This is a genomic window from Deinococcus frigens DSM 12807 (genome assembly GCF_000701425.1).
Lineage (GTDB): Bacteria > Deinococcota > Deinococci > Deinococcales > Deinococcaceae > Deinococcus > Deinococcus frigens.
Window position 1 is genome coordinate 1 of record NZ_JNIW01000026.1, and the last position, 55146, is coordinate 55146.

Below are 55146 nucleotides of genomic sequence, written 5' to 3' on the forward strand. Positions count from 1 at the left end.
TCCCAGTCGCCTAAATCTTGAGAGCCAGGCAAACGAGCGTTCCACCACCCAGCGTTTTGGAAGCAGGATGAAGCCCTTCTCGCCTTCGGGCCGTTTGACCACCACCAACTCCACACCCATCCCGGCGGCATCTGATGCCGCCGCTTCACCGGTGTATCCCTGATCAGCAAACACGACTTCGATAGTTGCCCCAGTTGCTCGCTGTGCTTCCAGACACGCATCATGAATATGAGCGCGATCTTGTTCATTGGCCGGTGAAGCCAGAAAGGTAATGAAATCACCCAGCGTATCCACCATCATGTGAACTTTTGTGCCTTTACACCTCTTTCCACCGTCCCATCCTGCCCGGTGTCCACTCTCCGGGGTACTTCTCAGCGTGCGGCTATCCACGATAGCCGCTGTCGGTTCATCCCCTCTCAGCACATCTTGTCGGACCAAAGCCGGAGATCATGAAGTAATGCCTCAAAACAGCCTCGTTCAAACCACCGCATCACTTGTTCATGGACGATTTTATACGGTGGAAAATCATGGGGTAGGTAGGCCCACGGGCTGCCTGTTTTGGCAATCCACAGCGTGGCATTCAAGACCTCACGAAGTGGATACCTGCGCTGCACAGCGTGTTCCGGCTTTAAGACCAGACAAATCACCATGAAGTGATACAGGTCATCGTCCAGGTCACTGGGGTAGGCGCGGCGCGTCACTCCTTGATTAGGCCCCCAACAGATTCTTGGCTCCACTCTACGAATTCTTGCCGGACAGCCTCTAGAATAAATTTGAGTCTGGTTCAAACATGCCCATCCTCGAGTTCTTTTATGACAAATGCTCTAAACCACCACCCGGCAATTTGCCGCACTTTGCTCAGCGCCGCCTTTGCTGGCCCGCCGGGTGCCACGCGCCTGGGTGGGGACATCAAGAAACCTGTCCTGCCGGGCGAGGGGGCAGCCCCATCAGCCGCTTGTTGGCCCCCGCCGCTTCGCTCGGGGCGGCATCTTCCTGAGATCATTTGCTCTAACGTTCTCCCGCATCACTCGCCCGCGCCGCCAGCCGCCCCACGGTCAGCCCCTGCACAATGATGGAAAAGACCACCACCACATAGGTCATGACCAGAAACAGGTCACGCTCCGGCCCGGCGGGCACGGTGAAGGCCAGCGCCACGCTGATGGCCCCGCGCAGGCCGCCCCAGATCATCAGGCGGCGGGTGTAGGGGCTGAAGTCGCGCCGCTGCCCCAGCACCAGCACCGGCAGGTACACGCTGATGGTGCGGATCAGCAGCACCAGCGGAATGGCGATCAGCCCCAGCAGCAGCGATTGCCCGCTGAAGCGCACCACCACCACCTCCAGCGCCAGCAGCGCGAACAAAAAGATGTTCAGCAGCTCGTCGGCCAGGTGCCAGAAGCCCTCGAAGCGTTCGTGCGACGACAGTCCCTCCGGGCGGCGGTCCTTCAGGGACCCGATCAGCAGCCCGGCGGCGACGGCGGCCAGTGGCGCGGAGACGTGCAGGCCAGCGGCGATGGCGGTGCAGGCCAGCACCACGCTGAGGGTGACCAGCACCTCCACCACAAAGTCGCTGACCGAGCGCAACGCCAGCCACCCCACCCAGCCCAGAAAGAGGCCCAGCGCCAGCCCGCCCAGCGCCTCCTGCGCGAAGAAGAGGGCCACGCCGCCCGCGTTCATGGCGGGTCCGTGGGCCTCGCCGCCTCCGCCACCGGCAGCCGCGATCCCGGCCAACACGGCGAAGGCCACCACGCCCACGCCGTCATTGAACAGCGATTCTCCGGCCACCAGCGTCTCTATTCGCTTGGGCACCCCTGCCTGTTTCAGCATGCCCAGCACCGCCACCGGATCGGTGGGGCTGATCAGCGCGCCGAACAGCAGGCAGTAGATGAACGACACGTTCAACCCGAACAGCCCCAGCAGCGCGTAGGTGCTGCCGCCCACCAGCGCAATCGAGATGGCCGTGGACAGCAGGGCAAAGGTCAGCACTGGCCCGCGCAGCCCCCACAGCGCATGCGAGTTGACGCCCAGCGCCCCGGCAAACAGCAGGAACGACAGCACCCCCTGAAACACGAAATCATTGAACTCGATGCCGCGCACCAGGTTCACGGCCTCGCGCGCGAACGGCACGTCCAGGCTGACCAATCCGAAGATGATCAGGCTCACGCCCAGGCCGCCCACCGTGACGCCAATCGACGCGGGCAACTTCCAGTAGCGGGCATTCACAAAAGCCAGCGCGGCGGTCACGCAGACCAGCAGGGTGGCGAGATCGAGGATTTGCATGGGGGAAGCTCCTGGGGAGGTCTGAGGACGTGAAAGATTCAAGAGTCGGAGGGCTTTTGCTTGTGGTTTCTCCCGCCTGTGGCGGAGGCTGGGACTGGTACAGCTCCGAAGGAGAGGGGGAACCGTGGCAGGTTCCCCGGCCATTCCCCCACCCATCGGGGCCGTTTCACAAACGTAGCTTGGCACGTCCTGCCCGCCTTACCCCCTCTATTCCTGCGGAACATCTCCCCCATAACTCTTGATGCGCGGTAGAAAATTCGTTGTCTTGAACGAGAGTTTTTAGCTCCTCCCCTTCGTGGGGAGGGGGGTGGCGGGCGAAGCGCGCCCTTGTTGCATTCGTCCCGCAGTCCTGTGGCCTACGCCCCCCCGCCGCCCAGTACGAACGCCGCGTAATACAGCCCCAACGCCACCGTGACCGTCACCAGCGCAACGGGGGTGCCGTACCTCATGAACTCCAGGAACCCCATCGGGTGGCCCTCGCGGGCAGCGATGTCCGAGACCACGATATTGGCCGACGCGCCGATCAGGGTCAGGTTGCCGCCCAGGCACGCGCCCAGCGACAGCGCCCACCACAGCGGGTCCATCGTGGGGCCGAGGGTGACCTGCAACTCGCGCAGCACGCTGGCCATGGAAATGGTAAAGGGGATGTTGTCCACAAAGCCGCTGATGATCGCGCTGGAAAAGCCCACCGCCAGGATGCCCGTGCCAATGTTGCCGTCGATGGCACCGGTGAGTCCTGCGGCCACTGTCTGGAACACGCCGACTTCTTCCAGGCCGCCCACCACGATAAACAGGCCCATGAAGAACAGCAGCGTGGTCCACTCCACCTGCTCGAACAGCTCCACCGGGGTCAGGTCCGCGATCAGCATCAGGAAGGTGGAGGTGGTCAGCGCCACCAGCCCGGCCTCCAGCCCAATCGGGTGGCCGACGATAAACAGAAACAGCGTCACGGCGAATACGCCCAGCGCCTGCTTCATCAGCCTGGGGTTGGTCTTGATCGGGGTGGTGTCGGTCAGGGCGGCCCGCAGCCGTTCGCTGTTTCCCGCCCCTGCCAGATCGCCGCGCGCCCGCATCAGCAGGTGCATCAGGCCGATGCCGATAAAGGTGGCCACCGTGGCATACGGCGCGACATTCACCAGAAAGTCCCCGAAGCCCTTGCCCGCCACCGAGCCGATGATGATGTTGGGCGGGTCACCCACCAGCGTGGCGGTGCCGCCGGTGTTGCTGGCCAGGATCACGGCGATCAGGTACGGCATCGGGCGCAACCCCAGCCGCGCCACCACTGTCACCACCACCGGGGCCATGAACAGCACCGTGGTGACATTGTCTAAAAAGGCGCTGAACACGGCGGTCAGAATGGAAAAGATCCACAGCACCCGCGCAGGTTCGCCGCGCGTGACCACCATCGCCCGGCGGGCCACCAGGTCAAAAAATCCGCTGCGGCTCAGCACGTTGACGATGTTCATCATGCCGAATAGCAGGAAGATGGTGTTGAAGTCGATGCTGGCCCACGCCTGCGACGGTGTCAGGATGCCCAGCACCATCACCGCGCAGGCTCCCAGCAGCGCGGCCACCGTGCGGTGAACGTACTTTTCCAACAAGATCATGGCGTAGGTGGCCACGAACAGCGCGATGGCGATGATGGTCAGCGTGCCGGGGGCCAGGTTCAGGCCCAGGCTGGACAGCAGGTTGATGGTCTCGCCGCCCGTTTCATGCACGGCGGATCACCGGAGTGTGCGGAGTGTGGCTGAGAAGATGACTGGGTCTGGCACAACAATCGTTCACGGGGAAACTCCTTTGGGGAGGCGGGAAAAAGAAGACGATGCCTCAAAAACTCGGATGACCTCAAAAAATAAGGAAGAAGTCGCGGCAGCAGACTTCCCCCAATTCGGCGTATGGCCGCCGGAACCTGTGCGCCGAAACAGTTGAGACAGTTGGGTTCGGGGCGCAGGGTTGTAAGCGTCAGTGTATATCAACGCCCGCCGTACCCGGTTTGTCATGTGTAGCGAGGCGGTCCAGCAGGTGCGCCGAGGCCTCGTTCAGGCCCACGACTTCCACCGGGATTCCCAGCGAGCGGAATTTGAGGATCACCTTGTCCAGCGCGCCCACGGCGGACCCGTCCCAGACGTGCGCGGCGCTCATGTCAATCGTGACTTTCTGAGTGGGGTGCGTGAAATCGAACTGATGCACAAAATCGTGCGTGCTGACGAAGAACAGTTGTCCGCCCACCTGATAGGTGCGTCCGTCCGGGCCGTCGCTGTGGGTCACGCCTGACATCTTGGACACCTGCCGCGCGAAGAACAGCGCGCTGAGGACCACGCCCACCAGCACGCCCTTGGACAGGTCATGCGTGACCACGGTGGTCAGCACGGTGGCGATCATCACGATGGTCTCGCCCCTGGGGAACACGGTCAGCGTCCGCAGGCTGTTCCAGTCGAAGGTGCTCACGCTGACCACGATCATCATCGCCACCAGGGCGGCCATAGGAATCTGCACCAGCAGCGGCTGCAAGACCAGGATCAGCATCAGCAAAAAGGCCCCGGCGACAAAGGTGGACAGCCGACCGCGTCCGCCGTTGCTCACATTGATCATGCTCTGGCCGATCATGGCGCACCCGGCCATGCCGCCAAAAAAGCCGGTGACGATGTTCGCCACGCCCTGCCCGCGCGACTCGGTGTTCTTGTTGCTGGTGGTGTCGGTGCGCTCGTCGACCAGTTGGGCGGTCAGCAGGCTCTCGATCAGTCCCACCAGACACAGCGTCAGCGCCACCGGAAAGATGATCTCCAGCGTCTCCAGCGTTAGCGGTACCTTCGGGAAGTGCAGGGGTGGCAGTGCGCCGGGCAGCGCGCCCATGTCGCCCACCGTCTTCACGTCCACGTTGCCGAAGATCGCCACCACGGTCAGCACCACGATGGCGACCAGGGCGCTGGGAACCGCCCGGAACACGCGCGGCAGCAGGTAAATAATGGCCAGCCCGGCGGCCACCATCGCGTACATGGGCCAGCCCTCGCCCACAAACTGCGGGAGCTGCGCCGAGAAGATCAGGATCGCCAGCGCGTTCACGAAGCCCACCATGACCGGGCGCGGAATGAATTTCAGGTAGCGGGCCAGCCGCGCCCAGCCGAACACGATCTGAAGCAGCCCGGTCAGGATGGTGGCCGCGAACAGATATTCCAGCCCGTAATTCTTGACGATGCCCACCATCAGCAGCGCCATTGCCCCGGTGGCCGCGCTGATCATGGCCGGGCGGCCTCCGATAAAGGCAATGACCATCGCGATGATGAACGAGGCGTACAGGCCGACCTTGGGATCGACGCCGGCGATGATCGAGAAGGCAATCGCCTCCGGGATCAGCGCCAGCGCCACCACGATGCCCGCCAGCACGTCGCCGCGCGGATTCTGGAACCACTCGCGCAGGTAGGCCTGGAAGTCGAAGCCTGGCTTGGAAGAAACTTTGGGAAGAACAGTCAAATTGAACCTCTTGAAGCGTGCGCCAGCGCCCAGGAAGCACGGGGCAGGCACGGACGGCGGCGAAAAGAAACTATGCGGTTATCGTCAGGGGGCAACGGTTGGATCTGCCAACGCGCCAGCCTGCGGCGTCCAGAAGTATGCCGGACGGCGGGGGCTGGCCGCAAGGTTCTGGATCACGGTAGAGGAGAGGTGGGCCGATGGGAACAGCCCTCTTGGCCGTGTGGTGAAAGGTGTGTTGCCACGGTTTGACCCCTCCGGCGCTCCGCGCCAGCTCCCCTTAAAAGGGAGGCAGGTGTCGCGCAATCGCTTGAGGGGTTATACGGATTCCGTTTGTTTCGTGCATGAATCGGGACAGCGCCGATTCATCCATTCCACGTCCGGAACCCGTTTTTCTCCCGCTCGCTCCCCTCGGATTTCCAGGTGTTTCCAACACCTTCCAATCGGAGTCCATATAAAACCGCAGACAGCCAACCCAAAAACCGCCCGACAACCTCCTTCGCCATCCAAACCAGGAGCCGCGCCCCACCCTCACCCGCTGCGGGCAAGATGTGGGACGCGGCAAAGGGCCTCCGGTTTAAGCGGCGGGCTGTTCCTGGTTCCCGCCCTCCGCCTCGGCATTGCGGCGGCCCCGGCCCGGGCGTTCGGCGGGTGCAGCCTCGGCTTCCTGGGCCTGGGGGGAAGCGGCCGCTGCTGCCGGAGCCGCCCCAATCCGCGCCAGCGTGTCGCCGAAGGCTTTCAGCGCGTCGCCGCCTTCCAGCTCGGCCACCGCGCGGGCGTTCAGCGCCCCCAGTTCCTCGCGGGTCACGGCGTATTCGGGGGCGTCGTGGCCCTTGAGACCCTGCAAAACGCGGTAGGCGGTGGCGGCCTCGATCTTGGCTCCCTTCCCCGTGGTGACGCCCGCATCGCTGAGCATCTCCGCGCCGATCAGGGTGATGCTTTCATTGCTGATCAGGGTCACGCGGTCACCGCGTTCTTCCATGTGGGCGGCCAGTTGCAACAGCCCCCGCAGGTCCAGCATCTGGTGGAAGAGGTCGAGGTGGGACAGCATCGCACCTGCTTTCTTGAGGGTATCCATAAGGGTATTATTCTGTTTTAAGCGTAAATGTCAAGGGGTATTTTTGAAATGCTGTGTCAAGCAGTTGTACGGGCCTGTCTGGAACAGCAACAACTGACTCCAGAAGACCGCGCAGAGGAGACCGCGCAGAGGCGGAATGGGGCCTGCTGCGCCGATGGAGCAAGGAGGCTCAGTTGACTTGGCTCCTGCCAATTAATTTCAGCGGGATTTTGAGGGTCTGTGGGCCGCGCAGGACCGTCAAGGTGACGGTGTCACCCGGCACATAAGACCGCACTGCGTACTGAAAGTCGCTGAAATTCAGGATGCGCTTGCCATTGACCTCAGTGACGATATCGCCGGAGATGCGTTCGTAATCTCCGTTCAGGACCAGGGGTTTGAGACCTGCCTTTGCAGCAGGGCTGCCCTGCGAAACACCGCTGAAAAATGCGCCGGGAACGTTACCCAGTTTCAGGATTCTGCTGAAGTATTCAAAGCCATCCTCATCCAGCATAAAGGCCCAATTGTAGCGGTTGTCTAGGCTAATTCCGATGATCGGGGCGTCGCGCTTGACGCCCGCGCGAAGGTCTGCCAGACGGGTGTCATTGGCGACGACTGGGACGGCGAACGACGCCGAATCCTGATCACGGAGACTGACGTAACTGACGATGCCAGTCAATTCTCCCCTGGTATTTAAAATCGGTCCGCCGCTGTCGCCAGGGATCAACGGCGCGTTCATTTTCAGGGTGCCGGGCGGGAAATCCGCGCGGCCGGCGTCGGCATCCAGACCCGTCAGGCGGCCTACCTTGGATTCTAGGAAGCCACCACCACCGTTGCCTATCGCCAGCACCGCGTCGCCCACGCCGGGGCGGGAAATTGCCAGAGGCAGGAACGGCGTCCCTTTGGGGACAGCTACCCGCAGCAGCGCCAGATCATACTGATCGTCGTAACCCACGACTTCCACCGCGTAACGCTTCTTATCTGCCCTCTGCGCGCTCAGATTCTTGGCCCCCTCCACCACATGGTAGGCGGTCAGCGCCAGTCCGTCCGCCGAGATCAGCACGGCGGAACCAATACCGTCCGGGTCATCGCAGGCCCCCGGTTTGTTCAGGTCACATTGCTCGATCCGCAGGCTGGCTGGCCGCACTTTGTTGAACAGGGCCTTGAGGGTCTGCTTCTCGGCGTCGGTCAGAGGTGTGGGCGTATTGGTGGGGCTACTCTGGGCCGGTTTCTGGGCCGGCTTCTGAGCGGGTTTCTGAGCCAGCAGCGGCGCGCCCAGAAATGCCTGTGGGGCCGGGGAGTCCGGCAGCACGGGCGTCAGCACTTGCCCGATGGGACTGGCATCCGGTCCCCGGTATTTCACGCCCTGCGCGCCCGCGCCGGACAGACTCAAGCCACTCAGCAGCAGGCCACTCAGCAGCAGGGAACGAAGTTTGGAGTCCCGGCCCCGGACATCCCGGCGCGGGAGACGGTCAGTCTCGGCGGTCATGGTTCATTGTGGGTGTGCCGGGGCGGGGGGTCTGTGGTAGGACTTTCCATTCCAGCGTGTTTGACAGATCAACGGTCAGATCGCCTACCGTCTGTGGGGGTAGGAGGGGGGAACGCCTCTCTCTACCCCTATTTGCCGCTCAGATCTGTTCACGCCCGTCCCTCTTGTCCGGCGCAGATTCCGGAGCGAACAGGGTGGGGGAGGGGGACAGGCCCAGGCGACGTTCGATCACCGCGCCCAGGCGGGCCAGGATGCCGGGGCCGCTCCAGCCGGTCACGCAGGCAGCGGCCAGCAGCAGGGCCGGGGCGGGATCGGGGCGCAGGGTCACGGTCATCAGGGCCGCCACCGTCAGCGCGGCGATTCCGGCGGCCACCGCCAGCGCCGCCGTCGCACGGGCGCGCGGCGTCTCATCCTGGCCCAGCAGCCGGGCCAGTTGCGTGATGCTGCCCGCCGCGAAGGCGGCTCCCAGCAGCGGGGCCAGGATCAGCAGGGAGGCGGGAATGGCAGAGCTGTCGGGCATGATGACCTCCGGTGGTGCGGCTGGTGTGGGAGCGGCTATGGACGAAAGCGAGCGCCCGATTCTGCTGGGGGCGTATCCAGGCTCAGAGTGTAATATGTCCTGAGACATAATAGAAGTGATCTGGATTCCAGTTGCACGTCGGTGGGTCATTAGACTCGGGGCATGAACGACGGATTTCCCTCACTCGAACTGGCGGCCTGGCTCGGGGTGCGGCGCGCGCGGCTGAATTTGCAGCAGGGGCAGGTCAGCGTCCGCACGCTGGAATACGGCGGGCAGGCCGGGCGCGTGACGCAGCCGTACCTGAGCCGTCTGGAACGCGGCACCCGCCTGCTGGAGGCGCTGACCCCCGCCCGTCAGGACGCCCTGCGCCGCGCGCTGGAAATTCCGGCGGGCGAGTGGGTGGCCCGCACCGGCCTGCCGCTCCTGACCCCCGCCCCCGGCGACGACGCCCTGGAGGTGCTGGAGCTGGTGCGCGTGCCGGTGCGCGCGCTGGCGAGTGCCGGGCTGCCCGTGACCGAGGACTTCGCCAGCGTCATCGATCACGAGCTGGTGCCCGTGAGAGACCACCGCCCCGGCATGCTGGTCCTGGAGGTGGGCGGCGAGTCCATGACCACCTCCAGCGGCGGCATCCGCCCCGGTGACCGCATCTACGTCGATCCCGGCGATCTGGACCTGCGCGAGGGGCTGGTTTACGTGCTGCACGTCTCTGGCCTGGGATTGACTGTCAAACGCCTGCGCCGTTACGGTGGTGGCCGCGATGGGGGGGCCATGTGGCTGACCAGCGACAACCCCGATCACCCGCCCGTTAAGCCGGAGGAGGTGACGGTGGTGGGCCGCGTCTACTTTCACCAGCCGCGCGGCGTGCGGCTGTAGCGCCTGAGCGTTACAGTTCTCCCTGTGTCCGAGCCGCCCACCACCACCGTCTTCGTCTACGGCACCCTGATGCCCGGCGAGCGCAACGCCCACATTGCTGCGCTGGGCGGCACCTTCAGCGCCCGGCCCGCCCGCCTGCCCGGCCACCGCCTGCTCCACCTGTGGCCGGAGGCGTATCCCGCTGTGGTTCGGGGCGATGGGGGAGAGGTCGTGCGCGGATTCGCCCTGACCTACGCGCCCGCCGACTGGCCGGTGGCCCTGCCCTTTCTGGACGAGCTGGAGGGCACCGATGAGACCCCGCCCCTCTACACCCGCGAAGCCGTCGCCCTGACGCTGGATGACGCACAGCATGTGTCAGCCTGGGTGTATCTTTACGCCCTGACCGAGCGCCTGAATCGTCCCGGCGTCATTTCCGTGCCGGGCGGCGACTGGACAGCCATCCCGGACCGCAGCCGCACGGATGAGAGTGACCGCTAGTTGATCTGATCGAGGCTTTTGCCCCTCGCCCCGTATGGGAGCGGGAGGAGCGCAGCCACGGAAGAGTGAAGGGGCCACCGGGTGGGCCGCCACCGAACGCAAGGTCAAGGTGTCCGGAACTCGTTTTGACCCCATATGACATCCGAACCCACGAAAAACCGCCGCCCCAATTTTCGGGCGACGGCTCCATACACAGTTGGATTCAGCGGACGATGCGCTGACCACGGCGGATCTTGAGCTGATCGGTCAGGGCGATGTACTCGTCGTAATTGGTGCGCTCCAGGTACTTGAGCAGACGACGGCGCTGGCCGTTCATCAGTTGCAGTCCGCGCTGGCCGTGCTTGTCCTTCTTGTTCTCGGCCAGGTGCGCGCCCAAGTTGTTGATGCGGGCGCTCAGCAGGGCCACCTGAACGGCAGTGCTGCCGGTGTCCTTGTCGCTCTTGGCGTGGGCGGTAATGGTGGCTTTCTTGTCGATCATGTTTATACCTCTTCCTGTTTTTTTAAAGTCCCGCGCGCAGCAGCCCTGGCAAAATCCACTCCGTTTGCGGGGAATGGGCCGGAACCGTTCGCGGCGGCAAAACGGAAGATACCATAGCCAGCTCTGCTCCGAGTTGACATGGGCAGAGGCCGCCCCTAATATTGCGTTGCCTCTCTTTACGTGTGCTCGGGTGGCGGAATTGGTAGACGCGCACGCTTGAGGTGCGTGTAGCTTAGCTGTGTGGGTTCAAGTCCCATCCCGAGCACCAGCTTTAAAGTCAGCGCCGGACTCTCTTTGGGGGTTCGGCGCTGACTTTTTGCCGCATCAGGACATTGACTGGTCCAGCAGCAGACAGAGGTGATGCTCGGCCAGGATGCGCCCCGCCCCATTCCGCACGGCGTCGGGCTGTGTGCCCCAGACCCGGAAGCCGTGGCGCTCGTACAGGCGGCGCGCGGCGGTCTGGGTTTCGGTCACGGACAGGTGGACAGAGGTCACGCCGTCCCAGCCCCGCGCGTGGGCCAGGGCCGCCCGCATCAGCGCGTCGCCGCAGCCCTGAGAACGTGCCTGGGGTGAGACGGAGACACCAAAAATATTTGCTCTGTGTTTCAATCTGGGCCGTTCCTCGCGCCCCAGGCTCAGCAGACCCATCAGTTCGTTGCCCACGAAAGCGCCGAAAGCTATGAATGTCTGGCGCGGCGCGATCTGCGTGGCAACCGATTCCGCCGTCCTGACCTCAAACTCGGCGGCGGTGGTGATAAAGGCGTCTGGATCGTGATGCAGCGCCGCCAGCCTTACCTCCCGGTAAGCAGCGGCGTCCTCTGCGGTCAGCACTCGGACCCTTGGCTCAGACACCGACGCTGGCCCCCAGGATCACGGCTTCGGCGGGGGTGGACCGCTCCTCAGCCGCCACCCGGTCGCGCCAGTTCAGCACATGGCCGCCCACGCGCACGTCGCGAATAAGGCTCAGATCGAGGTCATGGATCAGCCAGCCGGACTCGTTCCAGCCGCCCTCGGCCACGATGCCGTCTTCGGGAAGGGCACCATCGGCGGGGGCGTAGATGGCGGCGCGGCCCACGGCATCCTCCAGGGCGCAGGTCCACGGCGCGTCGGCGAGCAGCGGGGCGTGGACCGCGTAACACTGGCCCTCCAGGGCGCGGGCCATGCCCCCCACCCGCACGCGGGTAAATCCGGCGCGGCTGCCGGTAAAGGACGGCACCAGCAGCACTTCCGCGCCGCCCTCGGCCATCTGGCGGGCTGGGGCAGGAAATTCGCTGTCATAGCAGGTGGCGACGCCAAAGCGCAGGCTCTCGCCGCCGCGCAGCCCTAATGAGAAGACGCGCACGCCCTCGCCAGAAGAGATCTGCCATTCCTCGGCCTCAAAACGGGTTATCAAGAGCTTGTCCTGCCAGGCGTGGGTGCCGTCGGGAGCGAAAACGTGGGCGCGGTTGACAAAGCCTCCAGCGTGTTCAACTGGAAAGCTGCCCGCCACGATGCACACGCCATGCTGCTGCGCCAGCCGGGCGTGCAGGCCTAGAAAGTCCGGCAAGAACGTCTGAAGCGCGGGGCGCATCCCCAGCACGTCATGGCGCAACTCCGGCGGCAGAAGTGCCACCAGTTCCAGCGCCGCATATTCGGGAAAGACCAGCAGCTCCGCGCCCGCGCCCGCCGCCTCGGCCACCCAGGCGCTGATCTTGGCCCCGTAGGCCGCCCGGTCGGGCAGGAAGTCCACCCCGTAAGCCGCTGCCGCCACCCGCACCACTGTCATGGGCAGAGTTTAACCGGACGCAGGATCTCGTCCCTCAGTGCACGCTGTCCCATTCCTCGATAAAGCCGTCCAGCAGCTCGTCCAGGTTGTCGGCGGCCTGATCGGCTCCGCTGCCCGCTTCGATGGAACCAAAGAACGAGTCGTGCCAGAGGGTCACGTCAGTGTATGTGTCACTGGTGTTCAACCAGCCGTCCAGGGCGCAGACGAAGGCCGTGCCCGACTTGGTGGTGGTGAACTCGAAATACAGGTTGAGCTGCGTCCTGCCGCTCACGCCGTTTTCGACCTCACAGTTCTCGGTGGCCTGGATTCCGGCCCGGTCCAGGGCGTCTTCAAGGCGGCCCAGCAGCTTGCCCAGCACCCCGTCGTCTTGCTGGCCCTGCTCCTCGAAGCTTCCGGTGACGCAGACCGTCTTGAACGCTTTGAGGTTGGGGGCCTGATGGTTCGCCAGCGCCCCGCCGGATACGGCGAGACACAGCGCAGCAACGGACAGCAGCGGTCTTTTCATGCAAACCTCCACGGACATCTGCTCAGCTTACGTCGCGGGGGGGCGGGCGGCTCTTCGCCCCCCTCGGGGCTATGGAGCTACCCTGCAAGCTGTATGGACGGCCCCCCCACGCCCGGCGCGTACCGCGAACACCTGTGGACGGCCCTGATGCGCGCGCGGGCCTGTGCCTACCCGCTGCCGCCCCACGGCCATCATCCCAATTTTACCCGCGCCCGGCAGGCGGCGCGTCACCTGCTGGCGCATCCCCAGGTCACGGGGCTGCGTGCCATGATCGTCGGCCCGGACCGCGTGCTGGCCCCGCTGCGAAAGCTGGCGCTGGAGGCGGGCGTCACGCTGTACGTGCCCAACCAGAAGAAGGTGGCCCTGCCCGGGCAGGTCTGGTACTGGCGGCTGACGGACCCGGCGGGCGCACGCCTGAGCGCCATGCCGAGGGTGGGCGAGCCGGTGCTGTCCGTGCCAGGCAGATCGGGTCTGGAAGACGCGCGGGCCGCCGTCCTGGGCAGCGTGGCGGTAGGCAAAGACGGCGCAAGACTGGGCAAGGGCTTTGGCTGGGCGGCGCGCGGGCTGGGCCTGGGGCTGCCTGAACTTACTCTGGCCCACCCGTTGATGATGGCTGCCACGTTGCCCTGCTCCGCCGACTCGCGTGTGGCGCTGATCGGGACGCCGGACGGGGTGCTGGAGCCTTCAGCAGGGCTCTGATCCAGCCTGCAAACCTTCAGGCTCTCAGAGCACCCGACGGGAACTGCCCTGGCCCTGGCCTCGTACACTGCACCATGACCAAGTCAAGCAGCAGCAAGACCCTCGTTCCGGCGCTGATCACGGTGGCCGGGGTGGGGCTGGCCGCCGGGGCCGCGTACCTGGCCCGCCAGCGCAAGGGAGAAGTCAAGGAATTCGTGGTGTCGCGTGTGCTGGAGGCCCCCGCCGGGCGCAGCAGCTACACCGATCTGGGTCAGGGCCTGGAGCGCGGCGGCATCGCGCTGGCCGGACGCGCCGCGCGGGCCGCCGACACCCCCGCCAACTGCGAGGTGCTGTCTCATATCATCGGCATCGAGCGCTGGGGCCAGAACCGCCTGCGGGTGGCGCTCGGACGGCGGCTGTACGAATCCGACGACTACCAGTCGTACCGCCCCGCGCCGCAAACGGGGCTGGCCGAGCTGCGAAACCTGCTGTCCCAGACCCGCTCCGGCACCGTCGATCTGGCCCGTCAACTGCATGCCAACCCGCCGGAGGACGGCGCAACCGTGGGTCACAACGGCCTGGGACCGTTGACCGCCAAGGCGTGGCTGCGTTACCTGACCCAGCACGCGGACCTGGAAAGCCGTCGCCTGCGCGGCGAGAAGGAGGGGGGCCGCGCCGCAGAGGAGGTCATGCCGGAATCCGCGCCCTCCTGAATTCGAGGCGGCCCGGCTGCCCTGAGTGTGAAATGCCGGGCGGCGTGGACGGCGCAGCGATCCTGCCACAGTCTCGGCACCATCCTGGAGTGAGACACCTTCAGAACAGATGTGGACAGACCGCACGGGACAGCCGATTCAAAATGAGACCACGCCTCTGAAACCCGGTCTGTGCCCATTCCGGCCCTCCCCACTTGAAATGACCTGCGCCGTGCGGGAAAGGTGGAGACACCGGAAGTCCGGTCCAGGACAGCCTTTCCTCCAGGCCTCCAATTCCGGCATGAGGTGCGCTTCCCCTGACTGAAGGTGGGATCAGGCCGCTGAGGCACACAGAAAACTGTAAGACCCACGCGCCTAAGCTGACGCTCAGATGAGTGTTCTCAATAGCATATTGACGGCCATCGTGCACGACCGGGCCAGCGACATTCACCTGCGGGCGGGCAGCACCCCGGCGGGGCGGGTCAACGGCGAGATCAAGCGTTACGGCGAGGCCCGCCTGACCCCTGAACACGTCGCCGACTTCGCGCGCGAGATGATGTCGGGGGTCATGTGGGAGGGCTTTCAGGAGCGCCGCGAGGCCGATTTCGCTTACGGGATCGCCGGGCTGGCGCGCTTCCGGGTCAACGCCTACTACCAGCGCGGCACGGTAGGACTGATCATGCGCGTGATCGAGGACAAACCCATTCCCACCTTTGAGGAACTGGGGTTGCCGCAGGAAACCTTCACCGAGCTGACCCAGCACGAGCGCGGTCTGGTGCTGATCACCGGCCCCACCGGATCGGGCAAGACCACCACGCTGGCGAGCATGATCGATCACATCAACGCCACCCAGCCGGTGAACATCGTGACCCTGGAAGATCCCATCGAGGTGCTGCACCGGGACCGCGCGGCCATGATCAGCCAGCGAGAACTGGGCATGGACACCCTGAGCTTCTCGGCGGGCCTGCGCGCCAGCATGCGGCAGGACCCCGACGTGATCCTGATCGGCGAGATGCGCGACAAGGAGACGGTGGAAGCGGCCCTGAGCGCCGCGCAGACCGGGCACCTGGTCTTCAGCACGCTGCACACCCAGGATGCCATTCGCACCGTCAACCGCATCATCGACTTCTTCGCGCCGCACGAGCGCCTTCAGGTGCGCCAGAGCCTGTCGGAGAGCGTGGTGGGCATTGTCAGCCAGCGTCTGCTGCCGCGCCTGGGCGGGGGCCGCGTGCTGGGGATGGAAATTTTGCTGGGCACGCCCACCGTGCGCGAGTGCATCAAGGACCCCGAACGCACCGAGGAGATCAAGCAGGCCCTGCTGGAAGGCAGCGCGCGCGGCATGCACACCTTCGATCAGCACCTGGCCACGCTGGTGCAGGGCGGCCACATGACCGCCGAGGACGCCATGGCCTCGGCCACCAGCCCGCACGAACTGAAGATTCTGCTGATGGGCCACCAGTTCGTGAAGCTCTGATGGTCCAGACTTTTGAAGGTCTGAATGCAAAAGGAACGGCCATCTCTGGCGGTGAGACGGACCCCACGGGGTCACCCTACACTCTGTCCCATGATCATCAAGTACGGCGGCAACGCCATGAAGAGTCCCGAACTGCGCCGGGTGGTGGCCGCCGAGATCGCGGCCCTGCGCGGCGAATATCTGCCGGTGGTGGTCCACGGCGGTGGCCCCTTTATCGAGCGGGAGCTGACGGCGCGCGGCCTGAGCAGCGAATTCAGGGGCGGCCTGCGCGTCACACCGCCCGAACTGATGGACGTGGTGGAAATGGCGCTGTGCATGCTGAACAAGCGCCTGAGTCAGGAGGTGGGGGGGGCCGTGGGCCTGATGGGCCGTGACAGCGACTTGCTGCGCGCTGAAGTCCTCGATCCCGCCCTGGGCCGGGTGGGGCGCGTAACAAAGGTCAATGCCGAGCTGTTGCGAACCCTGCTGGGAGCCGGAATTACTCCCGTGCTGGGCTGCGTCGCTGTCGGCCCGGATGGCGAGGCCCTGAACATCAACGCTGACACCGCTGCCGGGGCAGTGGCCGGGGCGCTGGGCCAGGGCGTCGTGTTCCTGACCGATGTGGACGGGGTTTACCGCGCCTACCCCGATCCAGACAGTCTGGCCCCACATCTGGCCCGCGCCGAGGTCGAGGAAGGGGTGGCGACAGGCTGGATCGCCGGGGGCATGATTCCCAAGGTCCGCGCCGCGCTGGACGCCCTGGAACGCGGCGCACCGTTCGCCACCATTGCCAGCGGCATGACGGCGGGGGTGCTGGCTGCGGCGGTGTGGGGCGAGGTGGGGACCCGAATCACGCCCTGACTTCAAACCTGTTACAGGTCTCTCTTTACTGGCCGCAGGTCGTACACTGAAAGGGCCAGACTCGGGGGAGGGGGGAAGCCAGGCCCATGTCGGAGCTTGAGATTCAGCTTTTCGGTGGGCTGCACGTCGTCCATCATGGCCAGCCCGTGACCGCCCTGTGCGCCCCCCGGCAGCAGGCGCTGCTGGCGTGGCTGCTGCTGCACGCCGGAGCGCCCCAGCCGCGCAAACAGATCGCCTTTGCCCTGTGGCCCGACTCGGACGAGCCTCAGGCGCTGACCAACCTGCGCCGCGAGTTGCACCACCTGCGGCGTGGCCTGCCCGAATGCGAACGCTACCTGGAAGTGAGCGCCCAGACGCTGTGCTGGCGGCAGGATGCGCCCTGCACCCTGGACGTGCAGGAGTTTGAGGAAGCGTTGGGCAAACTGGGCCGCCAGACTCCGCCCAGCACAGCGGAGCTGGCGCGGGCCGCTGACCTGTATACCGGCGAACTGCTGTACGCGGCAGACGACGAATGGCTGGAACCCGAGCGCCAGCGCCTGCACCGACGGGCCGTGGAGGTGCTGGAAGTTCTGGCCGCGCAGCTTGAGCAGTCTGGCGAGCGGACGCGGGCGCTGACGGTGCTGGAGCGCCTGCTGGCACTGGAGCCGCTGCGCGAAAGCGCTTACGCCGCCATGATGCGCCTGCACCTCGCGGGCGGGGACGCGGCGGCGGCGCGGCAGGTGTACCGGCGCTGCGTGAATGTGCTGAAGGCCGAACTGGACGTTCTCCCTGGCCAGGCGGTGCAGGCCGCGTATGAATTCATGCAGCGCGGGGCCGCTGCTACGCCGCCCACGCCCCCCGGCGAGCTGCCGCTGATTGGCCGCCGCCGGGAGTGGCCGGGCCTGCTGCGGGTGTGGCAGCAGACCTGCGCCGGGTCCACGCGGGTGCTGCTGATCGCGGGCGAGGCGGGCATTGGCAAGACCCGGCTGGCCGAGGCGCTGCTGGCCCTGGCACTCTCTCAGGGGGCCAGCACCGCCCGCAGCCGCTCGTACGCCGCCGAGGGCCGACTGGCCTACGCGCCGATCAGCGACTGGCTGCGGAGTCCGGCGCTGACGGCGGGGGTGGGCCAATTGGGGGAGCCGTGGAAGGGTGAACTGGCCCGCCTGTTGCCCGAACTCGCGCCGTCAGCGCCCGCCGCTCCCGAACTGCCCAGCCAGGGCTGGCAGCGTCAGCGGCTGTTCGAGGCGCTTGCGCGGGCATTTCTGGCAGGCGGCGGGCCAATCCTGCTGCTGGATGACCTGCAATGGTGTGACCGCGACACGCTGGAATGGCTGCATTTTCTGCTGCGCTTTGCCCCGACTACGCCGCTGCTGCTGCTGTGTACCCTGCGTCCGGAAGCCCTGGCGGCCAACCCCGCCCTCCGCACCTTCTTGCAGGACATGCAGCAGCGCGGCGGGCTGGAGCGTATGGACCTCGGCCCCCTGACGGCGCAGGAAAGCGGGGAACTGGCCGCCTCGCTGCATCCGGCAGAGTTGTCTGCCGGGGCGCAGGCGCAGTTGTTCCAGGCCACCGAGGGCCAGCCGCTGTTTATCGTGGAGGCGGTGCGGGCGGGCCTGACGGTCAACGCCGATGACGGCTTGCTGGCCCTGCCTGCCTCCCCACGCGTGCAGGCCATCATCGCCGCGCGGCTGGAACAGCTTTCACCGGAGGCCCGCAGCGCCGCGCAACTGGCGGCCACCATCGGGCGGGCCTTTGAGGTAGAGGTGCTGCGCGACGCCAGCGACCTGGAAGAAGTTGCGCTGGTGGCCGCGCTGGACGAGTTGTGGCACGGCGCGATCATCCGTGAGCAGCCTGGTGGTGGGGTCTACGACTTCACCCATGACCGCTTGCGCGAGGGCGCATACGACGCCATCAGTCCGGCCCGCCGCCGCCTGCTGCACCGCCGCGTGGCGCAGGCGCTGGAACTGCGGCACGCCCCCGATCTGGGCCGGGTGGCCGCGCCACTGGCCGCGCACCACGAGCAGGCCGGGCAGCTTGAGAAAGCTGTCACGTTCTATCTGCGGGCGGCGGGGCGGGCCAACACCGTCTCAGCCAGTCAGCAGGCGATTGAGCAGGCGAGGCAGGCACTGAGATTGGTGGGACAACTTCCGGCGAGTGCAGGCCGGGATCAGCATGAGCTGGAGGCGCGCATCAGCCTGGCCGCTGCATTCAATGCCCTCAGAGGCTTTGCCTCGCCCGAACTGGAAACGCACCTGAATCGGGCGCTGCATATCGGCGAGAAGCTGGGCGATGAGCAGGCCATCATTTCCAGCCTGTGGGGACTGTACGCCCTCCAGATCGTGCGCGGCAACGTGCCGCTGTCGCGCCATCTGGCCGAGCGGGCGTTGGGCCTGGCTGGGGAGGACAGCGGCCTACTCACCGACTGCCATCAGGCGCTGGGTGGCGTGGACATGATCGAGGGGCAACTGGTCAGCGCCGCCGAACACTTCGGCATTGCCAACCGGCTGTATCACCGGATCGGCCACCGCCGGGTGCTGTTCGGGGCCGACGTGGGGGCCTTCAGCCTGTCCTGGGGCGCACATGGGCTGTGGTTGCAGGGCCGTGTGAAGGAGGCACGTGAACACGTCGCCCGCGCCACCGTCATCGCCGCCGAACTGGATCATCCCTTTACCGGGATGCAGACCGCCGCCTACCGCGCCATCTCACATCAGTTGGAGCGCAACGTGAAAGCTGCCTGGGACAGCGCCGAGAGTGCAGTCAGCGGCTGCCAGGAACACCAGATCGCCTATTACCACGAGTGGGGCGTCGTGGTGGGCGGCTGGGCGCAGGCCATGCGCGGCGAGGGAATTGCGGGTCTGGAACGCATCCAGCGCGGTCTGGAAGCATTGCACCAGCAGAACGCCACGTTACGCCTGCCGTACTACCTGGCGCTGCTGGCCGAAGTCCATTTGCTTCTGGATCAGCCTGAAGCGGCGCGGGCCACGCTGGACAGCGCCCAGGTGGTGGCCTCTCAGAACGGCGACGTGTGGTATCTGCCCGAACTGCACCGCCTGCATGGTCAGACCGAACCGGCGCGGGCCGAGGACTGTTTTCGCCGGGCGCTGTCGGTGGCCCGTGGGCAGGGCAGCCTCTCGCTGGAATTGCGGGCGGCCACCAGTCTGGCCCGGCACCTGCACGGAATGGACCGCACTGCTGGGGCGCTCTCCCTGCTGGAACCTGTGGAATCGGCCTTTCCCGCCTCACTCGTGACGCCTGACCTGAATACGGCACGGACGCTGCTCCACACGCTGTCCTGACCTTTCCCCGAGCGCCCATGCGAACGCTTTACGAACGGCCCGAATGTCAGGTTTGGACCACGGAAAGGCCAGCAGCACGGGCCAGCAACACCAGGCTCAGCGGGCTGGGGGTTCTTTCAAGCTCTACCCCCTCCGTTTCCAGGAGATGATCTGTGATGTCTGTTCCCCGTTTACTGTCCCTGACCGCCTGCGCCGCCCTGCTCTCCGTCAGCCTCGCCTCCAGCCAGGCCATGAACGCCGACGCCCTGAAGTGGGGGCCGGTGCCCGCCTTCCTGCCACCAGGAGCGCAGATTGCCGTGATGGACGGCGATCCCGGTAAGGCCGTGCGGATCACGCTGCGGCTCAAAATGCCTGCCGGATACCAGATTTCGGCGCACTGGCACCCCACCCAGGAGGATGTCACGGTCATCAGCGGCAGCCTGAATGTGGGCATGGGCGACGTGCTGAGCAAGACGGGCACCGCTGTCCTGCAACCCGGCGGCTTCGTGGCTCTGGGTGCCAGAATGAACCACTACGTTTGGACCGACGAGGCAACGGTGATTCAACTCCACCTGAACGGCCCCTTCGAGATCACGTACGTCAATCCGGCCCTTGATCCGAGGAAGTAGTGCGCCATGCCCCTCCCTGACGCCACTGATGAAATGTCAGGGGTGGGGCACCTCATCCCACAAGGAGAGCACATGACCACCTTACAGACCAGACCCGAAGCACTGGACCTGAGCGCCCTACAAGCCTCGGTGCGCGGCGAATTGACCGGCCCCGACAGCGCGGACTACGACGAGGCCCGCACCCTCTACAACGCCATGATCGACAAACGTCCGGCCCTGATCGTGCGCTGCACCGATGTCGCCGACGTGCAGGCAGGCCTGAAATTTGCCACTGAACATGGCCTGAGGGTTGCCATTCGCGGCGGCGGTCACAACGGCGGTGGCCTGGGCAGTGTGGAGGGTGGCCTGGTCCTTGACCTCGGCCCCATGAACGGCGTGCGGGTGGACCCCCAGGCGCGCACCGTGCGCGTGGAAGGCGGCGCAACCTGGGGTGGGGTGGATCACGCCACCCACGCCTTCGGGCTGGCGGTGCCGTCGGGCATTATTTCTACCACTGGCGTCGGTGGGCTGACGCTGGGCGGCGGGTTGGGCCACCTGTCTCGCAAGTACGGCCTGACCATTGACAACCTGCTGGAAGCCGATGTGGTGCTGGCGAGTGGCGAACTCGTGACCGCCAGCGCCGAGCAACACAGCGATCTGTTCTGGGCCATCCGGGGGGGCGGCGGCAACTTCGGCATCGTCACCTCGTTCCTGTTCCGGGGGCAGCCGGTGGGCACCGTCGTCGGCGGACCCACCCTGTGGACGCTGGATCAGGCTCCAGAGGTGATGCGCTGGTATCAGGACTTCATCCGCCACGCCCCCGAAGAACTGACCGGCTTCTTCACCTTTCTGACCGTGCCGCCCGGCCCGCCCTTTCCCGAAGAATTGCACCTCCAGAAGATGTGCGGCGTGGTGTGGTGCTACACCGGCCCGCAGGACAAGGCCGATGAAGTCTTCGCGCCCATCCGTGAGTTCGGACCACCTGCCCTGTACGGCATTCAGGCCATGCCCTTCCCCGCCCTCCAGAGCGCCTTCGACGGCCTGTATCCGCCGGGCCACCAGTGGTACTGGCGGGCGGACTTCGTGAAGGAGCTGAGCGACGAGGCCATTGAGAAGCACCTGGAACACGCCCGGACCCTGCCCACCATGCTCTCTACCATGCACCTGTATCCCATCAACGGAGCGGCGCAGCGCGTCGGGCAGGACGAGACCGCCTGGAGCTACTGCGACGCCACCTGGGGCATGGTCATCGTGGGCGTGGATCCCGATCCGGCCAACGCCGGGATGATCAGGGACTGGTGCGTGGGCTACTGGGAGGCGGTGCACCCGTACTCGATGGGCGGCGCGTACGTCAATATGATGATGGACGAGGGCCAGGAGCGCGTACAGGCTGCCTACCGGGGCAATTACGAGCGCCTGACCCGGATCAAGGGTAAGTACGATCCAGACAACGTCTTCAGCGTCAACCAGAACATCCGGGCGAAGTAGGCGTCGCTCCCTTCCCCCTCTCTCGTCGGGAGAGGGGCTTTGCTGGGTCTGGTGGCTACCGCACCATGCTCAAGACTGGTGGCTACCGCACCATGCTAAAGATCAGCGTATCGCGCAGCCGTGCCGGATCGTTCGCTGCCACCGCGTCGTTTCTGAGGGTGGCGTCCAGCGTGTAACCCAGGTTCCGGGGAATCCGGGCGCTGCGTTCGTTGGCACTGTCGCACCGGATCTCAATGCGGCGCAGGCCCAGCGTTTTCAGCCCGAACTCGGTCAGCGTCCCGGCCACCTCCTGCGCGTAGCCCTGGCCGCTGTGGGCGGTGGCGATCCAGTACCCGATCTCGCCCCTGGGCACACGCCAGTCCAGGGCGTGAAAGCCGCTGCTGCCGATCAGTTCCGTTCCTGCCGCGTTCCAGATCAGCAGGCGCAGTTCCTCGCGGGCGGCGTAGCGTGCGGCGGCCCCGCGCAGGTTCTCGGCGGTGCCGGGCAGATCGAGCGGTTGTTGCGCCCAGACCATCCACTGCTGGAGTTCGGGCAGCGAGGCGCGAACCGCAGCGTGGACCGCCGCCGCGTCCTGGGGCCGGGGAGCGCGCAGCAGCAGCCGGGGCGTGCGGAGTTCGCCGGGGACCTGTGGGGCGGTCATGGAGAACAGGATACGGGGACCCCCATTACGACGCCCTGCCTGACCCCTCTACCCCCACGAGCGAGGGGACCCCCACGAGAGCGGGGCGTTGCGGAGCACCGGGGCCAGGGGTCGCCGGACAGGCCACCACCTCAAACAGAGTGATGTGCCTCTCCCTCAATTTAGCCGCGCGTCCGCCGGATTCACACCGTACACCGCGCCCCAGGGCTGATAGACGCTCTTGAGGGTGTCCGTGCTCACTGTCTTGCCGCCCACCTTGACGGTGCGCGTGATCACGCTGGTCATGCCCTGCATCTCGGTGTCCAGCAGGCGGCGGCTGCCAGCGGCCACGCGGTCATCCGGCGTGTAGCTCGGCGCGGCGGGGGCAAGAAAGTCGCTGATCACCGGATCGCTGACCGTGACCTCGCGCCCGGTGTTGGCCCCGAAGACATCGAAGCGTAGGCTCTGCTCTTTGCGGTTCCAACTGGCCTGGATGAACAGGTGCGCGCCCGTGTCGTTCTTGACCTTCAGGTTCTTGGACGGCGCGTACACCGTGGCCTCGAAACCCACCGGATCGTAGTACTTGACGCGGTGGCTGTGTTCGCTGCGGTCCGTGACGGGCAGCCCGGCGCTGTACAGCGCCCGGAAGATGGTGGTGCTGACCTGGCAGATGCCGCCGCCGTCCTCCTTGGCCAGCGTGCCGCCGCTGATGATGAAGCCCGGCACGAAGCCGGTGCTGGCGTCGATCTGCCCGATTTCCTCGTTAAAGTCGAACTCGTGGTCCGGCGCGATAAAAAAGTTGTCCAGTTTGTTTGCGCCCACCAGAATATTCTTCTCGCGGAAGTCCAGGCTGCCCGCGTAACTGCTCTTGCCGCCAGCGACATGCCAGAGCACGCCGCGCTGCGCCAGCACTTTCACGCTGCGCTGCGGCACGACGCGCTTGAAGGCCACCCGCGCCTCGTTTTTGCCCCCCCCGATGGCCTTTCGAATGTTGTCCTTGGTGCCGTCGCGGTCAAAGATCCAGCCGGTCTGATCGGTGGCGATCCACTGGCCGCCCACGTTCTTGAAGACGGCGGGCAGCGGCTGGTGGGCGTTGACCTGCGCCTCGACCCTGTCCAGGGTGGGCATCAGCGTGCTGCTGAGCTTGTCGTATTTTTTGCTGCGCTTGATGCCGTCATCTGGCAGCGTCCAGCTCTTGGCGAGGATGGAGGTTTTTAACTCGCCCTTCTGGATTTTGCTCTGGTTGTCCACCAGAATCAGCTTGAAGGGCCTGGGGCTTTGCGCCTCCTGCGCGCGGGCCGCTGTTCCCAGCGCGAGCAGCGGCAGGAGCATGGACAGCAAGGGGCGTTTCATCCCCCCAGCTTACGGACAGGCCGCGACGGACCGTGAAACGCGGCTGACAGCGCATTTATTTAATGGGGGTGATTCAGGGGATCAGTGTTTCGAGCTGGGACAGCCGCGCCCGCAGCGTCTGTTCGTCGGCGGCCACCAGGTTGACATGCCCCAGTTTGCGCCCGGCCCGCCACGCCTTGTGGTACAGGTGCAGCCGCGTGCCAGGCAGCGCATCTATGCCCGCCCAGTCCGGCGTTTTGCCCTCCGCTCCGACGATGTTGACCATCGCGCAGGGGTGAAGGGGCCGCCAGTCGGCCAGCGGCAGGCCCAGCACGGCGCGCACCTGCGCCTCAAACTGGCTGATGCCGCCGCCGTCCTGGGTCAGGTGGCCGCTGTTGTGGACGCGCGGGGCCACCTCGTTGACCAGCAGGTCGCCATCCGGCAGCCCAAAGAACTCCAGCGTCATCAGGCCTTCCAGCTCCCACGCCCCCGCCACCCGCCCGGCAATTTCGCGGGCCTGGACTTCCTGCGGGTCACCCTCCAGAAAGAGGCTGGTCAGCAGAATGCCGTCTCTGTGGACGTTCTCGATCAGCGGGCCGAACGCCAGCGCTCTGTCCGGGCCGCGCGCCACAGCCAGGCTGACCTCGCGCTCAAATTGCACGAGTCCTTCCAGCAAGCAGGGCACGCGCCCCAGGGCGTTCCAGGCAGCGCGCAACCCGTCCAGATCCGACACGCGCGCCTGTCCCTTGCCGTCGTAGCCCAGTTCGGAGGTTTTAAGGATGCCCCTTCCGCTGACCTGCTCCAGTGCGCCACCCACCTCGGCCTCCGTCTCGATGACCACGAAGGGAGCGGTCTGTACGCCTGCTGCCCGCAAGGCCTCTTTCTCGCGGGCGCGGTGCTTGCTGCGTTCTAGGAGTGCGCGTCCAGGACGTACCGGAACGCGGTCTTCCAGCGCCGTTAGTGCCTGTACAGGCACGTTCTCGAATTCCAGCGTCACGGCGTCGCACCCGGCCAGCACGTCCAGGGAAAGCGCGTCGGTGTACGGCGCGTGCAGGTGCGTGGCGCACAGCCGCGCCGGGGCCTGCGCGTCCGGCTCCAGCACGCGCACGCGCACACCCAGAGGTAGGGCGGCCAGCGCCAGCATCTGCGCCAGTTGCCCACCGCCCAGAATGCCCAGGGTGAGCTGCGGAGCATCGGCGGTCATTCCGCCCCCGCTTCGGGATGGCCCTCAAAGAACGGATCGTCCAGCACGGCCTGCGTCTGTTGCTGGCGGAAGGTGTTGAGCCGGTCCCGGACCTCTTCATCCCCTGTGGCGATCATGGCGGCGGCGAACAGCGCGGCATTTTTGGCCCCCGCCGCCCCGATGGCGAAGGTGGCGACGGGCACCCCGCCGGGCATCTGCGCGATGCTGTACAGGCTGTCCAGGCCGCTCAGGGCGCGTGACTGCACCGGAACGCCCAGCACCGGCACGCGCGTAAAGGCCGCCAGCATCCCCGGCAGGTGCGCCGCGCCGCCCGCCCCGGCGATGATGCACGCGAGGTTCAGTCGCTCGGCCCGCGCCGCGTAGCTGGGCAAGAGTTCCGGCGTGCGGTGGGCCGACAGCACCCGCACCTCGTAGGCGATCTCAAGACCGGCCAGCACCGCCAGTGCGGCCTCCATCGTGGGGAAGTCGTTGCGGCTGCCCATGACGACGCCGACGCGGGGGGACAGTGTTGCGCTCACGCCCCGCATGCTACCCGCCCCGTCCCCTACCCGCACGCGCTAGCCTCTGGGCTGTGACTGCGCCGCCCGATTACGCCTGGCTGTACTCGCGCACCCGCGCGGGTCGGGCGCGGGGGCCGCAGGGGGCACGGGCGCTGCTGGACCTGCCGGCCCCGGGTGGGCTGGGTTCGCCGGACACCCGATTCCAGTCCATCCGGGTGATCGGCACCAACGGCAAGGGCAGCACCTGCGCCATGCTGGAAGCGGGCCTGCTGGCCGCCGGGGCGCGGGTGGGCCGCTTCACCAGTCCCCATCTGCACGCCTACGAGGAACGCGTCCGGCTGGACGGCGTCAACCTCGGTCCGGCGCGCACCCATGCGTTTATCGAGTGGGCTAAAGTCCACGCCCCCGACGCCGCCTTCTTTGACCTGACGCTGGCGCTGGCCTGCCAGGTCTTCGCCGAAGGCGGGGTAGAGGTGGCCGTGATGGAGGCGGGCGTGGGCGGCCTGAGCGACGCCACCCAGACGCTGACCAACGTTGCGGCGGTGGCCCTGACCAACGTGGACCTGGACCATACCGGGGTGCTGGGGGCGACCGTGGCCGAGATTGCCCGCGACAAGGCAGGGGCCGCCCGGCCCGGCGTGCCGCTGCTGACCACCGCCGTCGGCACGGCGCTGGAAGTGGTGCGGGAGGTGGCCGGGGCCACAGGTGCGCCGCTCCTGACGCCCCAGACCCAGCCGGAGCTGTTCGCGCTGCCCCACGCGCCCCGGCTGGCGGGCGCGCACCAGCATGCCAACGCCGCCCTGGCCGCCGCCACCCTGCGGACACTGGGGTACGGCGCGGGGGTGGAGGCGGCCCTGAAGGCCAGCCATCCCGTCCGACTGGAACGCCTGAGCGTGGACGGCAAGACCGTGCTGCTGGACGGCGCGCACAACCCGCACGCCACCCGTGCGCTGGCGCTGGCCGTGCCAAGAGCCGACGTGCTGCTGTTCGGCAACCTGGCCCGCAAGGACACTGCCGCCACGCTGGAGCCGCTGCTGGCGCTGGCCCCGCTGCGGGTCTTTACCGCTCCTGGTGATCTGGCAACGCCCCCATGGGAACTGGCGGCGCGCTACGGTGGCACGGCCTGCCCCGATCCCGCTGAGGCACTGGCCCACGCGCTGGCGCTGACCCCGCCCGGCGGCACGCTGCTGGTGGCGGGCAGCCTGTATCTGGCGGCGGGTGCGCGGGCGCAGCTTGACAGGCCCAGGGAACTTGCTATACTTTCTTCCGCTCTGGATCGTTAGCTCAATTGGCAGAGCAGCTGACTCTTAATCAGCGGGTTGTAGGTTCGATTCCTACACGATCCACCACATGATAAGCCTCGCCCAGTGCGGGGCTTCTTGTTTTTCATTTCGAGCTGTGCCATTCCAGGCTCTTTTTCTTGAGCGAAAGGAGCGTCTGTATCTCCTTTCCCCAGATCGCCCGCAGCCCTGCTTGCCCTCCCAGCGCTGTGCAGAAGCCCCCGGCGATCACTGGATGCTGGTCCAGACCTGCCGGATACTGGTACGCGGCGTTGGGCGCGTGGGAGAACGGTACACGGGTCCCCCTCTCCCGCGCTATCAGAGGCCCGGGCGGCGGATAGATATGGGCCACCCCAACAGCGTCCCAAACGGTTAAGATAGGGCCGAGGTAAACAGTTTGAATCACGCGTCCATCCGGGCTGTCCTGACAGCGACACTGGTACTGGGGCCGGGCCTGAGCGCTCTGGCGCTGAACTCGGCGACCCCTTCACTGCCTGGCCCGGCGCTGGCCTACAGTGACCCACTGGTGATCCGCAAGGGGGGCACGTACCGGGGCAACTGGCAGAGCCTGGACCCCAGGGTGCCGGTGATCACAGTCGCCACGCGCGAGCCGGTGGTTATCGAAAATTCCAACCTGCGGGGACGCGGGGACCTGATTCGCGGCTCCAACGTCGACCTCACGGTGCGCAACACCAGCGGCTACGGCCTAAATCCGCAGGCGGACCGGGCCTTTCCGGGGCGGTTTCTGGCCGTCGAGTTCATCTTTAACCTGCGGGCCGAGAACAATTACTTGCAGGGCACGTCCGGCATGTATGTCAACCGGTTCCAGGGAAACGCGGCCAGGGGCCAGACCATCAAGATCCTGCGCAACAAGGTGCTGGACGTCGATGGCCGCTACGTGGACCGCACGGGCCGCCTCACCGGCAGCCGCTACCTCGTGCAGGCGGTGCAACTGAACCATGTCGTCGGCGTGCCCAACATTGAAATTGCCTGGAACGAGATAGTGAACCAGCCCGGCAAGAGCGCGCCCGAGGAGAACATCAACCTGTACGAGAGCAGCGGCACGCCGGACAGTCCCATCCGCATTCACAACAATTACATTCACGGGGCCTACGCCGCCGACCCGCTCAAGGACAAGTCCTATTCCGGCGGCGGCATCATGCTGGGCGACGGGAATGCGCAGGACCTGTCGGTCGCGGGCGGGTATATCGAGGTCTACCGCAACCAGATCATCAACACCTCCAACCAGGGCGTCGCCATCGCGGGCGGACATGATCAGCACGTCTGGCAGAACCGCATCCTGTCCACGGGCCGCCTGCCGGGCGGCGAGATCATTCCCACGGCGAATGTCGGGGCCTACATGTGGGACATCAAGAACGGCGCGCGCCAGTCTCCGCCCACCTTCTTCAACAATTCCATTCGGGACAACCTGATCGGCTGGACGCGCTTTAACAGCGACGGCAACACCTGGTACAACAACCTCTGGACCCCCAGTTGTACCCGCGCCACCCGCAGCGTCTGCGGTGGCAACCGCGCCAGTGCCGTCAATGGCGAGACCGAACGCGCCGAGCTGGCGCTGTGGCAGAGTAAATTAAGGGCGGCCAGGGTGATCGTCGGCCCCTCGCAGCCGCCGAGTGCCCTGAAGTAGTCAGTGAGGCGGAGGAGCGGCGTCCTGAGCGGAGTCAAGGGCCACCTCATGGGCTGTCCCCAGAAGTTCTCCGGCTTCACCCGGCAGAACGACTCATCTGATAAATCCTCGAAACTGGTGTTGCGGGCGGCCAGCGCTAGGCCACCACCGGAACCCGGAAAACGTGTATCGGGGACGGAATTCATGGGCGGGCGCGGTGCCGGTGTCTGAGCGTCGCGGACGCAACACGTATGATTCGTCCGCACAACCCCACTTTACTTTTCACAGTATGCGGGTACAGTGTCGGGCGTGACTTGGCTGAGACCGGTAGACATCGCGGGGGACGCCCAGGCCGCGTACACCACCTTTCTGGACGATCTGGACGCCCGCCTGAGCGATCCTGCCTGTGACCGCCATGCCCTGGCGCGCGAGGTGCTGGCACAGGCCATGTATGGGCGCAGCTACGCCGATCTGCTGGGCGACGCGCCGCTGGCCGCCCTGAATCTGGACGCCCGCAACGTAACTTTCGAGGCCGAGTACTACCTGGCCACCGATCCTGAGAAATTCGCGGCGGTCAAGCCGCTGCTGTGGCTGTGGAGAGGGCTGGACCTGACGCCGGTGGGCCAGAACCCGGTGCTGGCCATTCCGCTGCGGCGCATCCTGGCCGGGCGGATTTTCAAGCGGGTGGGCCGCAACTTCAGGTGCTGGCAGAACGTGGAATTCAGCGTGGGCTACAACATGGAGGTCGGCGACGACGTGGTGGTCCACCGCCATGTGCTGCTCGACGACATCGGCGGTATCGAGCTGCACGACAACGCCAGCGTCAGCGATTATGTCAACATCTACAGCCACACCCACAGCGTGCTGGATGGCCCGGACGTGACCCTGCGGCGCACCGTGATCGGGCGCGGGGCGCGTATCACCTACCACAGCACGGTGCTGGCCGGAAGCGTGGTCAGCGACGACGCCCTGCTGGCCACCCACGCCCTGCTGCGCGGCGACATCGAGCCGCACGGCATAGCCATGGGCCTGCCCGCCCGCACCACCCGGTTGAAACTGCGCGAACCCGGCCAGATGGGTGGCCTGGTCAGCGGTATGGGCGGCGGTATGGGCGTTGATGCCCGCACCTACCCCCGCACGCCAGACCGCAAGGCCAACCCTCAGTTTCCAGACCCCACCCCCAGCCAGACCCGCAGGCCGGATGAGGCCCCGGATGAATTTCAGCGCCCGGCGAAGCTGGTCGTCGGCGAGCGCTGAGGCAGCGTGTTCAGCGCAGGCGCTTTTAAAGAAGCTCATGCTGAGCGGCGTGTCCGGGCGTCTGTCAGCATGCGAGACGCCCGCCAGTCCCCTCAGCCCTGCGCGGTCTGATCGTCCACCAGCGCCTCTGCCGCCGCGCTCCTGACCGCCTCCATGCCCGCTCTGGCAGCGTCCTCGCTGGAGTAGTTCTGGCTGACGCCGATCACCTGACCGTTGCCCGCCTTGAGGTTGAAGTGCTTGCCGCTGGCGGTCATCTCGTACATCTTGCTGTCGGCGGCGTTCTGCTTGACCGAGGCGATGCCGTTCGTGGCGGCGGCCTTGGTGGTATAGCGCTCGCTGGTCAGGACCGTCTGACCGTTCCCGGCCTGGAGATTGAACATGAATTGATCGCCAGACATCTTCAACACGAATTTCGCTGCCATAGGGATTCCTCCATGGAACTGAATTGTCGCCCCGCTTACTGTACATCAAATCATTCCCGCGCGGGGGAGCGGCTCCGGGGGTAGGGTGAGGGGGTGAGAAGGACAGGGCTGGCGCTGGGAGGTCTGACGGTCTGCGGCCTGCTGGGCGAGTCGGGGTTGGGACTGTCGAGGCCGGGGCTGCCTTCCCCCCGCGTCCAGCGTCCGCCCGCCGGGCTGTACGGCTGGGACTGGCAGATCGGCGCGCAGACGGCGGCGCAGGTCCGCGTTCCACCCGGCCTGCGGCTGATCGATCTGGATGGCTTTGGGACGGATGCGGCGCAGGTGGCCCGCCTGAAGCGACAGGGCCTGTACACCGTCTGCTACATCAACGCCGGGAGTTACGAGCCGTATCGCCCGGACTCTGCGCGCTATCCGGCCCGGCTCAAGCTGGGCGTGGACCCCAACTGGCAGGACGAGGCGTTCGTGGACGTGCGCGACGTGTTCCGGCCCGGCTCCGTGCTGGCCGACATTCTCAGGAAGCGTCTGAAGCTGTGCCGTGACCGGGGCTTTCAGGCCGTTGAGCCGGACAACCTCCAGAACGACGAGAACGTGCCGGGCGGCGTGATCACCCTTCAGGATCAGGTGGACTTCTCCGGCTGGCTGGCCGACGAGGCGCACGCGCTGGGGCTGGCGATCTTCCAGAAGAACGGCCCCGACAAGGTGCTGCTCAGGGACCGCAGCGGGCAGCGACTGGCCGACAAGTTCGACGGCATCCTGAACGAGAGCTGTCACGAATTCGGCGAGTGCGCGCCGCTGGCCGAGTATGTCAGGCGCGGCAAGCCCGCCCTGAACGTGGAGTACAGACAGAAGTTTCTGAACTGCGCCGAGGCCCGCCGCCTGGGCCTCAACTCGATGTTCAAGGACCTGTACCTGCGGGGTGGACGCGAGGCCGCCTACCGGCGCGTGGCCTACCGGCGCGTGGCCTACCGGCGCGTGGCCTGCCCGGCCAACCGGCCCTGAAGTGTCGTCCTCAGTTCTGCGGACTCTCCAGCCCCAGCATCAATTCCAGATTCTGTACCGCCGCGCCGCTGGCCCCCTTGCCCAGATTGTCTAGCCGCGCCGCCAGCACTGCCCGCTCGCCGTCTGCCGAGGCCCCATCTGATGAGGCGTAGACGAACAGTTCCAGGGTATCGGTGCCGTTGAGGGTCTGCGGATCGAGAACGGCAGGATTCTCGGCCACTGGACAGACGCGCACGTATTTCTGGCCAGCGTAATGGTCGGCCAGAGCGTCGCGCAGAGCGTCTGCCGTGACCCCCAACTCGCCCAGATGCAGCGGGATATTCACGGTCATGCCCTGTGCCCAGCCGCCCGCATGCGGCGTGAAGATCGGCGTGCGCGACAGGCCGCCGTAGCGCACCATCTCGGGCAGGTGTTTGTGATCCAGCGTCAGGCCGTAGCTGATAAAATCGCCGCGCATACCGTGGTTCTCGCCCCGCTCGTGGGCGTCCACCAGCGTGCGTCCGCCGCCGCTGTAGCCGCTGTAGCCCTGGATGTGCAGGGGAAAGTTGGCGGGAATCAGGCCGGCTGCCGTCAGGGGGAAGAGCAGCGCAATTGCCCCGGTGCTGTAGCAACCCGGATTGGAGACCAGCCGCGCTGTGCGGATGCGTCCGGGTTGCCCGGCGTTCAGTTCAGGGAAACCAAACACCCAGTTGTCGTCGGTGCGGTGGGCAGTGCTGGCGTCCAGCAGGCGGGCGGCGGGTTTGGTGGTCAGCCTCAGCGCCTCCCGCGCCGCGTCGTCGTGCAGGCACAGGATGCTCAGGTCCGCCGCGTTCAACAGTTTGGCCCGCGCGCCCGCATCCTTGCGCCGCGCCGGATCGATGCTCAGCAACTCGATATCGGTTCTGTTCTGAAGGCGGGTGCGGATTTGCAGGCCGGTGGTTCCAGCCTCGCCGTCGATGAATATTTTGGGGGTCATATCAGGCCATCTCCTTATCGTGACTGTGCCATTCTCGCGCCAGCAGCCCATACAGCGCGTCGTCTGCCCACTCCTCCCGGTGCCAGTAACTTTCCAGCGCTGTGCCCTCGTGGCGAAAGCCTGCGCGGCTCAGCAGTGTGGCGGCTGGGGCGTTGCGCGGGTCGATGTGGGCGTAGACGCGGTGCATGGTCTGTGGGCCGAACAGTTGCGCTAGTAGCAACGCCAGCCCCTCGGATGCTAGACCGCCTCCCTGAGCGTGCCGGGCCAGAGTGAAGCCGATCTCGGCCTGTGCGCCCTCGCCAGATGCCGCGCCGTTCACCGCAAAATCGCCCAACAATTCCTCAGTATTCGCGTCCACCAGTGCCAGTTGTGTCCAGCCCGGTTGCCCAGGCGTACGCTCGTGCATGGCCTCAATCAGGGCTTCAGCCTGAGCCAGGGCGTAGGGCAAGGCCCAGCTCTGGAAACGGGCGACATCGGGATCGTTGCGGTAGGCCGCCAGGGCGGGGGCGTCCCCCGGGCGCAGGTGGCGCAATGCGGCGCGGTGAGCGGTCACGGGTAGCATCGCCGCACCAGTTCAGCCAGATCGCCCTTGGCCGCCTCGCCCGCGCCGATGCGGGCCAGCAATTCGGCAGGGGTCAGCCACCACGCCTGCGAAAAGTCGGCGGAGTTGAAGTTGGGCGCGGCATCGCTCCTGATCTCGTAGACGCGCATGAAACTGCTCAATCCTGTTTCAAAAGGGGAGAGGGCGGCGATTTCTCGCCAGTCCAGCGCGTCCACATCCAGCTTCAGCTCTTCCCACGTTTCGCGTTTGAAGGCGCTGAGGTCATCCTCGCCGTATTCCACATAGCCGCCCACGCTCATATCCAGGCAGCCGGGAAACATGCGTTTGGAAGCGGTGCGGCGTGGAATCCACAGTTCGCCGCGCGAGTTGACGAGAAAAGCGTTAATGACGCGCACGGGCCGCCGCTGCTCCCAGGCGTCGTCGCGCGTGATCTGACCGATAACCTGATCGTTTTTATCGACCAGGTCGAGCCATTCCTCCCGCTCATTCACCGCAAGACCTCTACCCGGTAGCTGCTGTCCAGCCTGGCCCAGGCCCTGTCGGCGGTCAGCACATTCACTCCGCGCTCCAGCCCCAGCGCCAGACAGGCGCGGTCTCCCAGGCCCAGATGCCGGGTCAGGGGACGCAGGGCAGCGGCGGCGAGGGCGTGTTCGGCGCTGAACGGCACCAACTCAAGCTGTGGCCTGAGCTGCTGGTCTACCGCAGCAGGCTGCCCCCCGCGTTCGGCGACTTTTGCCAGCACCTCCGAGAAGTTCACGGTGGACATCAGCGCGCCCACCAGCACCGTCTCTACCCGCTCCCAGCCAGTTTCGGCCTGAAGGTAGGCCAGCACGGCGCTGGCGTCCAGAACCACTGGCCCGTCTTCACCCACGCTCCGCCTCGGCCCGGCGCTCGGCGATCAGTTCGTCTGCCGCGCCCCTGAGCAGGTTAGCGTAACTGCCCTGCAAGTCGCGGGTAAACTCGCGGAGGGATTGCACCCGTATATCTGCGCCGCTGATCTGAAAGATCACCCGGTCTCCCTCCTGCACGCCCAGCGCGGTTCTGACCTCGGGCGGCAGGACCACGCGGTAAGCCCGTCCGACTTTTGAAGACTGGCTCCGACTGTGGTCCGTTGATGGCGTCATGTCATTATTTTAAAGCGTGGCACGTTCTCATAACGTGGCCGGATCACCACCTCGGCTGCATGTCGCCCATCAGGTGGTACAGCAGCGCCTTCTGCGCGTGCAGGCGGTTCTCGGCCTGATCGAAAACGCGGCTTTTGGGGTGTTCGGTGGCTTCTGGCACGGTTTCCTCGCCGTAGTGCGCGGGCAGGCAGTGCAGGAAGATGCCGTCCGGGGCCAGGGTGTCCAGCATGCCCGGCGTGACCTGATAGCCCCGGAAGGCGCGGCGGCGGATGTCGGCCTCGGCCTCCATGCCCATGCTGATCCACACGTCGGTGTACAGCACGTCCGCGCCCTCGATGGCGGCCAGATCGTGCGTCAGGGTAATCCGGGTGCCGCCCTCCACGGCGTCCATCAGCACGCCCGCGTTGGGTTCGTAGCCCACCGGGGTCACCACCGTCACGTCGCTGCCGGTCAGGATGCCCATGTGGATGTGGCTGTTGGCGAGGTTGTTGCCGTCGCCGATGTACACCACCCGCCGCCCGCGCAGGTCGGTGCCGAACTCTTCCTCGATGGTCTGATAGTCGGCCAGCAGTTGCGCGGGGTGCAGCATGTCGCTCAGGCCGTTGATCACCGGAATGGCGGCGTGATCGGCCAGCTCATGCAATGTTTGCTGAAGGTAGACCCGGCCCATCACGCCGTCTACCCAGCGCTCCAGATTGCGCGCCACATCGCTGACGCGCTCGCGGGTGCCCAGGCCGATCTCGGTGTTGCTCAGGGTGATGGCGTGGCCGCCGAGCTGGTACATGCCCACGTCGAAGGTGGTGCGGGTCCGCAGGCTGGATTTCTCGAACACCAGGGCCAGCGACAGGCCCGACAGCGGCTTGACCCCGCGCCACTCGCCGCGCTTCATGGAGTGGGCGGTGTCCATCACGGCCCGCAGTTCGGAGGCCGTCATGTCCAGATTGCTCAGGAAGTCGCGGCCCGCCATTACAGGGGCAGGCAGACTCTCAGGCGTCAGCAGCGTGTTTTTATTCACTTGTGATACAGACGCGGATTCTGCCTTTTCAGGCTTTGAAGCCTTTTCTGCGGACTTGGTGGCCTTCGTCATAGGCGAGGAGTATACGCAAAAAATGTTTAATCATGCATCCAGTGAAGAGAGACGGCCCCTTTGTTCCGGCGCTAGACTTCCTTCCAGATGACCGCTCCCACCGCCGCGCCTGGAAGCCAGCCCCTCGGCACGCGCGGCCTGCTGCTGGCGTCGATGATCACGCTGATCTGGGGCCTGAACTTCGTGGTGATCAAGTGGGCGGTGGATGACGCCCCGCCGCTGCTGGTGGCAGCCCTGCGCTTTGCGGTGGCGGCGGTTCCGGCGGTGTTTTTTGTCAGGCCGCCTGCCGTTCCCGCCCGCATTCTGTGGGGGTATGGGCTGGCGGTGGGCGTGGTGCAGTTCGGGCTGCTGTACCTGGCGATAGCGCTGGGCCTGAATCCGGGGCTGGCCTCCTTGCTGATGCAGATTCAGGCGTTTTTCACGGCGCTGCTGGCCGCCGCCTTCCTGCACGAACGCATCCAGCCGTGGCAGGCGGCGGGCATCACGCTGGCCTTTGGGGGCATGGCGGTGATCGGGCTGCTGTCGGGCGGGCAGGTCAGCGTTCTGGGCCTGGGCCTGACGCTGGTGGCCGCGCTGGGCTGGGCGGTCAGCAACCTGCTGGTGCGGGCATCGGGCGGCGCGAACGTCTTTTCGCTGGTGGTCTGGAGCAGCCTGATCGCCCCTATTCCGCTCACGCTGCTGTCGGGCGTGGTCAGCGGCTGGGACGCGGTGGGCCAGACGCTCTTTTACGGCGGCTGGGAGCTGTGGGCCGCCGTGCTGTACATGGGGCTGGCGAACACCGTGCTGGGCTTCGGCGTGTGGTCCCTGCTGATCCAGCGCCACGGGGCCGGACGCGTCGCACCGCTCTCATTGCTGGTCCCGGTCTTCGGCCTGATTTCCAGCGCCATCGTCTACCACGAGGTCTTTCCACCGGGGAAGGTGGCGGGTACGACCCTGATCGCCGTGGGATTGCTGCTGCATGTCTTCGGGCGGCGGGTGTGGCCCCCGGCGCGGCGAACCACCCTCACGCCCGGCGCGGACTGACGCGCCTCGACTCGCGTACCCTGTCTTCCATGCCTCCCCGCCTGTTTGACTCTCACCTGCACACGCCGCTGTGCGGCCACGCCACAGGCACGCCCCGCGAGTACGCACAGGCTGCCCTGGACGCGGGCCTCGCGGGCCTGTGCTTCACCGATCACTGCCCGATGCCCGCGTGGTACGACGCGCCGTGGCGGATGCGCCAGGATCAGCTTCAGGAATACGTGGACGGGATTCGCGCCGTGCAGGCCGACTTTGTCGGACGCCTGGACGTGCGGCTGGGCCTAGAGGCCGACTTTCACCCCGGCACCGAGCGTTTCGTGGAAGGGCTGCTGGCCGCCCATGACTGGGATTACGTGATCGGCAGCGTGCATTACCTGGGTGCGTGGGGCTTCGACAATCCCGAATTCGTGGCTGAATACGAGGTGCGCGATCTGGGTGGCCTGTATGCCGACTATTACGCGCTGGTGGAAGGCGCGGCACGTTCGGGCTTATTTGACAGCATCGGGCATCTGGACCTGCCCAAGAAATTCGGCCACCGTGACCCCGGCGGCGCGGCGGCGCTAAGGGCGCTGGACGCTGTTGCAGAGGCAGGTTTAGCGCTGGATTTCAACACGGCGGGCTGGCGCAAGCCGGTGGCCGAGGCGTACCCCGCGCCGGAACTGGTGGGGGAGGCAGTGGAACGCGGCATTCCCTTTGTGCTGGGCAGCGACGCGCACAAGCCGGGCGAGGTGGGATACCGCTTTGGGGATGCAGCGGCATTGATTGAAGAGGCGGGCGGAAGAGTCGTGACGTTTGCGGGGCGGGTGCGGCAGGGCTAAGCAGGGGTCAGCGCCTCAGTCCGCCGTCCAGTCCCAGACCTGCGCCCGCACCGCCTCGTAACTGGCGTCCAGGGCTGGTCCCAGCAACACCAGTTCGGCCAGACGCCGGGCCATGCGGCTGACCTCGCGCGCCTCTTCCAGGGTCAGCGCGCGGCCCAGCACGCCGAATTCGCGGTAGCTGAGCCATTTCTTGATCACCTGATACCCGCCGATGGTGTAGTCCCACACGCCCTGCGGCACATTTTCCCAGACCCAGCCATCGTTCAGGGACATGTCCAGCACCGTGTCCCCCAGTTCGGGTGGCAGGCCCTGCGCGGGCCGCTGCACTGTGCGCCCCCGCCCCGGCATCACCACGTTGCCGCGCTGGAGGTTGCCCCACCCGGCCCGGACCTCATAGCCGTGTTCTTCCGTCCCCACACGCTTTAGTCGGCCCACCGCGCCCAGTTCCGGGGCCGTCGCCGCCTGTGGATTGTCCAGCAGTTCGGCCACCCGCGCGCCCAGCGCCGCCGACGCCTGCAAGGTTTCCAGCGATGCGGGCAGCGGCACACGCGGCCAGTCCGCCGCCACGCCGTCTGCGTTCTGCGCCAGATACGCCGCGCTAAAGCCCACCGCCAGCGCGTGGTGCCACAGCAGGGCCGCCTCGCTCAGATCGGTGTCGGGGCGCGTGACCCCCAGCGCCGCCAGATATACCCGCGCACGGGGCGAGAGATTGGCACGCGTTGAGGGTGAGGAGGAGGCAAACAGGCCGTCTGATACGGGGGATTCGGTGCGCCATAAAATGGGAATCGCCACCGCATTTGGTCTCAAAAGGTGATAGTCGGGCAGTGCGGATGTCATCACGGTTATAAATTTTTCGTCGGGCCGTTCTGAAAATGCCCGCGTCACGAAATATTGATTGCCGTCGCCATAGTTGCTCCTTAGCGCGGGCCGAGACCTATTCCAGACTTGAGAGAAGTTCGTATGGTAGGCCCAGCGAGTGTCGAATGGATATAGAGCATATCTGATGATGTTTTCGCTCTGCATGGACTCTGAAAGTGTTACACGCTGACGAACTTGAGAGGCTTTGAAACTGCCACCGTCCACAACAGGCCCAATTTGCCGCTGCTCCAATTCCTCAAAAGATATGGCGGGATCGAGGTACTGACGCACGTTGTCGGCCACCTCTTCCTTCGAGTGACCCATGAGTCTGCCGCGCCGCATTTCCTGTAAGCCGCTGATAGGTGCCTCTCCAGCCAATTCCACCACTTTCGGCCAGCTCTGGTACTCGGCGCTGCTGGCGTCGGGGCGGAAGGTGTAGCGGTTGGCGGCGGTGGGCTGGGCAGACTGGTAGGCGGGGCCGCTCCCACCTGCGGCGGTTCTGAGCTGCTGCGCCTTGCCTGCGCCCCAGAATTCGCGGTACTGCACCTGCTGGGTCTGTCCGGGCTGCCCGGTCCTGATTAGCAACGAAATAGCCGTGCCAGTGCGGATGCCCGCGCGGTTGGTGGGCGTGGAAAAGATGCTGGGATCGGGGAGGCCGTCCGGGGTACGTTTGCCCGTTTCGCGGCTGTCTCCGTTCAGGTTGTCGAAGCTCAGGTGATCGAACTCGGCGAGCAGCGTGCGGCGCATGACCACGAAACTGGGGTCGCCCAGGTACGAATACGGGCTGATAAACGACACGATGCCGCGCCCGCCCTGGGCGATCTTGCGCTCTGCAACGCGAAAAAAGCGCACGTACAGGTCGTCCAGATTGAACTTGCGAATGCCCCACTCGGACACCAGCCCGGCCTTGTAGGTGGCGATCAGGTCGCCTTCCCCGGTCTGGCTGGTGCCCACGAAGGCGCTGTAGGGCGGGTTGCCCAGCACCACCAGAATGGGCGCGTTCTTCTTGACCTGCTGGGCGGCGTCCTGCTCGGCCTGTAACTCGGACATGGGCAGCGGCGCGGGCACGTCGTGCCAGTTGGTCAGCGCGTTGGTCAGGTACACGGCGGCGCGTTCGGGCTGGCCGGGGTGCTGCGGGTCATTGGGACGGAGGCTGGCCGCCTGGCCGTTCAGGGTGCAGCGGGCCAGTTGCTGGCTCAGGCGCATGTGCGCGATCACGTAAGGTGCGGGCATGATCTCAAAGCCGATCAGGCGGGTCTTGACGGCGCGGCGCAGATCGTCCAGCACGGTGTCGTCCACCTCCGGCTGTGCCCGCAAGGTGCGCCAGATGCGGTCCAGGGCCGCCGTCAGGTAACTGCCCGTTCCGGTGGCCGGGTCCAGCACGTACACGCTGGGGTCCGCCAGTCCTAGCGGGAGGCCCAGTTGCGTTCTGAGTGCCTGATCCACGCGCTCCACCATGTATTCCACCACTTCGGGCGGGGTGTACCACACGCCAAACTGCTTGCGAAGTTCCGGGTCGTAGGCGGCCAGGAACGGCTCGTAAAAATACTGCACGGCGTCGCCCTGGAATTTGCCCTGAAAGCTGGCGGTGTCCACGCGGGCCAGGGTGGCGGCGGTGCGGTCCAGCAGATCGGTCAGGTTCAGGCTGTGCTGTGCCGACGGATTCGCCAGTTCGGAAAACAGGCGCTGCATGACCGGCAGGTGCAGTTCCCACGCGGCGGTGCGCCACTGAAACGCCTCGCCGGGGTGACGGTCAATGTGCAGCACCCACGCGCTGAACAGGCCATACCACAGCGTCTGAACCAGCGTAGTGCGAAAGAAGCGTTCGCCCTGCTCATCCTCGAATTGCAGGTCCAGCGCCTTGCTCAGCGCGTCCTTGAGCGGATTCAGTGCGGCCAGCGGCGTGGTGTTCAGGCGGTGTCTGGCCTCGCGCGCATAACTGGCAAGGAACCACGCGACACCTTCCGGGGTGGTCAGCGGCGCGGCGGCTTGCAGGGCGCGGGTCAGGAACTCGGCCAGCGGGGCGGCGTGGGCGTTGCGCCTTCCCTCATCGGCCAGCAGCGCCGCGAAAGCCGGGGCGTCGGGGGCCAGCTCCAGGCTTTCCAGCAGTCTGGGCTGTCCGTGTTCGCGGCTGTACAGCGCGAAGCCGCGCAGGTTGGTCACCAGCACCAGCCCGTACAGGTCCAGGTACTTGCCCACCTGCTGTCCGGTGGCAATGTCCGCCACGGCCTCGGCGGGAGATTTAACTTCCAGCGCGCCCCGGCTGGGCAACTGGCCTTTCAGGGCGTCCTGATCTGCGCCGCGCTGAAGTTGCGACGAGTCAAACAGGCCGCCGTCGGGAATGCCCGCGCCCAGGTTGCTCAGGTGGTTCACAGCATAGACTTTGGGCTTCAACGTCGCGCCCACAGCGCTCAGCAACTGAAAGAGCGCGGGATAGTAACTGGTTTCGGCCACGCCCGCGCCCGTGGCCTGAATGTCACGCACCTGTGCAAAATATGTTCGGGCCGCTGCTTCGGCGCTGCTGGGTGGGGGCATGGGCGCAGGGTAGCAAGTCTTCAGGCCGTCGCTTCCGCCCCCGCCCCCTCGGCCAGGTGCAGCCAGGTGGTCAGCACGCTGTCCGGGTTCAGGCTCACCGAGTCGATGCCCTGGTCCATCAGCCACTGAGCAAGCGCCGGGTGATCGCTGGGTCCCTGACCACAGATGCCGATGTACTTCCCCTGCTTCTTGGCGGCGGCAATCGCCTGCGCCATCAGCGCCAGCACCGCCGGGTCCTGCTCGTCGAACAGGTCCGCCACCAGCCCCGAATCGCGGTCCAATGCCAGCGTGAGTTGGGTCAGGTCATTGCTGCCAATCGAGAAACCATCGAAAAGTTCCAGAAACTGCTCGGCCAGGATGGCGTTGCTGGGAATCTCGCACATCATGATGATCTTCAGATCGTTCTCGCCGCGTTTGAGGCCGTTCTTCTCAAGAATCTCTAGCACCGTCTTTGCCTCGCCCACCGTGCGGACGAAGGGAATCATGATCTGCATGTTGGTCAGGCCCATGTCGTCGCGCACGGCTTTCATGGCCCCGCATTCCAGCGCGAAAGAATCCGCAAAGTCCGCGCTGCGGTAACGGCTGGCCCCCCGGAAGCCGATCATCGGGTTTTCCTCGTGCGGCTCGTAGGCCGCGCCGCCGATCAGGTGGGCGTACTCGTTGCTCTTGAAGTCGCTCAGGCGCACGATCACGGGTTTGGGCGCGAAGGCGGCGGCGATGTTGGCCACCCCTTCCATCAACTTGTCGCGGAAGAAGTCGCGGGGCGAGGCGTAGCCCCGGATGCGCTCGTCGATCTGGGTTTTCACGTCCTCTGGCACGTCCGGGTAATCCAGCAGGGCGCGCGGGTGGACGCCGATAACATTGGAGCAGATGAATTCCACGCGGGCCAGCCCGACACCCTCGTTGGGCAGCGCGGCGAACGAGAAGGCCCGGTCCGGCGAGGCCACGTTCATCATGATCTTCATCGGCACGTCGGGCATGGCGTCCAGCTCGATGCGGTGAATCTTGAAGTCGCGCTTGCCCTCATAGACGTAGCCGGTGTCGCCCTCGGCGCAGGACACCGTGACCTGCTGCCCGCTCTTGAGGGTGCAGGTGGCGTTGCCGCTGCCCACCACGGCGGGAATGCCCAGCTCGCGGGCAATGATCGCCGCGTGGCAGGTGCGCCCGCCCCGGTTGGTCACGATGGCGGAGGCGCGTTTCATCACAGGTTCCCAGTCGGGATCGGTCATGTCGGCCACCAGCACGTCGCCGTCCTGCACGGAGTTCATCTGCGAGATGTCGCTGACCACGCGCACGGTGCCGCTGCCGACGCGGTTGCCCACGGCGCGGCCCTCCACCAGCACCGTGCCGCCGCCGCCGATCTCGAAGCGTTCCAGCGTACGCCCGCTGCGGCTCTGCACCGTTTCCGGGCGGGCCTGGAGAATGTAGATCTGCCCGTCGCGCCCGTCCTTGCCCCACTCAATGTCCATCGGGCGCTGGTAGTGGTCCTCGATGGCGACGCACTGCCGGGCCAGTTCGGTCAGATCGGCGTCGGAGAGACAGAAGCGCTGCGCCTCCTCGGCGGACACGTCCACGCTGTCCACACCGCCGCCACCCTCTGCATAGATCATCTTGCGGGCCTTGCTGCCCAGGGTGCGGCGCAGTACGGCTTTTTTTCCTGCTTTCAGTGCGGGTTTGTACACGAAGAACTCGTCGGGGTTGATCGCGCCCTGCACCACCAGTTCGCCCAGGCCATACGCGGCGGTGATCAGCACGGCGTCGCGGTAACCGCTCTCGGTGTCGAGCGTGAAGGCCACGCCGGACACGCCCAGATCGGTGCGGACCATCCGCTGAATCCCGGCGGACAGCGCCACCTCGGCGTGCGCGAAGTCATGGTGGACGCGGTAACTGATGGCGCGGTCATTGTAGAGACTGGCGAACACCAGCCGGACGTGGTGCAACACGCTGTCTATGCCGCGCACGTTCAGGAAGGTTTCCTGCTGCCCGGCAAAACTGGCCTCGGGCAGATCCTCGGCGGTGGCGCTGGAACGCACGGCCACGTCGGGATCGGTGACGCCGGAGTCGCGAGCCATATTTTCGTAATCGGCGCGAATGGCATCTTCCAGCATCTTCGGCAGCGCTGCCGCCTCCACCCAGCCGCGAATCTCCTTTCCGGCAGCGGCCAGGGCCACCACGTCGTTCACGTCCAGCGCGCCCAGGCGGGCGTTGATCTTTTCCTCGATGCTGTTCTCAGTCAGGAACAGCCGGAAGGCGTCGGCAGTGGTGGCAAAGCCCCCCGGCACGCGCACTCCGGCCTCTGCCAGCCCGTGAATCATCTCGCCGATGGAGGCGTTCTTGCCGCCCACCACCTCCACGTCGGTCATCCTTAGTGTCTGGAACGCGCTGGTCATCTGCATGGGTTTTCTCCGTTGCTGTGGGGAAGAATAGGTCAAGGGCAGTTGGATTAGTGTTGGGTACCCTCACAGCTTAACGGGTTTGGGTGCGTGCAGGGTGTGTCGGGGGCAGAGACACCCCCACCGCCGACCTGTCACCCTAAAGCCATGACCTCCACCCCGCCGCCTGCCCGCCCGGTGCTGATCGTCAGCGACCACACCGGCCTGACCGCCGACAACATCGCCCGCGCGCTGCTGGCGCATTTTCCGGGGCAACCGCTGCGCTATATCCCCCGGCCCTTCACGGCGGACGTGGCGGCGGCGCGGGCGGTGGCGCAGGAGGTGGCGGTGCTGAGCGCGGCGGGCGGGCGCCCGATCCTCTTTACCACCGTGACCCAGCCCGAAGTGCTGGCCGAGTTGCAGGCCGCCCCCGCCCGCCTGTTCGATCTGCTGACTCCCGGCATCAATGAGCTGGAGGTGGAGCTGGAACAGACGGCGGCGCGTACGGTGGGCGGCTACCACGACATGCACGACGCGGGCGCGTATCTGGGCCGCATGGAGGCGCTGGATTTTGCCCTGGCCACCGACGACGGCGTGGGCGACAAGCAGTACGGGCTGGCCGACGTGATTCTGGTGGGCGTCAGCCGGGTGGGCAAGACCCCCACAAGTCTGTTTCTGGCGTTGCAGCACGGCGTCCGCGCCAGCAATTACCCGCTGGCCGAGGACGACTTCGAGCGCGACAGTCTGCCCCTGCCGTTAGAGAAACACCGCGACAAGCTGTACGGCCTGACCATTGATCCGCGCCGCCTGCACGCCATCCGAACCCAGCGCAAGGCGGGCAGTCGCTACGCCAGCCCCGAACAGTGCGAATTCGAGGTCCGCCGCGCCGAACGCCTGTTTCAGCGCGTGGGCCTGCCGGTGCGCGACACCACCAGCACCAGCGTGGAGGAAATCGCTGCGGGCATTCTGAGCGCATTGCGGCGACGCTGAACCTTCTGTCCCATTGACGGTGGGGGAGAGGCCCCCGCCAGATGGCCTATTCTCCCCGGCCTCTGCTGCGCCGTAAATTAGAGTCAGATGACCTCTCAATCCGTCCCACCCGCGCCGGACGGCTGGCGCACCTTCGTGTGGCTGTGGAGCTCGCAGGCGCTGAGCGTGCTGGGATCGGCGGTGGCGGGCTTCGCCTTCAACATCTACCTGACGGTCACGCGCTACCCGCTGGCCGAGCAGAAGCCGCAACTGGCACTGGCGCTGTCGGCCACGGCGCTGGCCTGGGGACTGGCCGCCACCCTCAGCGCGCCGCTGGCCGGAACCTGGACGGACCGCCATGACCGCCGCCGGATCATGCTGGGCGCGGACCTGCTGGGCGCGCTGGTGACCTTCGGGATGCTGGGCCTGCTGCTGCTGCCCGCCGCGCCGCTGTGGGCGCTGATCCTCACCTCCGGCCTGATGGGACTGGTGGGTACCTTCCACGGTTCGGCCTTCGACGCCAGTTACACCACGCTGGTGCCGGGGGACCGCCTGCCCCGTGCCAACGGCATGATGCAGACCATCTGGAGCCTGGCCGGGCTGGTGGGTCCGGCGGTGGCTGCCCTGCTGATCGGCGTTCCCGCGCTGCTGCGAAAGTCCGAGGCGTTGCCGGGCTGGCTGTCGGGCCTGCGCGACGGCGTGCCCTTCGCCTTCGCGGTGGACGGGTTGACCTTCGTGGTGGCGGCGCTGGTCCTCTTGCGCCTGCATGTCCCGTCCCCGCCAGAGGTGACGGACCGCAGCCAGCCGCGCTCGTTCCGGGAGGACATGGCCTTTGGCTGGAAGTTTATCGGGAGCCGTAAACCGCTGCTGGCGCTGCTGCTGACCTTCGCCGTCGCCAACCTGTGCAGCAGCGGTCTGGGCGTGCTGGAGCCGCTGATCGTCAAATTCGGGCTGGCCGCCGACTGGCAAAGCCGGGGCAGCACCCTGACCGCCGCGCTGGCCACCCTGACCATCACCCAGAGCGTGGGTGGCGTGCTGGGCGGCATCTTGATCAGCGTCTGGGGCGGGCTGAAATCGCAACGGGTGCTGGGCGTGCTGCTGCCGATGATCGTGGCCGGGCTGGCGCTGGCGGCCTTCGGCTTCAGCTCCACGGTGCTGGCGGCGTGTGCGGCGCTGTTCGTGATGGGCCTGACCTTTCCGGCCATGAACGCGCACTCGCAGAGCATCTGGCAGTCGCAGGTGCCGCCCGCCATGCAGGGCCGGGTGTTCAGCGTGCGGCGGTTGATCGCGCAGTTCACCTCGCCCCTCAGCACCGCACTGGCCGGGCTGTTGGCCGCGCGCTACGCGGGGGGCAGCGTTGCCCTATTCGCGGGTCTGCTGTTTGCGGTTGTGGCGGCGGCGCAACTGTTCAACCCGGTGATCCGCCGGGTGGAGGAGGGGGGACCCGTGGGCGCAGAGGTGGTCAAGGAACCGGCGGCGCAGTAGGCGGCAGACGGCGCGGCAGCACCATCGAACTGGGTCAGGCCCTCGCGCGCCTGCCTTTGCCTCAGCCCGTCGGTTGCGGACGCCGCTTCCTTTTTTCCTTGCGCCTTTTTTCCTTGCGCTTTGCCACCCTGGCAGCCGCTGCACTGCCAGCCGCTACACTGGAAGCGTGCTGGCCGTTCGTCTGTTTGTCATCATGGTGGGATTGCTGCTGGGCTGGCTGGCCGGAGAGGCGCTGGCCTCGGCGCAGTCCACGGACCTCAGCCAGGTCAATACCCTCAGCCTGATGCTGGCGGGAGGCTTGACCGCGCTGCTGTTCGCGCCGCGCGCCGAGAAGCTGCTGGGCGGCAGCGTGACCCGCCTTGCGAGCTGGTACGCGGGGCTGTCGCCGCGCAGCGTGGCCGCCGCCACCTTCGGGTTGATCGTGGCCCTGCTGCTGAGCGTGCTGCTGAGCAGCCTGCTCCAGAGCCTGCCGTTCTACAACTGGTTCTGGAGCCTGCTGGTGACGGTGGTGCTGGCGGTGTTCTTCGTGAGTTTTGCGGTGGGCCACGCCGAGGCCTTCGGGCTGCTGGTCGTTCCGCAGGTGCGCCGCCGCAGCGGAAGCAAGCTGCTGGACAGCAACGTGATCATTGACGGACGGATTCTGGAACTGGTGCGCGCCGGGTTTCTGGACGGCGAGCTGGTGGTGCCGGGCTTTATCCTGCGTGAACTCCAGTTCCTGTCCGACAGCGGCGACGCGCAGAAACGCACGCGCGGCAAACGCGGCCTGGGCCTGCTGGAGGAGTTGCGAGAACTGCATCCCATCCGCATCGAGGACTGGGACGACGCGGCCCTCAAGAGCGTGGACGACAAGCTGATCCGCCTGGCCCGCGAAACCGGCGGCCAGATCGTCACCAACGACGGCAACCTGGGCAAGATCGCCAGGCTACACGGCGTCACGGTCCTGAGCGTCAACGAGGCGGCGGTGGCCCTCAAACCGCAGGTTCAGGCGGGCGACCTGCTGGCCTTGACCATCACCAAGGGCGGCCAGCAAGCGGGCCAGGGCGTCGGCTACCTGGAAGACGGCACGATGGTGGTGGTGGAAGACGGCCTGAAACTGCGCGGCAAGCAGGCCCGCGTGCAGGTGGTCAACAACGTGCAGACCAACGTGGGCCGCATGATCTTTGCCAGGCTGGAGCGGGAAGAAGTGGCTTAGGCGCTGTGCGCGTGTCTTTAAGGTCAAAACGTCTAACCGCAAAAAGTCGTGATGCTCTTTGCGGTTAGACGGTTTGACGGCGCGTAGCGCCTGTATTTATCCTGCCTCAGTTGACGGGCGGTGGGGGCACCAGCCAGATCACCGCGCGGGCGTCGCTGAGGCCGGTCAGCAGGGTGCGGGGCACGAAGTTGCCCGATTGCAGCCCCAGGGCGGCGTTGTAGCGGGTCAGGGTGCTGGCGGTCAGGGTGTACAGGTTGCCGTCGGGGGCCAGGGTGAGGTCGCGCAGGTCACCAAACAGCGCGACGGTGGACGCCGCTCTGCTGGCGGTGCCGTCCCAGGCCAGCAGCGGCTGGTTGCCCTGGCCGCTGCGCCAGGCGGCCAGCAGGTTCTGGCTTCCGGCGCTGCCGCTCCACAGGCGGTCAAAACGCCGCGCGCCAAAGGCGGTCAGTGCCACGCCGTCGGGCAGGCCCGTGGCAGACAGCTTCTGCACGCCGCTGTCGGTGGCGGCCAGAGTGTCGGCGTTGTAGGCCACCAGATCGCGGATGGCCGGGGTGGGCAGCGGGGAACTGACCACGGCCACTGCGTCGCCCGCGTTCTGCGGCGCGGCGCGCAACACCTCGCTGCCGCCGCCCACGCGCGGGCGGGCCACCACACCCACGTCGCCGCTGATGGCCAGCCGTACGGGCGGCACGTCGGCCCCCGGCGCGGGCGGCAGGAAGGTGGGCAGCAGCACGGTCCAGACCAGCGTGCCGCCCGCGTTGTACAGCGCCAGTTGCTGTGGTCCGCCCTGGCACTGGCTCAGGGTCAGCAGGCGGTCCCGCGCGGCGCTGCTGACCGTTTGGATCAGGCAGACCGGCGTGAACGGCGGCGCGACAAACGGCTGGATGTCGGCCAGATCGTTATTGCGGCTCTCGATCCTGGTCTTGAGGGTCAGGGCCAGGCGTTGACCGCTAGGCAGCGAGTTCAGGGTCACGCCGTCGGTCACCGGTTCGCTCTTGTTGGCGCTGATCGGCGCGGAATTGCTGTCGGCATTGGGGGTCACGGTCCGCAGCGTGCCGCCGCCATCGGTGAGCACGGCCACGCGCAGGGCCACCTGCGGCTCCTCGGTGCCGGTACAGGCCACCAGCAGGGCGGGGATCAGGAACAGGGCGGAAAGGTGGGATGGAGATTTCATGGGCCTCCTTGATAGGCGGTCTGGAGCATTTGTGGGAAGAGTTGTTCGCTTCTGGCCGAACGAAGTGAGTGAATGTTGCCGAATATCTGGGACTGGTACAGCTCCGAAGGTGAGAATGGAAGCTTTCAGTTGTCCTTTTTTCTGATGCTGTCATTCGGACCAATGCTCTAACCGTCAAAAAAGCACTGGTCCCAGCGGTTGGACGGTTTGACCTTTAGACCTTTGGACAGCGCCGCTTACAGCGTACTGAGATCACGGCGTGCTGGGATTGAGCAGCGGCACCTTGATCCCGTCCGGGGTCAGGTCAAACAGCGGGTACTGACTCTGACCGGGCAGGCCCACCGACAGGCGGTAGCGGCGCTGCACCAGATCGGCCTCGGCCTGGATGGCCCAGCAGCAGCGGTCGATGGTCAGGCCCAGCACCGGCGACAGCGGTTTGGGGTCCTGGCGCACGCCGTCCACCCAGATAAAGGTCTGGCGCAGGCTGGCGGTGAGGTACGCGCCGGGCGGCTGGTCCTTTCTGCCGATGCCCAGGCTGACCCGCAACGGATCGACGCTCAGGTAATCGGTGGCCATGTCGTCGGGGTAGATCCCGCTGCGGCTGCGCGAGTACTGCACCCGGCCCGACAGCGCCGCGCGGCTGCCGAACTGCACGTTGGCGTCCAGATCCGCCCGCGTCAGTTCGGTGCGGTACTGGTCCAGGCCGGGGGTGGCCACGGTGGCGGCCAGCGCCAGCCGCTGCCCCGGACGGGTCACGCTCAGGGTGCCGGACACGGTGGGGCGGGTAAAGCCGCCGCGCAGCAGATCGTAGGGACCGCCGTAGGTCAGTTGCCAGTCGTTGGCGCTGCCGCCCACCGTGCCCACGCTGAAGGTCACGCTGCCGCTGCTCGGGGAGCTGCCGGGGGCCGGATCGGGGTCCACCGGGCGGCGCAGCAGCAGGTCATGGGCGGTGGACAGCCTGTAGCGCGCCCGCCAGGTCACGCTGGCGTTGCCGGCGATTCTGCCGGTGGGCGGATACAGCGTCTCGCTGGCCGAGAAGGTGATGGGATTCAGCACCGCGTCGCGCGCCACAGAGGCATTAATGCTAGCCCCCACCTCGTCGATCTGGGGCAACTGAATGTTGTGCGTGACGTAGGCGCTGACCGAGTCCGCACGGGTGGCCCCGGTGACGGTGGCCCGCAGCGTGAAGGGCGAGTAGCCGTTCAACCGCGTATAGCTGCCCGAGGCCGTCAGCGTCAGGTCCGGTGCGGGCCACGCGCTGCTGCGGCGCAGGTAGGCGGGCCGGGCAGGCACGGCGGGACCGTATTCGGTGGCCTCACGGGCGGGCTGGGCCTCCACCGGGGTCAGCGTGCCGGAATTGGGATCGCCCACCGTGGCGTTGTACGAGAAGCTCTCCAGCTCCTTGGTGAACGGCTGGTAGGCCAGTTGCGCGTTCAGATTCAGCGGCAGCCGATTGACGGCCACGGTAAAGACAGCGGGGGCCTGCAAGTCCGGGGCCAGGAACAGGTCGCGCCTGAGCGAGATGCCGAAACTCACGTCCTTGACCGGCACGGTGTTCAGGTTCAGTGTCAGCGGCGCGCTCAGGATTCGGCCCGACAGGGCGTCGAAGGCGAAGGGACTGGTGCCCTCCCGCCGCAGGTAGGCGACGCCGAAGGTCACGGTGTTGGTGGTGTTGAAACGCTGGGTAAGCTGGGCGCTGACGTTCAGGTCCATCGTCCTGGCCCCGGTGCCGTAGTAGCGCCCGGTGAAGGTGTTGCCCAGCGCCAGATCGGCACCTCCCCACGGCTGGGCGGTGTAGGCCAGGGCGTGTTGCTCTTCCAGGCGTGTGGTGCTGATGTTCTTGCCCTGCGCCGTGGCGCTGGGCGACAGCGGGTTGCTCTGGGCGCTGTACTTACCCGCCGTCAGGCGCGTGTCGGCGCTGAAGGTGCCGTTGGTGTAGGGCTTGGGGTCCAGCACCACCTCGGTTTTGCGGTACGGCGAGGGAATGCCTTCCGTCGGCTCCGGTCCGAAACGGCCCAGGTACGAGAACTCCGACGAGAACAGCGGGTATTCGAGCTTGGCCCCGAAGTCCACCCTGGTCACGCCGCGGTCAGGGCTGGTCTGGTGAAGATTGCTGTCCTGGCGCGTCACGTTCAGGCGGTAGTCCAGATCGCGCACGGCCAGCGACAGCGGCACGCGGCCCGTTACCCCGAAATTGATGTCGATGTCGTAGCCGGGGTTGGTGGTGCCGTCCGCGTTCAGGGGTCTGGGGTTGGCCAGCGTGTACAGGTTGACCCGGTCCACGAAGGGCAGCGGCGCGTACGAGCGCAGCGCCACGCCGAGGCCCACGCTGGGGCTGCGGTTCTGGTAATAGCGCAGCAGCGTGGTGCCCAGCGTGCTGCTGCCCACCGAGAACGGCAGATCGGCCTCCACCGTGTAGCCGTCCACCGAATCCTGAGAGATCAGCAGCCGGGGCTGGCGTTCGGGATCGTTCAGCGGAATCACGATCACCGGCAGGAACAGCACCGGTACGTCGGCCAGCAGCAGTTGCGCGCGGTAGGCCACCAGCCGGTCGCCGGGATACACAATCAGGCGCTCGGCGCGGAAGGCGTAGTCGTTGGGGGTGCGCCCGCACTTGGCGCAGGTGGTGAAGTAGCCGCCGGTGGCGCGCAGTTGCCCCGGAATGCGCTCCACCTCCTGCCCGCGGATTTCCAGATCGGCGTCGCTGATCAGCACGTCCTGCCCGGTGACCTGCTCATCGCCCAGCTCCACCACCAGATTCTCGCCGCTGAGGTCCTGGCCGTCCTTGGCGCTGCGGTAACTGGCCGCGCCCACCAGCGTCAGGGTGCGCCGGGTGCGGTTGTATTCCACCCGTCTGGCCCGCACCACGTCCTCGTCCACCCGCAGCTCCACGTTGCCGCCGCTGATGATCACCAGTTCCTGCCCGTCCACCTGGCGCAGTTCTAGCGTGTCCGCCGAGATGATCTTGACCGTGCGGGCGTCCGCGCCGCCCAGCACTGCCCCCAGCAGGCCCACCGTGAGGACGGCGTTGCGGGCCAGGGTACGCAGGCCTCCCTTCCTCTTTTTGGAGGTCTGGCGCGGTCTCTCCATGCCAATGCTGCCCAGCCCCATCCGGCTCCCAAAGCTCATTGGGCGGCCCTGTTGACGCTGGGAATCAGTGCCAGGGTTTGCGCCGCCGAGGGTAGCGGGAATGCGTCGGCCAGCGCCGCTCTGCCCGTTCCCGGACCGTCAGCCAGCATGCTCAGGCTGGTGCCGGGGTAATAGAAGCCCAGGATGTTCAGGTGGTCCTGCCCGGCCCGCGCCAGGCCCAGCGCGCCGTACTGCGACAGGCCCACGCCGTGCCCTGCGCCGCTACCGCTGATGACCAGTGGACTGAGACCACTCAGGGTCACGCGCGTGCCCGGCGCACCCAGCGAGCGCACGAAGCCGCCCGCATTCGCGCCCGTGATCCGGGCCATGCCGCCGTCGCCGCCCAGGGTGATCTCCTGCGGCCTGCCCGACGCACTCTGGCGCGTGACCGTCACGGAACGCAGCGCCCCGACGCGTGCGCCGTAGCGGGCGGCCACCTTCTGGACCTGCGCTGCCGCCACCTCAATGCGCCAGTCGCCGCGCGGGCTGCCTGCCGAGAACGGATCGGCCTGTGCGCGCAGGTACGGCAACTCCTTGCCCCAGACCTCGGCGCTGGAGGCGGTAAAGCCCCCGGAATCGCTGCTGAAATAGGTGCTGGCCGGCTGCCCGGCGTAGGCGATCACCTGCGCGCGGGTGGCGTCGATGGCCGCGTTTGTTTCGGTCTTCTCGGCGCGCAGGCCGGGGTAGACCTGGCAGCTCTCGGTGGCGCAGGTGTCATAGGGGGCCGCCGGGTTGATGCGCGCCGCCACGTAGGTCCGCGCGATCACGGCCTGGGCGGCCAGCGCGGCGGCGGGCCACGACGCGGGCATCTCGGCGGGGACCACTCCGCGCAGGTAATCCTCCACGTCCACCACGTTCACGCCCTGCACGCCGCCGCTTTGCACGCGCAGCAGCACGCCGCCCCGGTAAGATCTGCCCGCGATTTCCACCACGCTGCCGGGGCTGGGCGGCAGATACAGCGTGCTGTTGCCCGCTGCCTGTCCGTTCAACGTGAGTTGCCCGGCGGCCACGCCCACCGTCCAGGCGGTCATCTGCGGCGGGGCGGGCGTAAGCAGACCCGGCGGCGCGAAGGCGTCCTGCACCGGAGCAGGTCTGGCGGGCACGCGCACGGTCAACTGCGGGGCGGCGGCCACCAGCACGCGCACGTTCAGGGCAGAGGCGGCTGGGGCGCAGAGCAGCGCGGCACAGCCCAGAGCGGCACGGCACAGAGCGGCACGGCACAGAGCGGTGCCGAGGCCCAGCCGCACGGGCCGTCCACGCCGCGCCCGCGTCCCTGCCAGCCCAGAGGTCGGCCCACAGGTCAACGCAGAGGTCAGCGCAGGAGCCAGCAGGGAGGTCAGCAGAGAGGGGGAGGAGTTGGACATCGTTGGGGCCGAGTATAAACATCCCGCATGTGCGCCCTTCTCACAGCGGCGTGAGAAGCCTCCGCTCGGCAGGCGGCGGCGCGCGGCATCATGGCGGGCATGAACACTGCCGCTTCACCTTCAAACCCAGGTCAGGTCTGGGCGCATGTCGGTCAGCCCTTTCAACCCCGGGATTACGACGTGGTGGTACTGGGCGCGGGCCGTATGGGGTCTGCCCTGGCCTCCTATCTGCGGCAACTGGCCCCCCACCTCTCCCTGCTGCTGCTCGAAGAGGGCGGACTGCCCAACGAGGACGGCGCGACCCTGCTGGCCCCCGGTGTGTGGACGACTCGGGGGGTGCCGGAGGAGCGCGTCGCCCAGGCCCACTGGACCCGTGAGCAACTGAAATCCGTCTTCGGGAACATCAGCTTTCAGCCGCGCCCGCTGACCGAGCTGTTCGCAGAGGATGGGCCAGGCCGGACGCCCGCCGCCGAAGCGCTGGCCCCCCACCCGGACGCGCGGGCGATGGTGGATGTCTCTGCCCTGCCCTTTGCGCGGGTGGACCCTGAGGCCGCCACCTACCGCCCCGGCGCGCTGGCGCTGGCCGCCGCACAGACGGCGGTGCGGGCGGGCGCGGACCTGATGCTCAACGCCCGCGCCCACGCCGCGCTCTCCCCAGACGGCACGGGCGGCCAGGTGGTCATCGAGCGCCTGAGCGTGACCAACACCCACCAGATCGTCGTCCACGAGACGCATCGTCTGTGGGCCGGGACGCTGGTGCTGGCGCTGGGCGCAGGCGGCCCGCACGCGGCGGAACACGATCTGGGCATTCACACCACCCACGCCCGCGCCTACCGCCAGACGCCGCGCCTGAACGTGCCCAGCGGCGACGACACGCCCACCCTGCGCGCCTGTGGCCTGACCCTGCGCCCGCAGAACGGGGGCTGGACGCTGATTCCGGCCATCCACCACCGCGATCCGCACGGCTACGCCCCCACCGGCGGCCACCTGACCGGCGTGCCCACGGGCCTGCGCCGCGAGACGCTGGAGGACCTGGTGGCCCTGATGGACGTCCTGCCGCCGCTGGGAACGGAGGCGCTGGGACTGGGCCGCAGCATCAGCGACATTCCCGGCGCGTGGCTGGCGTTGCCGGGAGGGCGAGCGGACGGGCTGCCCCTGCACCAGACCTTGGCGAACGGCGTTCACCTGCTGCTGGGCGGCCCGCACGCCGACACGCTGGGGCTGGCGGTGGCCCACGATCTGGCGGCGGCGGTGGCCGGGGTGGAGGGCAGACCGTGGGAAGGCGGCACGTCGGTCTGAGGCGGCTTCAGCCTGTCCAGCTTGCCATCCTATCCAGACTGTGCCCACGGGTCTAACTGCCCGTTCACGCGCGGGGCTACACTGCGGGTCAAGACGCCGCTTTGCCTCACGCGCCCCACAAGGAGAGAGCCTCATGCCCAACATCGGCCCCGCTGAACTGATTGTGATCCTGATCGTCGCCCTGGTGGTCTTCGGCCCCCGCAAGCTGCCCGAGCTGGGCAAGAGCCTGGGCGCGGGCCTGCGCGAATTTCGCAAGAGCACCCAGAGCCTCAAGGACGAGCTGGACGTCGGCCTGAACGACAAGGGCGCGCAGGCGGCCCCCACCCAGACCATCCACGCCTCGGTGCCCGCGCAAGCTGTATCGGCGCAGCCCGTGAACGCCGCCGCCGTGATGCCGGAAGCCGTGACGCCGCAAACTGTGACGCCGCAGGCCGCCACACCTGCCGCTGAGGTTGCCGCCGAACCCATGACCGGGACGGTCAGTCTGGAAAAAGAGAAAGGGCTGGAAAAAGAGAAAGGGCTGGAAAAAGAGAAAGAGACTGTCCAGAGCTGAGCCGGCTCTCGCCGGACTTCGCCGCTCCCACGGGGCGGCTTTTTTTGGGCCTGGGATCATTTCTGCTACGCTGACCGCCGTGTCGTCCTCTCAACTCTGCGCGGGGCAATCCTGATGCTGGCCCGCGCCCGCAGCGTGGCATTGATCGGCGTGGACGCCGTGCCAGTTGAAGTCGAGGTGGACGTGTCGCCCGGTCTGCCTGCCTTTACAGTTGTCGGCCTGCCCGATCAGGCGGTCAGCGAGGCGCGCGAGCGGGTGCGGGCGGCGATTCGCAACGCCGGGCTGCCCTTTCCGGCGGCGCGCATCACGGTCAATCTGGCCCCGGCGGACCTGCGTAAGGAGGGACCGCTGTATGACCTGCCCATCGCGCTGGGCGTGCTGGCGGCCCAGGACCTGCTGCCCGCGCGGGCGCTGGACGGCCTGCTGTCGGCGGGGGAACTGGCGCTGGACGGCAGCCTGCGGCCCATCGCCGGGGCGGTCAATCTGGCGCTGCTGGCGTCCTCGCTGAACCTGCCCGCCCTGCTGCCCGAGGGCAATGCGCGCGAGGCCGCTTTGATCGACGGCCTGACCGTCCACGGCGCGCGGACGTTGCTGGAGGCCGTGGCACATCTCAGCGGACGGGCCGAAATCCCACCCACGCCTGCGCCCGAGGCGGAGGACGACACTGGACTGCACCTGGACCTGGCAGACCTGAAAGGTCAGGCGGCGGCGCGGCGGGCGCTGGAAGTCGCGCTGGCGGGGGGGCACAACCTGTTGCTCGTCGGTTCGCCGGGCAGCGGCAAGACCATGCTGGCCCGCCGCGCGCCGGGGCTGCTGCCGCCGCTGACCCGCGCCGAGGCGCTGGAGGTCACGCGCATCCACTCGGCGGCGGGCGCGCTGAACCTGCGCGGCGGCCTGAGCCTGGGCGCGCCCTACCGTTCGCCCCATCACACCGTTTCGGACGCGGGACTGATCGGCGGGGGCAGCATTCCGCGTCCCGGCGAGGTCAGTCTGGCCCACCGGGGCATCCTCTTTCTCGATGAATTCCCTGAATTCAGCCGCAAGGCGTTGGAAACCCTGCGCCAGCCGCTGGAAGACGGCACGGTCACCATCAGCCGGGCGCGGGCCACGGTGGAGTATCCGGCGCGCTTTCAACTGATCGGGGCCATGAACCCCTGCCCCTGCGGAGTGCAATTACACCTTCCAAGCCACGTCCACGCTTCCGTCCCCCTGCACCACGATTCGCTCCACAAACTCATGCGCCAGCCGCTGCCTCAGCGTGTCGTCCGCCCCGTCCAGCGCGCCCCGGTACTGACCGCTCAGAGCATGAACATGCGCCTCGTGCCGCGCCCTGGCCTGTACCTGAGCGTCCGCGTCCCGCAGTTCCGTCAGCCTGGCCCCCAGCGTGGCGAGCTGTCCGTCCAGGACCGACAGCCGCGACAGATACTCGGCCTTGTCCAGCGCGCCGGACGGATCGAGATACAGATCGGT

47 protein-coding genes, 2 tRNA genes and 1 pseudogene are annotated in these 55146 nt (G+C 66.7%); 23 read left to right on the forward strand and 27 right to left on the reverse strand.

Translation table 11 applies throughout. The features are described from left to right. The 7 genes and pseudogenes from Q322_RS24535 to Q322_RS0110535 all read right to left on the reverse strand — a co-directional run. Positions 1–701 (reverse strand): annotated as a pseudogene (locus tag Q322_RS24535) (IS5 family transposase); the annotation flags it as partial. Positions 702–1008: 307 nt separating this feature from the next. Then, entirely contained in the window at positions 1009–2277 is a 1269-nt protein-coding gene (locus Q322_RS0110510) for a cation:proton antiporter (RefSeq protein ID WP_029477874.1), read from the reverse strand. Between the two features lie 356 nt (positions 2278–2633). After that, entirely contained in the window at positions 2634–3995 is a 1362-nt protein-coding gene (locus Q322_RS0110515; protein WP_051668438.1) for an ArsB/NhaD family transporter, read from the reverse strand. 244 nt (positions 3996–4239) lie between these two features. Further along, positions 4240–5748 carry a SulP family inorganic anion transporter gene (locus tag Q322_RS0110520; RefSeq protein WP_034418308.1) on the reverse strand — a complete coding sequence of 503 codons (1509 nt, stop codon included), beginning with the start codon at positions 5746–5748 and terminating at the stop codon, positions 4240–4242. A gap of 574 nt (positions 5749–6322) precedes the next feature. Beyond that, entirely contained in the window at positions 6323–6823 is a 501-nt protein-coding gene (locus Q322_RS0110525; RefSeq protein WP_029477877.1) for a hypothetical protein, read from the reverse strand. 169 nt (positions 6824–6992) lie between these two features. After that, the gene (locus Q322_RS0110530) at positions 6993–8288 is read right to left on the reverse strand and encodes a S1C family serine protease (RefSeq protein ID WP_051668439.1); all 1296 of its coding nucleotides are present in this window, start codon (positions 8286–8288) and stop codon (positions 6993–6995) included. A gap of 139 nt (positions 8289–8427) precedes the next feature. Then, a complete protein-coding gene (locus Q322_RS0110535; protein WP_029477879.1) occupies positions 8428–8808 on the reverse strand; it encodes a hypothetical protein in 381 nt (126 codons plus the stop codon). 162 nt (positions 8809–8970) lie between these two features. Here Q322_RS0110535 and Q322_RS0110540 point away from each other — a divergent pair, with 162 nt between their 5' ends. Together Q322_RS0110540 and Q322_RS0110545 are read left to right on the forward strand one after the other, a co-directional pair. Beyond that, positions 8971–9681 carry a S24 family peptidase gene (locus Q322_RS0110540; protein ID WP_029477880.1) on the forward strand — a complete coding sequence of 237 codons (711 nt, stop codon included), beginning with the start codon at positions 8971–8973 and terminating at the stop codon, positions 9679–9681. A 24-nt stretch (positions 9682–9705) separates the two neighbouring features. After that, complete coding sequence (locus tag Q322_RS0110545; RefSeq protein WP_029477881.1) at positions 9706–10158, forward strand: gamma-glutamylcyclotransferase family protein; 453 nt, start codon at positions 9706–9708, stop codon at positions 10156–10158. A gap of 202 nt (positions 10159–10360) precedes the next feature. Here Q322_RS0110545 and rpsO read toward each other — a convergent pair whose 3' ends face one another. Further along, the gene (rpsO, locus tag Q322_RS0110550) at positions 10361–10636 is read right to left on the reverse strand and encodes a 30S ribosomal protein S15 (protein ID WP_029477882.1); all 276 of its coding nucleotides are present in this window, start codon (positions 10634–10636) and stop codon (positions 10361–10363) included. Between the two features lie 184 nt (positions 10637–10820). Between rpsO and Q322_RS0110555 the strand changes: the two genes are divergently transcribed. Continuing rightward, positions 10821–10904 (forward strand) — tRNA-Leu (locus Q322_RS0110555). A 56-nt stretch (positions 10905–10960) separates the two neighbouring features. On the opposite strand, the gene Q322_RS0110560 is transcribed toward Q322_RS0110555, so the two are convergent. From Q322_RS0110560 to Q322_RS0110570, 3 genes are read right to left on the reverse strand one after another with little or no spacing between them, the layout of a single operon-like run. Further along, complete coding sequence (locus tag Q322_RS0110560; RefSeq protein ID WP_245593216.1) at positions 10961–11467, reverse strand: GNAT family N-acetyltransferase; 507 nt, start codon at positions 11465–11467, stop codon at positions 10961–10963. A gap of 13 nt (positions 11468–11480) precedes the next feature. Further along, positions 11481–12401, reverse strand: a complete 921-nt coding sequence (locus Q322_RS0110565; RefSeq protein WP_029477884.1) for a carbon-nitrogen hydrolase family protein — start codon at positions 12399–12401, stop codon at positions 11481–11483. 34 nt (positions 12402–12435) lie between these two features. Next, positions 12436–12906: a hypothetical protein gene (locus Q322_RS0110570; RefSeq protein ID WP_029477885.1), complete on the reverse strand. Its 471-nt coding sequence runs from the start codon at positions 12904–12906 to the stop codon at positions 12436–12438. A 93-nt stretch (positions 12907–12999) separates the two neighbouring features. On the opposite strand from Q322_RS0110570, the gene Q322_RS0110575 reads away from it, so the two are divergent. From Q322_RS0110575 to Q322_RS0110605, 7 genes are all read left to right on the forward strand, one after another. Continuing rightward, positions 13000–13605: a 5-formyltetrahydrofolate cyclo-ligase gene (locus Q322_RS0110575; RefSeq protein WP_029477886.1), complete on the forward strand. Its 606-nt coding sequence runs from the start codon at positions 13000–13002 to the stop codon at positions 13603–13605. A 74-nt stretch (positions 13606–13679) separates the two neighbouring features. After that, positions 13680–14297 carry a DinB family protein gene (locus tag Q322_RS0110580; RefSeq protein WP_051668440.1) on the forward strand — a complete coding sequence of 206 codons (618 nt, stop codon included), beginning with the start codon at positions 13680–13682 and terminating at the stop codon, positions 14295–14297. 370 nt (positions 14298–14667) lie between these two features. Beyond that, entirely contained in the window at positions 14668–15750 is a 1083-nt protein-coding gene (locus tag Q322_RS0110585) for a PilT/PilU family type 4a pilus ATPase (protein ID WP_029477888.1), read from the forward strand. Positions 15751–15840: 90 nt separating this feature from the next. After that, positions 15841–16590, forward strand: a complete 750-nt coding sequence (gene argB, locus Q322_RS0110590; protein WP_029477889.1) for an acetylglutamate kinase — start codon at positions 15841–15843, stop codon at positions 16588–16590. A gap of 86 nt (positions 16591–16676) precedes the next feature. Further along, positions 16677–19865, forward strand: coding sequence for an AfsR/SARP family transcriptional regulator (locus tag Q322_RS0110595; protein WP_029477890.1), 3189 nt, complete (start codon positions 16677–16679; stop codon positions 19863–19865). Between the two features lie 155 nt (positions 19866–20020). Further along, complete coding sequence (locus tag Q322_RS0110600) at positions 20021–20473, forward strand: cupin domain-containing protein (RefSeq protein ID WP_029477891.1); 453 nt, start codon at positions 20021–20023, stop codon at positions 20471–20473. Positions 20474–20545: 72 nt separating this feature from the next. Beyond that, a complete protein-coding gene (locus tag Q322_RS0110605) occupies positions 20546–21940 on the forward strand; it encodes an FAD-binding oxidoreductase (RefSeq protein WP_029477892.1) in 1395 nt (464 codons plus the stop codon). A gap of 82 nt (positions 21941–22022) precedes the next feature. Here the strand turns inward: Q322_RS0110605 and Q322_RS0110610 are convergent, their stop codons facing one another. The 4 genes from Q322_RS0110610 to purE all read right to left on the reverse strand — a co-directional run bounded on the left by Q322_RS0110610 (position 22023) and on the right by purE (position 25613). Then, complete coding sequence (locus Q322_RS0110610) at positions 22023–22580, reverse strand: GNAT family N-acetyltransferase (protein WP_029477893.1); 558 nt, start codon at positions 22578–22580, stop codon at positions 22023–22025. Positions 22581–22736: 156 nt separating this feature from the next. Next, positions 22737–23912 (reverse strand): VanW family protein, encoded by a 1176-nt coding sequence (locus Q322_RS0110615; RefSeq protein ID WP_029477894.1) that lies wholly within the window; start codon positions 23910–23912, stop codon positions 22737–22739. 73 nt (positions 23913–23985) lie between these two features. Then, positions 23986–25095, reverse strand: a complete 1110-nt coding sequence (gene purK, locus Q322_RS0110620; RefSeq protein ID WP_029477895.1) for a 5-(carboxyamino)imidazole ribonucleotide synthase — start codon at positions 25093–25095, stop codon at positions 23986–23988. Beyond that, the gene (purE, locus tag Q322_RS0110625) at positions 25092–25613 is read right to left on the reverse strand and encodes a 5-(carboxyamino)imidazole ribonucleotide mutase (RefSeq protein ID WP_415831116.1); all 522 of its coding nucleotides are present in this window, start codon (positions 25611–25613) and stop codon (positions 25092–25094) included. The genes purK and purE overlap by 4 nt, the downstream gene beginning before the upstream one ends. Before the next feature lie 53 nt (positions 25614–25666). On the opposite strand from purE, the gene Q322_RS21745 reads away from it, so the two are divergent. The 4 genes from Q322_RS21745 to Q322_RS0110650 all read left to right on the forward strand — a co-directional run bounded on the left by Q322_RS21745 (position 25667) and on the right by Q322_RS0110650 (position 29759). Next, positions 25667–26878, forward strand: a complete 1212-nt coding sequence (locus Q322_RS21745) for a glutamate ligase domain-containing protein (RefSeq protein WP_051668447.1) — start codon at positions 25667–25669, stop codon at positions 26876–26878. Next, positions 26869–26944: transfer RNA gene (locus tag Q322_RS0110635), tRNA-Lys, on the forward strand. Before Q322_RS21745 ends, Q322_RS0110635 begins: the two co-directional genes overlap by 10 nt. Before the next feature lie 328 nt (positions 26945–27272). Next, complete coding sequence (locus tag Q322_RS0110645; RefSeq protein WP_029477899.1) at positions 27273–28523, forward strand: hypothetical protein; 1251 nt, start codon at positions 27273–27275, stop codon at positions 28521–28523. Between the two features lie 288 nt (positions 28524–28811). Continuing rightward, positions 28812–29759, forward strand: coding sequence for an acyltransferase (locus Q322_RS0110650; protein ID WP_034418316.1), 948 nt, complete (start codon positions 28812–28814; stop codon positions 29757–29759). Between the two features lie 92 nt (positions 29760–29851). Here the strand turns inward: Q322_RS0110650 and Q322_RS0110655 are convergent, their stop codons facing one another. After that, complete coding sequence (locus Q322_RS0110655; RefSeq protein ID WP_029477901.1) at positions 29852–30181, reverse strand: YegP family protein; 330 nt, start codon at positions 30179–30181, stop codon at positions 29852–29854. Positions 30182–30274: 93 nt separating this feature from the next. Here Q322_RS0110655 and Q322_RS0110660 point away from each other — a divergent pair, with 93 nt between their 5' ends. Beyond that, positions 30275–31180 carry an endo alpha-1,4 polygalactosaminidase gene (locus Q322_RS0110660; RefSeq protein WP_084147932.1) on the forward strand — a complete coding sequence of 302 codons (906 nt, stop codon included), beginning with the start codon at positions 30275–30277 and terminating at the stop codon, positions 31178–31180. Between the two features lie 10 nt (positions 31181–31190). On the opposite strand, the gene argC is transcribed toward Q322_RS0110660, so the two are convergent. The 6 genes from argC to argF are packed head-to-tail and all read right to left on the reverse strand — an operon-like array spanning position 31191 to position 34788. After that, on the reverse strand, positions 31191–32135 hold the full coding sequence (argC, locus tag Q322_RS0110665) for an N-acetyl-gamma-glutamyl-phosphate reductase (RefSeq protein WP_029477903.1): 945 nt from the start codon (positions 32133–32135) through the stop codon (positions 31191–31193). A 1-nt stretch (position 32136) separates the two neighbouring features. Continuing rightward, positions 32137–32688 (reverse strand): GNAT family N-acetyltransferase, encoded by a 552-nt coding sequence (locus tag Q322_RS0110670; RefSeq protein ID WP_245593217.1) that lies wholly within the window; start codon positions 32686–32688, stop codon positions 32137–32139. Further along, a complete protein-coding gene (locus Q322_RS0110675; RefSeq protein ID WP_029477905.1) occupies positions 32685–33188 on the reverse strand; it encodes an NUDIX hydrolase in 504 nt (167 codons plus the stop codon). Before Q322_RS0110675 ends, Q322_RS0110670 begins: the two co-directional genes overlap by 4 nt. Further along, a complete protein-coding gene (locus Q322_RS0110680; protein ID WP_156953002.1) occupies positions 33185–33568 on the reverse strand; it encodes a type II toxin-antitoxin system VapC family toxin in 384 nt (127 codons plus the stop codon). Before Q322_RS0110680 ends, Q322_RS0110675 begins: the two co-directional genes overlap by 4 nt. Further along, on the reverse strand, positions 33561–33821 hold the full coding sequence (locus Q322_RS0110685) for an AbrB/MazE/SpoVT family DNA-binding domain-containing protein (RefSeq protein WP_029477907.1): 261 nt from the start codon (positions 33819–33821) through the stop codon (positions 33561–33563). Before Q322_RS0110685 ends, Q322_RS0110680 begins: the two co-directional genes overlap by 8 nt. Positions 33822–33864: 43 nt before the next feature. Further along, entirely contained in the window at positions 33865–34788 is a 924-nt protein-coding gene (gene argF, locus Q322_RS0110690) for an ornithine carbamoyltransferase (protein WP_084147933.1), read from the reverse strand. Between the two features lie 207 nt (positions 34789–34995). Here argF and Q322_RS0110695 point away from each other — a divergent pair, with 207 nt between their 5' ends. Together Q322_RS0110695 and Q322_RS0110700 are read left to right on the forward strand one after the other, a co-directional pair. Continuing rightward, on the forward strand, positions 34996–35931 hold the full coding sequence (locus Q322_RS0110695; RefSeq protein ID WP_029477909.1) for an EamA family transporter: 936 nt from the start codon (positions 34996–34998) through the stop codon (positions 35929–35931). A 29-nt stretch (positions 35932–35960) separates the two neighbouring features. Then, positions 35961–36746, forward strand: a complete 786-nt coding sequence (locus Q322_RS0110700) for a histidinol-phosphatase HisJ family protein (protein WP_029477910.1) — start codon at positions 35961–35963, stop codon at positions 36744–36746. A gap of 15 nt (positions 36747–36761) precedes the next feature. Here Q322_RS0110700 and Q322_RS0110705 read toward each other — a convergent pair whose 3' ends face one another. Next, on the reverse strand, positions 36762–40139 hold the full coding sequence (locus Q322_RS0110705) for a type ISP restriction/modification enzyme (protein WP_051668443.1): 3378 nt from the start codon (positions 40137–40139) through the stop codon (positions 36762–36764). 20 nt (positions 40140–40159) lie between these two features. After that, positions 40160–42535: a phosphoenolpyruvate synthase gene (gene ppsA / locus Q322_RS0110710; RefSeq protein ID WP_029477912.1), complete on the reverse strand. Its 2376-nt coding sequence runs from the start codon at positions 42533–42535 to the stop codon at positions 40160–40162. A 144-nt stretch (positions 42536–42679) separates the two neighbouring features. Here ppsA and ppsR point away from each other — a divergent pair, with 144 nt between their 5' ends. The 3 genes from ppsR (at position 42680) to Q322_RS0110725 (ending at position 46157) form a co-directional block, all read left to right on the forward strand. Next, positions 42680–43501, forward strand: a complete 822-nt coding sequence (gene ppsR / locus Q322_RS0110715) for a pyruvate, phosphate dikinase/phosphoenolpyruvate synthase regulator (protein WP_029477913.1) — start codon at positions 42680–42682, stop codon at positions 43499–43501. Between the two features lie 87 nt (positions 43502–43588). After that, the gene (locus Q322_RS0110720) at positions 43589–44965 is read left to right on the forward strand and encodes an MFS transporter (protein WP_051668444.1); all 1377 of its coding nucleotides are present in this window, start codon (positions 43589–43591) and stop codon (positions 44963–44965) included. A 166-nt stretch (positions 44966–45131) separates the two neighbouring features. Beyond that, a complete protein-coding gene (locus tag Q322_RS0110725; RefSeq protein ID WP_029477915.1) occupies positions 45132–46157 on the forward strand; it encodes a PIN/TRAM domain-containing protein in 1026 nt (341 codons plus the stop codon). A 106-nt stretch (positions 46158–46263) separates the two neighbouring features. On the opposite strand, the gene Q322_RS0110730 is transcribed toward Q322_RS0110725, so the two are convergent. The 3 genes from Q322_RS0110730 to Q322_RS0110740 form a co-directional block, all read right to left on the reverse strand. Continuing rightward, positions 46264–47331: a hypothetical protein gene (locus Q322_RS0110730; protein WP_034418306.1), complete on the reverse strand. Its 1068-nt coding sequence runs from the start codon at positions 47329–47331 to the stop codon at positions 46264–46266. A gap of 252 nt (positions 47332–47583) precedes the next feature. After that, the gene (locus Q322_RS0110735) at positions 47584–50421 is read right to left on the reverse strand and encodes an LPS-assembly protein LptD (protein ID WP_029477917.1); all 2838 of its coding nucleotides are present in this window, start codon (positions 50419–50421) and stop codon (positions 47584–47586) included. Between the two features lie 35 nt (positions 50422–50456). Continuing rightward, the gene (locus Q322_RS0110740) at positions 50457–51824 is read right to left on the reverse strand and encodes a SpoIID/LytB domain-containing protein (protein WP_084147934.1); all 1368 of its coding nucleotides are present in this window, start codon (positions 51822–51824) and stop codon (positions 50457–50459) included. Between the two features lie 90 nt (positions 51825–51914). On the opposite strand from Q322_RS0110740, the gene Q322_RS0110745 reads away from it, so the two are divergent. The 3 genes from Q322_RS0110745 to Q322_RS0110755 form a co-directional block, all read left to right on the forward strand. Further along, on the forward strand, positions 51915–53123 hold the full coding sequence (locus tag Q322_RS0110745) for an FAD-dependent oxidoreductase (RefSeq protein WP_051668445.1): 1209 nt from the start codon (positions 51915–51917) through the stop codon (positions 53121–53123). Positions 53124–53256: 133 nt separating this feature from the next. After that, entirely contained in the window at positions 53257–53676 is a 420-nt protein-coding gene (locus Q322_RS24790; RefSeq protein ID WP_084147935.1) for a Sec-independent protein translocase subunit TatA/TatB, read from the forward strand. A gap of 114 nt (positions 53677–53790) precedes the next feature. Beyond that, positions 53791–55146 (forward strand): YifB family Mg chelatase-like AAA ATPase (locus Q322_RS0110755; RefSeq protein ID WP_245593218.1); only part of this gene is annotated, 1356 nt, incomplete at its 3' end.

Coding starts and splice junctions, on each gene's coding strand:
- Q322_RS0110685 (WP_029477907.1), bottom strand. CDS start 33,821: ATGACGCCATCAACGGACCACAGTCGGAGCCAGTCTTCAAAAGTCGGA.
- ppsR (WP_029477913.1), top strand. CDS start 42,680: ATGACCTCCACCCCGCCGCCTGCCCGCCCGGTGCTGATCGTCAGCGAC.
- Q322_RS0110525 (WP_029477877.1), bottom strand. CDS start 6,823: ATGGATACCCTCAAGAAAGCAGGTGCGATGCTGTCCCACCTCGACCTC.
- Q322_RS0110600 (WP_029477891.1), top strand. CDS start 20,021: ATGTCTGTTCCCCGTTTACTGTCCCTGACCGCCTGCGCCGCCCTGCTC.
- Q322_RS0110605 (WP_029477892.1), top strand. CDS start 20,546: ATGACCACCTTACAGACCAGACCCGAAGCACTGGACCTGAGCGCCCTA.
- Q322_RS0110535 (WP_029477879.1), bottom strand. CDS start 8,808: ATGCCCGACAGCTCTGCCATTCCCGCCTCCCTGCTGATCCTGGCCCCG.
- Q322_RS0110575 (WP_029477886.1), top strand. CDS start 13,000: ATGGACGGCCCCCCCACGCCCGGCGCGTACCGCGAACACCTGTGGACG.
- Q322_RS0110720 (WP_051668444.1), top strand. CDS start 43,589: ATGACCTCTCAATCCGTCCCACCCGCGCCGGACGGCTGGCGCACCTTC.
- Q322_RS24790 (WP_084147935.1), top strand. CDS start 53,257: ATGCCCAACATCGGCCCCGCTGAACTGATTGTGATCCTGATCGTCGCC.
- Q322_RS0110735 (WP_029477917.1), bottom strand. CDS start 50,421: ATGGAGAGACCGCGCCAGACCTCCAAAAAGAGGAAGGGAGGCCTGCGT.
- Q322_RS0110540 (WP_029477880.1), top strand. CDS start 8,971: ATGAACGACGGATTTCCCTCACTCGAACTGGCGGCCTGGCTCGGGGTG.
- Q322_RS0110510 (WP_029477874.1), bottom strand. CDS start 2,277: ATGCAAATCCTCGATCTCGCCACCCTGCTGGTCTGCGTGACCGCCGCG.
- Q322_RS0110580 (WP_051668440.1), top strand. CDS start 13,680: ATGACCAAGTCAAGCAGCAGCAAGACCCTCGTTCCGGCGCTGATCACG.
- Q322_RS0110570 (WP_029477885.1), bottom strand. CDS start 12,906: ATGAAAAGACCGCTGCTGTCCGTTGCTGCGCTGTGTCTCGCCGTATCC.
- Q322_RS0110530 (WP_051668439.1), bottom strand. CDS start 8,288: ATGACCGCCGAGACTGACCGTCTCCCGCGCCGGGATGTCCGGGGCCGG.
- Q322_RS0110655 (WP_029477901.1), bottom strand. CDS start 30,181: ATGGCAGCGAAATTCGTGTTGAAGATGTCTGGCGATCAATTCATGTTC.
- argC (WP_029477903.1), bottom strand. CDS start 32,135: ATGACCCCCAAAATATTCATCGACGGCGAGGCTGGAACCACCGGCCTG.
- argB (WP_029477889.1), top strand. CDS start 15,841: ATGATCATCAAGTACGGCGGCAACGCCATGAAGAGTCCCGAACTGCGC.
- Q322_RS0110700 (WP_029477910.1), top strand. CDS start 35,961: ATGCCTCCCCGCCTGTTTGACTCTCACCTGCACACGCCGCTGTGCGGC.
- Q322_RS0110695 (WP_029477909.1), top strand. CDS start 34,996: ATGACCGCTCCCACCGCCGCGCCTGGAAGCCAGCCCCTCGGCACGCGC.
- Q322_RS0110740 (WP_084147934.1), bottom strand. CDS start 51,824: ATGTCCAACTCCTCCCCCTCTCTGCTGACCTCCCTGCTGGCTCCTGCG.
- Q322_RS0110610 (WP_029477893.1), bottom strand. CDS start 22,580: ATGACCGCCCCACAGGTCCCCGGCGAACTCCGCACGCCCCGGCTGCTG.
- Q322_RS0110565 (WP_029477884.1), bottom strand. CDS start 12,401: ATGACAGTGGTGCGGGTGGCGGCAGCGGCTTACGGGGTGGACTTCCTG.
- purK (WP_029477895.1), bottom strand. CDS start 25,095: ATGACCGCCGATGCTCCGCAGCTCACCCTGGGCATTCTGGGCGGTGGG.
- ppsA (WP_029477912.1), bottom strand. CDS start 42,535: ATGCAGATGACCAGCGCGTTCCAGACACTAAGGATGACCGACGTGGAG.
- Q322_RS0110730 (WP_034418306.1), bottom strand. CDS start 47,331: ATGAAATCTCCATCCCACCTTTCCGCCCTGTTCCTGATCCCCGCCCTG.
- rpsO (WP_029477882.1), bottom strand. CDS start 10,636: ATGATCGACAAGAAAGCCACCATTACCGCCCACGCCAAGAGCGACAAG.
- Q322_RS0110745 (WP_051668445.1), top strand. CDS start 51,915: ATGGCGGGCATGAACACTGCCGCTTCACCTTCAAACCCAGGTCAGGTC.
- Q322_RS0110585 (WP_029477888.1), top strand. CDS start 14,668: ATGAGTGTTCTCAATAGCATATTGACGGCCATCGTGCACGACCGGGCC.
- Q322_RS0110595 (WP_029477890.1), top strand. CDS start 16,677: ATGTCGGAGCTTGAGATTCAGCTTTTCGGTGGGCTGCACGTCGTCCAT.
- Q322_RS0110615 (WP_029477894.1), bottom strand. CDS start 23,912: ATGAAACGCCCCTTGCTGTCCATGCTCCTGCCGCTGCTCGCGCTGGGA.
- Q322_RS0110705 (WP_051668443.1), bottom strand. CDS start 40,139: ATGCCCCCACCCAGCAGCGCCGAAGCAGCGGCCCGAACATATTTTGCA.
- argF (WP_084147933.1), bottom strand. CDS start 34,788: ATGGCGGGCCGCGACTTCCTGAGCAATCTGGACATGACGGCCTCCGAA.